At 68.5% G+C, this 43,578-nt stretch carries 36 protein-coding genes (1 of these 36 running past the window's edge); 23 read left to right on the top strand and 13 right to left on the bottom strand.

Annotated elements, in window-relative coordinates; translation table 11 throughout:
- Positions 1-463: 463 nt before the first annotated feature.
- Entirely contained in the window at positions 464-1,675 is a 1,212-nt protein-coding gene (tyrS, locus tag ACPEH8_RS18010) for a tyrosine--tRNA ligase (protein ID WP_166472516.1), read from the bottom strand.
- A gap of 168 nt (positions 1,676-1,843) precedes the next feature.
- Between tyrS and ACPEH8_RS18005 the strand changes: the two genes are divergently transcribed.
- Together ACPEH8_RS18005 and ACPEH8_RS18000 are read left to right on the top strand one after the other, a co-directional pair.
- Entirely contained in the window at positions 1,844-3,307 is a 1,464-nt protein-coding gene (locus ACPEH8_RS18005) for a peptidoglycan DD-metalloendopeptidase family protein (RefSeq protein WP_423667720.1), read from the top strand.
- Between the two features lie 96 nt (positions 3,308-3,403).
- Entirely contained in the window at positions 3,404-4,528 is a 1,125-nt protein-coding gene (locus ACPEH8_RS18000; protein WP_423667717.1) for an anhydro-N-acetylmuramic acid kinase, read from the top strand.
- 329 nt (positions 4,529-4,857) lie between these two features.
- Here ACPEH8_RS18000 and ACPEH8_RS17995 read toward each other — a convergent pair whose 3' ends face one another.
- The 3 genes from ACPEH8_RS17995 to ACPEH8_RS17985 form a co-directional block, all read right to left on the bottom strand.
- Positions 4,858-5,082, bottom strand: a complete 225-nt coding sequence (locus ACPEH8_RS17995; RefSeq protein WP_017355713.1) for a hypothetical protein — start codon at positions 5,080-5,082, stop codon at positions 4,858-4,860.
- 102 nt (positions 5,083-5,184) lie between these two features.
- Complete coding sequence (locus ACPEH8_RS17990; RefSeq protein ID WP_017355712.1) at positions 5,185-6,717, bottom strand: AmpG family muropeptide MFS transporter; 1,533 nt, start codon at positions 6,715-6,717, stop codon at positions 5,185-5,187.
- The gene (locus ACPEH8_RS17985) at positions 6,714-7,514 is read right to left on the bottom strand and encodes an exodeoxyribonuclease III (protein ID WP_017355711.1); all 801 of its coding nucleotides are present in this window, start codon (positions 7,512-7,514) and stop codon (positions 6,714-6,716) included. Before ACPEH8_RS17985 ends, ACPEH8_RS17990 begins: the two co-directional genes overlap by 4 nt.
- Before the next feature lie 162 nt (positions 7,515-7,676).
- On the opposite strand from ACPEH8_RS17985, the gene pyrE reads away from it, so the two are divergent.
- The 8 genes from pyrE to ACPEH8_RS17945 all read left to right on the top strand — a co-directional run bounded on the left by pyrE (position 7,677) and on the right by ACPEH8_RS17945 (position 17,245).
- Complete coding sequence (gene pyrE / locus ACPEH8_RS17980; protein WP_017355710.1) at positions 7,677-8,336, top strand: orotate phosphoribosyltransferase; 660 nt, start codon at positions 7,677-7,679, stop codon at positions 8,334-8,336.
- Between the two features lie 19 nt (positions 8,337-8,355).
- On the top strand, positions 8,356-9,024 hold the full coding sequence (locus ACPEH8_RS17975; protein WP_017355709.1) for a hypothetical protein: 669 nt from the start codon (positions 8,356-8,358) through the stop codon (positions 9,022-9,024).
- 289 nt (positions 9,025-9,313) lie between these two features.
- Positions 9,314-9,406 (top strand): potassium-transporting ATPase subunit F, encoded by a 93-nt coding sequence (locus ACPEH8_RS17970; RefSeq protein WP_017355708.1) that lies wholly within the window; start codon positions 9,314-9,316, stop codon positions 9,404-9,406.
- A gap of 12 nt (positions 9,407-9,418) precedes the next feature.
- Positions 9,419-11,137, top strand: a complete 1,719-nt coding sequence (gene kdpA, locus ACPEH8_RS17965) for a potassium-transporting ATPase subunit KdpA (RefSeq protein WP_017355707.1) — start codon at positions 9,419-9,421, stop codon at positions 11,135-11,137.
- A gap of 11 nt (positions 11,138-11,148) precedes the next feature.
- A complete protein-coding gene (gene kdpB / locus ACPEH8_RS17960) occupies positions 11,149-13,200 on the top strand; it encodes a potassium-transporting ATPase subunit KdpB (protein WP_017355706.1) in 2,052 nt (683 codons plus the stop codon).
- Positions 13,197-13,847 carry a potassium-transporting ATPase subunit KdpC gene (gene kdpC, locus ACPEH8_RS17955; RefSeq protein ID WP_423667714.1) on the top strand — a complete coding sequence of 217 codons (651 nt, stop codon included), beginning with the start codon at positions 13,197-13,199 and terminating at the stop codon, positions 13,845-13,847. Before kdpB ends, kdpC begins: the two co-directional genes overlap by 4 nt.
- Positions 13,848-13,884: 37 nt before the next feature.
- Entirely contained in the window at positions 13,885-16,545 is a 2,661-nt protein-coding gene (locus ACPEH8_RS17950) for a sensor histidine kinase (protein WP_136006808.1), read from the top strand.
- Positions 16,526-17,245 (top strand): response regulator transcription factor, encoded by a 720-nt coding sequence (locus tag ACPEH8_RS17945; protein ID WP_082316455.1) that lies wholly within the window; start codon positions 16,526-16,528, stop codon positions 17,243-17,245. Before ACPEH8_RS17950 ends, ACPEH8_RS17945 begins: the two co-directional genes overlap by 20 nt.
- Before the next feature lie 58 nt (positions 17,246-17,303).
- On the opposite strand, the gene ACPEH8_RS17940 is transcribed toward ACPEH8_RS17945, so the two are convergent.
- The 3 genes from ACPEH8_RS17940 to coaBC are packed head-to-tail and all read right to left on the bottom strand — an operon-like array spanning position 17,304 to position 21,388.
- The gene (locus tag ACPEH8_RS17940) at positions 17,304-19,646 is read right to left on the bottom strand and encodes a phosphomannomutase/phosphoglucomutase (protein ID WP_423667711.1); all 2,343 of its coding nucleotides are present in this window, start codon (positions 19,644-19,646) and stop codon (positions 17,304-17,306) included.
- A 15-nt stretch (positions 19,647-19,661) separates the two neighbouring features.
- The gene (gene dut, locus ACPEH8_RS17935; RefSeq protein WP_017357444.1) at positions 19,662-20,135 is read right to left on the bottom strand and encodes a dUTP diphosphatase; all 474 of its coding nucleotides are present in this window, start codon (positions 20,133-20,135) and stop codon (positions 19,662-19,664) included.
- Positions 20,132-21,388, bottom strand: coding sequence for a bifunctional phosphopantothenoylcysteine decarboxylase/phosphopantothenate--cysteine ligase CoaBC (gene coaBC, locus ACPEH8_RS17930; RefSeq protein WP_017357445.1), 1,257 nt, complete (start codon positions 21,386-21,388; stop codon positions 20,132-20,134). Before coaBC ends, dut begins: the two co-directional genes overlap by 4 nt.
- A gap of 342 nt (positions 21,389-21,730) precedes the next feature.
- On the opposite strand from coaBC, the gene radC reads away from it, so the two are divergent.
- The 5 genes from radC (at position 21,731) to ACPEH8_RS17905 (ending at position 26,485) form a co-directional block, all read left to right on the top strand.
- A complete protein-coding gene (gene radC, locus ACPEH8_RS17925) occupies positions 21,731-22,429 on the top strand; it encodes a RadC family protein (RefSeq protein ID WP_037591786.1) in 699 nt (232 codons plus the stop codon).
- A gap of 147 nt (positions 22,430-22,576) precedes the next feature.
- Positions 22,577-24,265, top strand: a complete 1,689-nt coding sequence (gene argS / locus ACPEH8_RS17920; RefSeq protein ID WP_423667708.1) for an arginine--tRNA ligase — start codon at positions 22,577-22,579, stop codon at positions 24,263-24,265.
- Between the two features lie 18 nt (positions 24,266-24,283).
- Positions 24,284-25,165: an SPOR domain-containing protein gene (locus ACPEH8_RS17915; protein ID WP_136006801.1), complete on the top strand. Its 882-nt coding sequence runs from the start codon at positions 24,284-24,286 to the stop codon at positions 25,163-25,165.
- Between the two features lie 109 nt (positions 25,166-25,274).
- A complete protein-coding gene (locus tag ACPEH8_RS17910; RefSeq protein ID WP_423667705.1) occupies positions 25,275-26,057 on the top strand; it encodes a helix-turn-helix domain-containing protein in 783 nt (260 codons plus the stop codon).
- A gap of 71 nt (positions 26,058-26,128) precedes the next feature.
- Positions 26,129-26,485, top strand: a complete 357-nt coding sequence (locus ACPEH8_RS17905; RefSeq protein ID WP_017357045.1) for a VOC family protein — start codon at positions 26,129-26,131, stop codon at positions 26,483-26,485.
- A 72-nt stretch (positions 26,486-26,557) separates the two neighbouring features.
- On the opposite strand, the gene ACPEH8_RS17900 is transcribed toward ACPEH8_RS17905, so the two are convergent.
- Positions 26,558-27,307, bottom strand: a complete 750-nt coding sequence (locus ACPEH8_RS17900) for an SDR family NAD(P)-dependent oxidoreductase (RefSeq protein ID WP_017357044.1) — start codon at positions 27,305-27,307, stop codon at positions 26,558-26,560.
- A 39-nt stretch (positions 27,308-27,346) separates the two neighbouring features.
- Positions 27,347-27,886, bottom strand: a complete 540-nt coding sequence (locus ACPEH8_RS17895) for a hypothetical protein (protein WP_243746307.1) — start codon at positions 27,884-27,886, stop codon at positions 27,347-27,349.
- A 102-nt stretch (positions 27,887-27,988) separates the two neighbouring features.
- On the opposite strand from ACPEH8_RS17895, the gene ACPEH8_RS17890 reads away from it, so the two are divergent.
- Positions 27,989-28,459: a DUF1456 family protein gene (locus ACPEH8_RS17890; RefSeq protein WP_017357042.1), complete on the top strand. Its 471-nt coding sequence runs from the start codon at positions 27,989-27,991 to the stop codon at positions 28,457-28,459.
- Here ACPEH8_RS17890 and ACPEH8_RS17885 read toward each other — a convergent pair.
- The gene (locus tag ACPEH8_RS17885) at positions 28,425-29,360 is read right to left on the bottom strand and encodes a LysR family transcriptional regulator (RefSeq protein ID WP_136006796.1); all 936 of its coding nucleotides are present in this window, start codon (positions 29,358-29,360) and stop codon (positions 28,425-28,427) included. The genes ACPEH8_RS17890 and ACPEH8_RS17885 overlap by 35 nt on opposite strands.
- 112 nt (positions 29,361-29,472) lie before the next feature.
- On the opposite strand from ACPEH8_RS17885, the gene ACPEH8_RS17880 reads away from it, so the two are divergent.
- A complete protein-coding gene (locus tag ACPEH8_RS17880; RefSeq protein ID WP_017357040.1) occupies positions 29,473-30,648 on the top strand; it encodes an MFS transporter in 1,176 nt (391 codons plus the stop codon).
- A 46-nt stretch (positions 30,649-30,694) separates the two neighbouring features.
- Here ACPEH8_RS17880 and ACPEH8_RS17875 read toward each other — a convergent pair whose 3' ends face one another.
- Entirely contained in the window at positions 30,695-31,399 is a 705-nt protein-coding gene (locus ACPEH8_RS17875) for a TorF family putative porin (RefSeq protein WP_423667702.1), read from the bottom strand.
- Positions 31,400-31,573: 174 nt separating this feature from the next.
- Between ACPEH8_RS17875 and ACPEH8_RS17870 the strand changes: the two genes are divergently transcribed.
- Positions 31,574-31,963, top strand: a complete 390-nt coding sequence (locus ACPEH8_RS17870; protein WP_017357038.1) for a DUF6165 family protein — start codon at positions 31,574-31,576, stop codon at positions 31,961-31,963.
- A gap of 21 nt (positions 31,964-31,984) precedes the next feature.
- Here the strand turns inward: ACPEH8_RS17870 and ACPEH8_RS17865 are convergent, their stop codons facing one another.
- Positions 31,985-32,728, bottom strand: a complete 744-nt coding sequence (locus ACPEH8_RS17865; RefSeq protein ID WP_136006792.1) for a FadR/GntR family transcriptional regulator — start codon at positions 32,726-32,728, stop codon at positions 31,985-31,987.
- A gap of 90 nt (positions 32,729-32,818) precedes the next feature.
- A complete protein-coding gene (locus ACPEH8_RS17860; protein ID WP_153165414.1) occupies positions 32,819-35,710 on the bottom strand; it encodes a TonB-dependent receptor in 2,892 nt (963 codons plus the stop codon).
- A gap of 281 nt (positions 35,711-35,991) precedes the next feature.
- Between ACPEH8_RS17860 and ACPEH8_RS17855 the strand changes: the two genes are divergently transcribed.
- The 5 genes in view from ACPEH8_RS17855 to ACPEH8_RS17835 are tightly spaced (at most 45 nt apart) and all read left to right on the top strand, a layout consistent with a single transcriptional unit that may run on beyond the window.
- Positions 35,992-38,217 carry a polysaccharide lyase 6 family protein gene (locus ACPEH8_RS17855; protein WP_423667699.1) on the top strand — a complete coding sequence of 742 codons (2,226 nt, stop codon included), beginning with the start codon at positions 35,992-35,994 and terminating at the stop codon, positions 38,215-38,217.
- A complete protein-coding gene (locus tag ACPEH8_RS17850; RefSeq protein WP_423667696.1) occupies positions 38,214-40,454 on the top strand; it encodes an oligoalginate lyase in 2,241 nt (746 codons plus the stop codon). Before ACPEH8_RS17855 ends, ACPEH8_RS17850 begins: the two co-directional genes overlap by 4 nt.
- Positions 40,451-41,743 carry an MFS transporter gene (locus ACPEH8_RS17845; RefSeq protein ID WP_423667693.1) on the top strand — a complete coding sequence of 431 codons (1,293 nt, stop codon included), beginning with the start codon at positions 40,451-40,453 and terminating at the stop codon, positions 41,741-41,743. Before ACPEH8_RS17850 ends, ACPEH8_RS17845 begins: the two co-directional genes overlap by 4 nt.
- 45 nt (positions 41,744-41,788) lie before the next feature.
- Entirely contained in the window at positions 41,789-42,544 is a 756-nt protein-coding gene (locus ACPEH8_RS17840; protein ID WP_017356893.1) for an SDR family NAD(P)-dependent oxidoreductase, read from the top strand.
- A 35-nt stretch (positions 42,545-42,579) separates the two neighbouring features.
- A protein-coding gene (locus ACPEH8_RS17835) for a GDSL-type esterase/lipase family protein (RefSeq protein ID WP_017356894.1) crosses the window boundary here: on the top strand, positions 42,580-43,578 show its 5' portion. It continues 183 nt past the right edge of the window; only the first 999 of its 1,182 coding nucleotides appear in the window; its start codon is at positions 42,580-42,582; its stop codon lies off the right edge, out of view.

The raw sequence follows: 43,578 nt of genomic DNA, 5'->3' as shown, positions 1-43,578 counted from the left end.
GACAAATCATCCTTCCTGCAGGCGCCTTCACAAGATACCTGCGCATACTGTCAAAGAACCTTGGAGTCGGCCTCAGCGCCTTCCTCCGTGTGCCCCGACGTTTCCGTCGTTGCGAGCCGCCCATTATAGCCGACTTTTCCGCCTCGTCAACACCTTTTTTCAAGGCCGTCTCACCGAAGTGGACGTTGTTGCCGATGCTGCTTCGCCGTGCGACCCGGAGGTCTTTTCGTCGAAGCGAGCCGCCTATTATGTCAGGCTTTTCGTTTCCGTCAACACCTTCTTTCGAAGTGGTTGCCGTCCTGTTCCGGTGCGGTTGCCGCCTTGCGGTGGCCCCTGCGTCGGGGGAGGGAAAGTATGTCCCTATCGGCGGCATTTGTGAAGGGGGATCGTCACTTTTTTTGACGTCTTCTTCTTCCGATTCAGGTCCGGCCGCGTCACCGCGGCCGGAAACGCCTTGTGACGCTTAGGCCGCGACGAGCAGAACGCGCGCGAACGTGCGCTTGCCGACCTGCAGCAGGCCTTCAAAACCGGGCGCGAACAGCGTCTGGGCGTCGTCCACGACCTCGCCATCCACCTTCACCGCCCGCTCCTTGAGCTTGCGGGACGCCTCGGAGTTGCTCGGGGTGAGCCCGGCGGCGGTCAGCAGTGCACCGATCCGCAGGCCTTCGGCCGGAATCGTCACTTCCTGCAGCGGCAGCAGGGTCACATCGCCCTGCCCGGTCACGGCCGCGTTCCAGCCGGCGATGGCCTGGTCGGCAGCGGCCGCGTCATGGAAGCGGGTGGTCAGCTCCCGGGCGAGACGCAGCTTCACCTCGCGCGGGTTCAAACCGCCCGCCTCGACCTGCGCACGCAGGTTCCTGGCCTCGGCTTCGCTGATATCGAAGGAGAGCAGCTCGATCCAGCGCCACATGAGGTCGTCACCGATCTTCATGGTCTTGGTGACGATGTCGATGGCCGGTTCACTGATACCAATGTAGTTGTTGAGCGACTTGGACATCTTGGCCACGCCGTCCAGGCCTTCCAGCAGCGGCATGGTCAAGACGATCTGCGGCTTCTGGCCGTAGTGCTCCTGCAGGCCCCGGCCCATCAGCAGGTTGAACTTCTGGTCGGTGCCGCCCAGTTCGACGTCGGCCTCCAGGGCCACCGAGTCGTAGCCCTGCACCAGCGGGTACAGGAATTCATGCAGGGCGATCGACTGCTGGGCGGCGTAGCGCTTGGCGAAGTCGTCGCGCTCGAGCATGCGGGCCACGGTGTGCTGGCCGGCCAGGCGGATCATGTCCGCCGCGCCCATCTTGCCGAACCACTCCGAGTTGAAGCGGACTTCGGTCCTGTCGCGGTCCAGTACCTTGAAGACCTGGTCCTCATAGGTACGTGCATTGGCCAGCACGTCGTCCTTGCTGAGCGGCTTGCGCGTGACGTTCTTGCCGGAGGGGTCGCCGATCATGCCGGTGAAGTCGCCGATCAGGAAGATGACCTGGTGGCCAAGGTCCTGGAACTGGCGCAGCTTGTTCAACAGCACGGTGTGGCCCAGGTGCAGATCCGGCGCGGTGGGGTCGAAGCCGGCCTTGATCCGCAGGGGACGGCCGCTTTCCAGACGCTGACGCAGCTCCTCGGACTTGAGGATCTCATCGGCGCCGCGACCGATCAGGGCAATGGCTTCTTCAATCGAGGACACGTGACAACTCCCGGCAATGCCTTATTTACATGAATGACGTTAATTACAAGTTAACCGCAAGCGCTTCACAAAAGCCAATAGGCACAAGGGTTTGACGCACTATTTATACCTGTCTATGTTACCGACGTTTGGGCCCGCGCTCCCGGGCCAGCCAGGAACAGACCCACGATGCTGAACTCCGATCAAGGCCGCGCGCGCAAGCAGCGCTTCAAGGAACGCCTTCACGTCCTTCACGACACCGCCCTCCATCGGAAGCTCAAGCAGCATCTGCCCGCAGCCTTCAACCAGCGCTGGACCCGCCGCCACTGGATGCATGCCAGTCTGTTCGCCACCATTGGCGCGCTGGTGGCCACCATCGTCCCCGGCTTCTCGCACACCATCGAATCCCCCTACTCCGAGGGCCATGCCACGCTGGCCCTGCCGTTGCCGCCGCTCTCGCAGGAACGCCGCCTGCAGACGCCGGGCGACAGCTGGCAGGTGCTGCGCGTGCGGCGCGGCCAGACCCTCAGCAACCTGTTCGACGAGGCCGGCATCCCGGCCACGGTGATGCACCAGGTGCTGGAGCATCCTGGCGCGCGGCAGGCCCTGACCAAGCTGCGTCCCGGCGCGGAGATCGCCTTCGACCTGCCCCTGTCCGGCGACCTGCGCACGATCCGCTTCGACCGCGATGCCGACAACCGCGTCGAACTGTCATTGAAGGACAACCAGATCACCGAGAAGGTGATCAAGCGCGAGTTCTCGACCCGGCGCGTGGTCGCCAGCGGGGAAATCACCAGTTCGCTGTACGCCGCGGCGCGCAAGGCCGGGCTGTCGCCGTTGGCGATCGCCACTATGACCGACGAGATCTTCAAGTACGACATCGACTTCTCCAAGGACCTGCAGCCGGGCGACCGCTTCAGCGTGGTGCTGGATGAGACCTGGCGCGAGGGCGAGAAGGTGGACACCAGCAAGATCCTGGCGGCGACCTTCACCTCGGGTGGCAAGACCTACAGCGGGTTCCGCTTCGACCGCAACGGCAAGTCCGAGTATTTCGATGCCAGCGGCCGGCCGCTGAAGAAGAGCTTCATCCGCATGCCGATCCCGTTCGCGCGGCTGAGCTCCAGCTTTGGCGCGCGCAAGCACCCGGTGCTGGGCAAGATGCGCATGCACAAGGGCGTGGACTACGCCGCGCGCACCGGCACGCCGATCATGGCCGCCGGCGATGCCCGCGTGCAGTTCGCCGGCACGCAGCGCGGCTACGGCAATGTGGTGATCCTGGACCACGGCCGCGGCCACACCACGCTGTACGGGCACATGTCGCGCTTCGGTGCGATCAAGACCGGCCAGCGCGTGGCGCAGGGCACGGTGATCGGCTATGTCGGCTCGACCGGCCTGGCCACCGGCCCGCACCTGCACTACGAATTCCGCGTCAACGGCGTGCATCGCAATCCGCTGTCGGTGACGATGCCGCCGCCGGAGCCGCTGCAGGGCAGCGAGTTGGCCGCGTTCCGCGCGCAGACCGCGCCGGCGCTGGCCCGCATCCAGGGCATGGAGAAGCTGATCTACGCCGACGCGTCGCCGGCACCGGTGGCGGACAAGGCCGCGACGGCCACCGCCAGCGCGGCCAAACCGGCCAAGCCCAGCCGCGGTTGACCGTCGCGCCGCCGGTTCGATGCGCGCGACCACGCGCGCATTGACGACGGCCGCTGCTTGCGCGGAAGCTGGCCGCACTCCGTTCAAGCGCCTGCCATGACTGCTGTCGATCCGCATACTCCGCTTTACCTGGGCCTGATGTCCGGCACCAGCGCCGATGGCATCGATGCCGCGCTGGTGCAGTTTCCCGCCGAGGGCGGCTGCCGCTTTGTGCACGGGCATACCCATCCCTGGGACCCGACGCTGCGTGCCGACCTGATCGCGTTGGGCGAAGGCGGCGACATCACCTCGCTGGATGCGCTGGGGCGGATCGACGCCGAGGTCGGCATCCAGTTCGCCGCCGCCGCCAATGCCCTGCTGCTCGCCAGCGGGGTACAGCGCGCGCAGGTCCGTGCGATCGGCTCGCACGGCCAGACGGTGCGCCACCGCCCGCTGGGCGATCCGGCCTTCACCTGGCAGCTGGGCGATGCCAACCGCATCGCCGAGCTGACCGGGATCACCACGGTGGCCGATTTCCGCCGACGCGACGTGGCCGCCGGCGGGCATGGCGCGCCGCTGATGCCGGCGTTCCACCTGGCGATGCTCGGCACCACCGGCGAAGACCGGGCGATCCTCAACCTGGGTGGCATCGCCAACCTGACCCTGATTCCCCGTGAGGGCGTTCCGCGCGGCTTCGATACCGGGCCCGCCAACGCGCTGATGGATGCGTGGTGCCAGCGCCATCGCGGGGTGCCGTTCGATGCCGATGGTGCGTTCGCGGCCAGCGGGCAGGTGGACGAACCCTTGCTGGCGCACTGGCGGGCCGATCCCTGGTTCGCGCTGCCGCCGCCGAAGAGCACCGGACGCGAGCAGTTCCACCTGGCCTGGGCCGAGGCGGCGATGGACAGGGAGGCCCGGTCACCGGCCGATGTACAGGCCACGCTGCTGGAGCTGACCGCCGCCACCGTGGCCGACGCGCTGCTGGCCCACCTGCCGGGCGCGGCGCGGCTGCTGGTGTGCGGGGGCGGCGTGCGCAATCCGGCGCTGCTGCGGCGACTGGGGGCGCGCCTGCCGGGCGTGGTCATCGAATCCAGCGCGGTGCATGGGCTGGACCCGGATTACCTGGAGGCGATGGGGTTTGCGTGGCTGGCGCAGCGGACGCTGGACGGCCTGCCGGGCAATCTGCCGAGCGTAAGCGGCGCACACGGGCCGCGGATACTGGGTGCGATCCATCCGGCGTAGTGCCGGGTTTCGGGTTGGCAGGTGGGTATTGCGCCTGGAGCAGCCGGGCAGAGCCCGGCTCTACGGGGGCATGGTGCGGGGAATGGCCGGCGGCATGGCGCGGCGCGCAGCCGGGCAGAGCCCGGCTCTACGGGGGCATGGTGCGGAGAACGGCCGGGGGGCATGGTGCGGCGCGCAGCCGGGCAGAGCCCGGCTCTACGGGGGCGTGGTGCGGAGAACAGCCGGCGGCATGGTGCGGCGCGCAGCCGGGCAGAGCCCGGCTCTACGGGGGCGTGGTGCGGAGAACAGCCGGCGGCATGGCGCGGCGCGCAGCCGGGCAGAGCCCGGCTCTACGGGGGGGCGTCGGGGAGGGCCTGGAGGGCGGCGATGGCGTCTGCGAGGGCATTCACTTCGGGGTCGTGGAAGCCGCTGCGGACGTCCAGTTCGCTGGTGAACAGGCCCTGTTCGAGCAGCACCATGCAGGTGTGTTCACGGGTCCAGCCGCGCGCCACGGCGACGCGCCGGATACGCTCGTTCAACAGCGGGTCCAGATCCCGCAGCAGCAGATCGACCATTGTTCTCCCCGTCGGCAAGCACCGCCCCCACGGCACAACAGTCCCCATCATCCAACAGCACACTGCGGGTGGCAAACCGGGGCGGCCGGCCCCCGCCGGCGGTCAGCCGGTGGCGGCGGTCTGGGTGGTGGCATCCACTTCCCGGCGCAGCCACCAGGCCATCAGCAGGCCGGGAACGCCGACCAGCACCGAGACCAGGAAGAAGGTCTGCCAGCCATAGGCATCGGCCAGCACGCCAGCGAACGGCCCCACGAACACCCGCCCCAGCGTGGCGAACGCCGACAGCAGCGCGTAGTGGGTGGCCGAGAAGCGCGTGCCGCACAACCCGCTGAGCAGGGCCACGAAGGCTGCCGTGCCCATGCCGCCCGCGAAGTTGTCCAGGCTGAGGGCAAACAGCAGCAGGCTGTCCATCAGCGTGGCGTGCTCAAGGTGCACGATCAGCAGGTTGAAGGCCGGGACGGTGACCGAGCCCCATGCCCCGGCACCTTCGCGGGCCAGCGCGTAGAAGCCCAGGTTGGACACCAGCTGCAGTACGCCAAAGCCCAGCAGGGCCTGCGACAAGCGCAGGCGCAACAGGAAGAAGCCGCCCACGATGGCGCCCACGATGGTCATCAACAGACCGATGGTCTTGTTGGCCAGGCCCACTTCGGCCTGGCTGAAGCCCATGCCCTTCAGCAGGAACGGCGTGGACAGGCTGAGGGCGAATGCATCACCGATCTTGTACAGCACCACCAGCGCGAGGAACGCACCGGCCCCGCGCATGCCGAAATAGCTGCGCAGCGAGGCGTTGAGGGTCTGGAAGGGAATCCAGCGGGTCACGCCGAGGCCGACGGTCATTGCGCCGGCGATCTGGCTGACCACGAAGGTGAGCCGGGTCCAGCGGTCGCTGCTGTCCGGGTCCAGGCCGACCAGCACCAGCAGGTAGTGCACCACCCACGCGCCGACCGCGACACCGGCCACCAGGGCCACGAACCCGCGCAGCTCGCCACCGGCACGGGACACCGGCGCGGTGAAGCGCGCGGGCAGGCGCGGCATCAGCAGCAGGGCCAGCACCCCTACCCCGACCGCCAGCCCCGCCATCACCCGGTACACCTGCGGCCAACTCTGCCACTGCTCGGCCCAGATCAGGGTGATGCCACCGGACAGGACCATCGCCAAGCGGTAGCCCAGCACGGTGAACGAGCCGCCCAGGCCGCGTTCGGCCGGTTCCAGCAGGTCGGTGCGGTAGGCGTCGATCACCACGTCCAGGGTGGCCGACAGGCAGGCCACCAGTACCGCGACCCCGGCGAACAGGGGCAGGTTGCGCGACGGCGACAGACTGCTCATCAACACCAGAGCGGCGGCCAACGCGAACAGCAGCAGCACGATCCAGCCGCGGCGACGGCCCAGCAGCGGGATGTCGAAACGGTCGATCAGCGGCGCCCACAGGAACTTGAAGGTGTACGGGATGCCGATCAGCGACAGGAAACCGAGCGTGACCAGGTCCAGCCCGTCCACGGTCAGCCAGGCCTGCATGGCCCCGCCGGTCAGCGCCAGCGGCAAGCCGGAGGCGAAGCCCAGCAGCAGGATCACGAACAGGCGTCGTGCCCGCTGCAGGGGGGTATGCGGCACCGACACCGCCGCCGCTTCATTCATGGGGCGTAGTCCACCGTGAACGGGGCATGGTCGGAGAAGCGCTCATCGCGGTAGATCGAGCAGCTGCGCAGGCGCTCGCGCAGGCCGGGGCTGACGAACTGGTAGTCGATACGCCAACCCACGTTGTTGGCGCGGGCCGCGCCGCGGTTGCTCCACCAGGTGTAGTCCTCGCCGTCGGGGTGGAGCAGGCGGTAGGCATCGGTCCAGCCCTGGCCGGCGGCGATGTCCAGCGCCTGGCCGGCGTCCACGCACTGGCCGTTGAGCCAGTCGCGCTCGGGCGGCAGGCAGCCGGAGTTCTTCTGGTTGGACTTCCAGTTCTTGATGTCCAGCGCCGAGCGCACGATGTTCCAGTCGCCGCACAGGACGTAGTCGCGGCCGCTGGCCAGCCATTCGGCCAGGATCGGGCGCAGCCACTCCATCACCTCGAACTTGAAGCCTTGGCGCAGGTCGCCCGAGCTGCCGGAGGGGATATAGAACGAGACCACGCTGAGGTTGCCATAGCGGGCCTCGATGTAGCGGCCTTCATCGTCAAACGGCGCCCAGCCCAGCGAGGTGATCACCTGATCGGGCTCGCGCCTGCTGTAGATGGCCACGCCGCTGTAGCCCTTCTTGGTGATGGCGTCGCGGTAGAAACAGTGGTGGCCGTCCGGGCGGAACATCGGGTCGGTCAGCTGGTCTTCCTGGGCCTTGGTCTCCTGGATGCACAGCACGTCGGCGTCCTGGGCGCGGAACCAGTCGAGGAAGCCCTTGGTGGCAGCGGAACGGATGCCGTTGGCGTTGAAGCTGATGATGCGCATGCTGACCCGGGTCTGGAGCGGTAACCGGCAAAGCATACCGGGTTGACCCCCGGCCCGGCTGGCCGGATCCGGCCGCTGCAGGCCCCGCGACCGTCTGCCGCGAGCCTGAATTGCCGCCCATGCATTAGGATTTGCGCTCCAAATGAATTGAATAGAGTCTAGATGAGCGACCATCGCCACCGTTTTCTGCAACTTGCCCTGACCGCCGATGCCCTGCGCTTCGGCCAGTTCACCCTGAAGTCCGGCCGCCTGAGCCCCTACTTCTTCAACGCCGGCCGTTTCGATTCCGGCGCCCGCATGGTCCAGCTGGCGGCCTGCTATGCCGACGCGGTGGAAGCCACCGGGCTGAAATTCGACGTGGTCTTCGGGCCGGCCTACAAGGGCATCCCGCTGGCCACCGCGACCGCCTGCGAGTTCGCCCAGCGCGGGCGCGACCTCCCGCTGAGCTTCAACCGCAAGGAAGCCAAGGCCCACGGCGAGGGCGGCAACCTGATCGGCGCGGACATGAACGGCAAGCGCGTGCTGATCGTCGATGACGTGATCACTGCCGGTACCGCGATCCGCGAGGCCCTGGCCATCATCAAGGGCGCCGGCGGCACCCCGGCCGGGATCGTGGTGGCGCTGGACCGCCAGGAGATCGCGTCGGAGACCGACCAGCGATCGGCCGCCCAGGCCGTGGCCGAGGAAGCCGGCATTCCGGTAGTGGCCGTGGCCACGCTGGCAGACCTGCTTGATTTTGCCTCCGGAAATCCGGAACTTGTCGGCTACAGGCAGCCGCTGGAGGACTATCGGTCCCGCTACGGCAGCCGTCCTACGCGCTGACAGCAGGGGGCTGTCCACCATGTCCAGGGTTTCCGCCATTGTCGTGACCGGCCTGCTGCTGGCATTGCCAGCGTCGTGGGCGCAGGCCCAGAAGGCGCGCAGCGATGTGTCCGTCAAGCCGAAGAAGCTGTTCTGCTGGAACCAGGGCAACGAGCGGATCTGCAGCGATGCGCTGCCCCAGGACGCGGTGAACGCCGCACGCGAGGAGTTCAGCGTCAACAGCGGCCTGCGTCGCGGTGAGGTGCAGCGCGCGATGACCGAAGAGGAACGCGCCGGCGCCGCGGTGGAGGCCGCCCAGCGTCGGCTGGACCTGGCCGCCGAGCAGACCCGCCAGCGCACCGAGCAGGCGATGCTGTCCACGTATGAGAACGAGGCGGACCTGCGCCGGGTGTTCGTCGAACGCACCGGCATCCTGGACAACAACATCCAGACCGCCCACTACAACGTGGCCAGCCTGCGCGATGCGCTGGTGACGCTGCTGTCGACGGCGGGCAACCGCGAGCTGGCCGGATCGCCGGTGGCCGACAAGCAGGCCGCGGAGATCCGCCAGCGCCACACCGAACTGCTGGCGCAGAAGCGAATGCAGGCCTCGTTCGAACAGCAGCGCATCGCGCTGGATGCGGAGATCGAGGAAACGCTGCAGCGGTACCGGTTGTTGAAGGGTGCGGCGAGCGATCCTCGCGGGTAGGCGACCGGGCCGCGCCCGGCGCTGAGGCCAGGACAAAAGGGGCGGATGCGACGGCATCCGCCCTTTTTTTATGCACTCTTTACGCGCTGCCCGCCTGGCGGGCGTGGAGCGTTTACGCCTTGGAGGACCACCATGCTCGCCTGACGTGGAGTGGTTCCACCTGGACGTCCCATGAGCCTGTATCCGATTGTGTTCCCCGCCGCGAGCGCCGACCGGCGCCGATCGCGTGCGCGTGCTGCCGGTGCACCCCGCACCGCGCCCTCCCTTTCCCCCCTCTGAGGCCACGACCATGCCTGCCTGGCTTTCCCTGGTGTGCGGCGTGCTGGTGCTCGTCGCCGCCGCCTACCTGCTGTATGTCGTGCTTCGGCCCGAAGCGTTCTGACCGGAGCCGATCATGACCGAGATCCTGTTGATCCTGCTGGCCAGCATCGCGCTGGCCTTCCCGCTCGGGCTGTACCTGGCCCGGGTGATGCGTGGCGCGCCGATGCGCGGCGACGCCGTATTCGCGTGGGTGGAGAAACCGCTGTACCGGCTGCTCGGGGTGAACCCCGCGCGCGGCATGTCCTGGCGCGGGTACGTGGGCGCGTTCCTGCTGAGCAACGTGGTCATCGCCGCGCTGGTGCAGACCGTGTTCATGACCCAGGCCTGGCTGCCGTTCAATCCCGACCAGATTCCCAACATGCGCTGGGACACGGCGCTGCACACGATGGTGTCGTTCCTGACCAACACCAACCAGCAGCACTATTCGGGCCAGGCGCAGCTGTCCTACTTCGCGCAGATGACCGCGATCACCGGCCTGCAGGTGGTGACCCCGATGATGGGGCTGGCCCTGGCGGTGGCCACCCTGCGTGCGCTGTTCGGCGCCCGCCCGGACGAGGTGGATGCGCAACAGGCGGCCCAGCTCAGTGGCGACCGCCGCGTGGACGTGGGCAACTACTACGCCGACGTGGTGCGTGCATGCGTGCGCTTCATGCTGCCGCTGTGCCTGCTTTGGGCGGTGCTGCTGACCAGCCAGGGCGTACCGTCCACGCTGGCCGGCGGCCCACAGGCCACGCCGATCGATGCAGCGTCGGGCATGGACTCGCAGAAGCTGCCGCTGGGCCCGGTCGCGGCGATGGTTGCGGCCAAACAACTCGGTGCCAATGGCGGTGGCTGGTATGGTCCCAACAGCAGCATGCCGTATGAAAACCCGACCCCGCTGTCCAATGCGCTCGAACTGATCGGCATCCTGCTGATCCCGATCAGCGTGATTTTCATGCTGGGCGCGTTCACCGGGCGCCGGCGCCTGGCCGGGCTGGTGTTCGGTTGCATGCTGGCGATGTCCAGCCTGTCGGTGGCGGCCACGGTGTGGCTGGAAGGCCATTCGGCGACCGCCGCCAGCCCGCTGCTGATGGAAGGCAAAGAAGTGCGCTTCGGCGCTGATGGAACCGCCTTGTGGGCCGCAGTGACCACCCAGGTCTCCAACGGCTCGGTCAACGGCATGCACGACTCGCTCAGCCCGCTGGCCGGCGCCGTGCCGATGGTCAACATGCTGATCAGCGCCATCTGGGGCGGCATCGGCTGCGGCCTGCAGCAGTTCCTGGTGTACCTGCTGCTGGGCGTGTTCCTGGCCGGCCTGATGACCGGGCGCACCCCGGAACTGTTCGGACGCAAGCTGGAAACGCCGCAGATCCGCCTGCTCGCCCTGCTGGTGCTGCTGCAGCCGATCACGCTGCTGACCCTGACCGCGGTGACGCTGGCGATCCCTTCGATCACCGGCACCTCCAATCCAGGCTTCCACGGCATCAGCCAGGTGTTCTATGAGTACACCTCGGCATATGCCAACAACGGTTCGGGCTTCGAGGGGCTGGGCGATGCGACGGTGTGGTGGAACCTGAGCTGCACGCTGGTGCTGCTGCTGGGCCGCTACCCGGTGCTGGTGATTCCGCTGATCGTGGCCGCGCAGCTGGCCGCCAAGCGCCGTGCTCCCGAATCGGCCGGCACGTTGCAGATCGAAACCCCGACGTTCGCGCTGACCCTGATCGCGCTGATCGCCATCCTGACCGTACTGCAGTTCATGCCGGCGCTGGTCCTTGGCCCGGTGGCCGACCACCTGTCGCTGACGCTGCACTGAGACATGACCCCATGAGTACCTATCCGTTGAATGCTTCCACCCACCGCCACCCGCGCCTGCTCGACGGCGCCGGCTGGCGGCGCGCCCTGCGCGATGCGGTCATCAAGCTCTCGCCCCGGCACCTGCTGCACAGCCCGGTGATGGCCGTGGTGATGGTCGGCACCGTGGTCAGCCTGCTGGTGACCCTGACCGGCAACGCGCCGCTGGGCTTCGGCCTGGCGGTCACCGGCATCCTGCTGCTGACCGTGCTGTTCGGCAACTTCGCCGAGGCCGTCGCCGAGGCGCGCGGCCGTGGCCAGGCCGCATCGCTGCGCCGTGCCCGTCAGGACCTGACCGCGCGGCGCCTGGCCGCCGCGCATGCCGGTGCGGCCGAAACGCATGTCCCGGCCGCCGAGCTGCGTCCCGGCGACCATGTGATCGTCAGCTCTGGTGAACTGGTGCCGGCCGATGGCGAGATCGTGCAGGGGCTGGCCACCATCAACGAAGCGGCCGTGACCGGCGAATCGGCGCCGGTGCTGCGCGAGGCCGGCACCGACCGCAGCGGCGTGATCGGCGGCACCAAGGTGCTGTCCGACCAGATCGTGGTGCGCATCACCGCCGAGCCCGGCCACAGCTTCCTGGACCGCATGATCGCGCTGGTCGAAGGCGCCAACCGCCAGAAGACCCCCAACGAGATCGCGCTGACCCTGCTGCTGGCGGCGATGACGCTGACGTTCCTGGTGGTGGTGGCGACCCTGCCGGCGATCGGTGCGTTCGTTGGCGTGAAGGTCGACCCGCTGCTGCTGATCGCGCTGCTGGTGTGCCTGATCCCCACCACCATCGGCGGGCTGCTGCCGGCCATCGGCATCGCCGGCATGAACCGTGCGCTGGCGGCCAATGTGCTGGCCAAGTCCGGCAAGGCGGTCGAAGTGGCCGGTGACGTGGACGTGCTGCTGCTGGACAAGACCGGCACCATCACCCACGGCGACCGCCAGGCCACCCACTTCCATGCGCTGGCCGGCATCGATGCGCCCCAACTGCGCGAGGCCGCGTTGCTGTCCTCGCTGGCCGACCCGACCCCGGAAGGCAAATCGGTCGTGCGCCTGGCACGCGAACAGGGCTGCACCACGGCCGAGCCGGCCCAGGCGCAGTACCTGGCCTTCACCGCGCAGACCCGCATGTCCGGCGTGGACCTGGACGGCGGCCGGCGTATCCGCAAGGGCGCTGCCGATGCGATCACCGCCTACGTGCGCGAGCTTGGCGGCACGGTGCCGGCTGAACTGCCCGGACGCGTGGAACAGGTGGCGCGCAACGGCGCCACCCCGCTGGTGGTGTGCGAAGGGCGGCACGTGCTGGGCGTGATCGAGCTGTCGGACGTGGTCAAGCACGGCATGCGCGAAAAATTCGCCCAACTGCGTGCGATGGGCATCCGCACGGTGATGATCACCGGTGACAACCCGCTCACCGCCGCAGCGATTGCGGCCGAAGCCGGCGTCGACGACTACATCGCCGAGGCCCGCCCCGAGGACAAGCTGGCGCGCATCCGTGCCGAGCAGGCCGGCGGACGGCTGGTGGCGATGGTCGGCGATGGCACCAACGACGCCCCCGCGCTGGCCCAGGCCGACATCGGCCTGGCGATGAACTCGGGCACGCAGGCCGCCAAAGAGGCCGGCAACATGGTCGACCTGGATTCGGACCCGGCCAAGCTGCTGGCGGTGGTGGAAGTGGGCAAGCAGCAGCTGATCACGCGCGGCGCGCTGACCACCTTCTCGCTGGCCAACGATGTGTCCAAGTACTTCGCGATCCTGCCGGCGCTGTTCGCCGCAACGCTGCCGGCAATGGCCACGTTGAACGTGATGCACCTGTCCAGCCCGCGCAACGCGGTGCTGGCGGCGCTGATCTTCAACGCGCTGGTGATCCCCGCGCTGATTCCGCTGGCCCTGCGCGGCGTGCGCTTCCGCCCGGCCACGGCGACCACGCTGCTGCGCCGGAACATGCTGGTGTATGGGCTGGGCGGCGTGCTGCTGCCGTTCGCGGCCATCAAGTTGATCGACCTCCTCCTCGTCTCGGTATTCGGCGTATGAACCGCTCGCTCGCTTCGTCCCTCTCTCCCGCGTCGCCGTCCCGCGCGACCGCCACCTCCACCCTGCAGCAGGACGGCGCGTGGCGTCCGGCGATCGTGCTGGGCCTGGGCAGCCTGCTGCTGATCGGGCTGGCCTACGCGGTGGTCGCCACCAGCGCCAGCCGGCTGCTGTTCCCGGCGCAGGCCGATGGCAGCCTGCTGCTTCGCGATGGCCAGGTGCGCGGCTCGCAGCTGATCGCCCAGCCGTTCGTGGGCGACGGCTACTTCCAGGCGCGCCCCTCGGCAGCCAACTACGACCCGATGGCCGCCGCGGGCAGCAACCTGGCGCGCAGCAACCCGACCCTGGAGGAACGCGTGCACGAGGCGACCCAGGCGGTCGCCCTGCGCGAAGGCATCACCGTGGCCCAGGTGCCAGGCGATCTGGTGACCCAGTCCGGCGCGGGCATGGACCCGGAGCTGTCGCCGGCGGCTGCCGCCGTACAGGTGGCACGCGTGGCACGCAGCCGCGGCCTGCCCCTCGACCAGGTGCAGGCGCTGGTGAAGGCCCATACCCAAGGCCCGCAGTGGGGCGTGTTCGGGCAGCCGCGGGTCAACGTGATGACCTTGAACGCAGCGCTGGATGCGCAGCCGCCGCACGGCACGCCTTGATGCGCTGCGTACCGTTGCAGGCGCACAATCGCCACCCATGAGCGACTCCCGTACCCGCCAGGCCGATGCCCTGGTCGAAGGCCTGCAACGCGAAGCCGGCGGCAAACTCACCGTGTTCCTGGGTGCCGCGCCCGGCGTGGGCAAGACGTTCAGCATGCTCAGCCGCGCGCACGAACAGTTGCGTCGCGGCGTGGACGTGGTGATCGGGCTGGTGGAAACCCACGGGCGCGCCGAGACCTCGGCGCTGCTGGACGGGCTGCCGCAGGTGCCGCTGAGGCAGTGCGAATACCAGCACGTCGCGCTGCTGGAGATGGACCTGGATGCGATCCTCGCGCGCCGTCCGGCGCTGGTGCTGGTGGACGAGCTTGCCCACCGCAACGCGCCGGGCAGCCGCCACGAACGGCGCTGGCAGGACGTGATGGAACTGCTGGAAGCGGGCATCGACGTCTGGACCACGGTCAACATCCAGCATCTGGAAAGCCTCAACGACGTGGTCATGCGCATCACCGGCGTGCGGGTCGGCGAGACCGTTCCCGATGCGGTGCTGGACCGCCTGCATGACATCGTGCTGGTTGACCTGCCGCCGCGCGAGCTGATCGAGCGCCTGCAGCAGGGCAAGGTGTACGTGCCCGAACAGGCGGCGCAGGCACTGCAGGCTTTCTTCTCTCCGGCCAACCTGACCGCATTGCGCGAGCTGGCCATGCAGGAGGCGGCCGACCGGGTCGACAGCAGCCTGCGCGAGACCCGCGCCGCGCGCGGCGAAGGCAACCTGCCGCTGCGTCGCCGCGTGCTGGTGGCAATCGATGGCGGCGGCCAGAGCGAGTACCTGGTGCGGGTCGGGCGACGCATCGCCGAGCGCCGCGATGCGCCCTGGACGGTGGTGACCGTACAGGGCCGCCGCCAGGATGAGGAGACGCGGCGCGAAATCGATGCCGCGTTCGCGCTCGCGCGCCGGCTGGGAGGCGAGGCCGAGCTGCTGCACGGCAACAGCATTGCCGATGCGCTGCTCGACCATGCCGCGCACAACAGCGTGTCCACTCTGGTGCTGGGCCGCACCCGCGAGCGGCCGGTGGCACGGATGCTCAACCGCACCCTCACCCAGCAGTTGATCCAGCGCGGCGCGCATTACGAGATCACCATCATCGGCACGCCGCAGGCCCGTGCCCGCGCACGCCGCTCCGGGCTGGCCATCGCCAACCGCAGCGCCGGCCAGGACATGCTGCTGGCGGTGGGCGCCACCACGCTGGCGTGCCTGGTGGCGCTGTTCGCCGAGCGCTGGGTGGGCCTGTATGACCTGTCGATGGTGTTCATCGTGGCGGTGGTGATGGTGGCCGCGCGCAGCCGCACCAGTGCAGCGGTGATCGCCGCGGCGCTGTGTTTCCTGGCGTACAACTTCTTCTTCATCGCCCCGCGCTTCACGTTCGCCATCAGCGCGCGACAGGGCGTGATCACCGTCTTCCTGTTCCTTGCCGCCGCGCTGGTCGCCGGCCGCCTGGCCTCGCGCCTGCGCATGCAGGTCGTGGCGTTGCGCGCGGCCAACCGGCATGCCCATGCGCGGCAGGCGCTGGGACGCGAGCTGACCCGCGCACCGAGCAACGAGCAGGTTGCCCAGGCCGGCCGGGAAGCGCTGGAGCAGGCCCTGGATGCGCCGGCGTGGCTGCGCATCGGCCAGGACACCAGCACCAGTGGCAGCGCCGCGCCCGGTGACACCGACCTGGCCGCCGCGGACTGGGCTTTCCGCCACGGACAGCCCAGCGGCCGCTTCACCAATACCCTGGCCGGCGCGGAGTGGTGGTTCCTGCCGCTGCTGGATGGCGAGGACCGCGCGATTGGCGTGGCCGGCATGCGCTTTCCGCGCACCACCGCGCGGCTGGCGCCCGAGCAACGCCAACTGGCGGCGGCGATGGTGGACGACATCGCCCAGGCCGCGCTGCGCACGCAGCTGGTGGCCGACCTGGAAACCGCGCATGTCAGCAACGAGACCGAGCGCCTGCGCTCGGCGCTGCTGTCGTCGGTATCCCACGACCTGCGCTCGCCACTGGCCGCGATGATCGGCTCGGCCGACAGTCTCTCCAGCTATGCCGACGCGATGGACGCCACCGACCGCCGCGCGCTGCTGGACACCATCCTGATCGAAGGCGAGCGGCTGGACCGGTACATCCAGAACCTGCTGGACATGACCCGGCTCGGCCACGATGGCCTGAAGATCAATCGCGACTGGATCGGCGTGGATGAACTGGTCGGCTCGGCCGCACGCCGCCTGCAGCGCTACCAGCCCGAGGTGCAGCTGAAACTGGACATTCCCGCCACGCTCGCGCCGATCTGGGTACATCCGGCGCTGGTTGAGCAGGCGGTGTTCAACGTGATGGAAAACGCGGCCAAGTTCTCCCCGCCCGGTGCGGCGGTGGAGGTGCAGGCACGGCTGGTGGAGGGCGAGCTGCGCATCGATGTGCTCGATGCCGGCCCGGGCATTCCCGACGAGGAACGCGCGCGCATCTTCGACATGTTCTACAGCGTGGAACGCGGCGACCGGGGGCGCCACGGCACCGGGCTGGGCCTGACCATCTGCCAGGGCATGATCGGCGCGCATGGTGGGAGCGTGCAGGCGCTGCCGGGGCGCGATGGACGCGGTACCCTGATCCGCATCACGCTGCCGCTGCTGCAACCTCACCCTGCCGATGACAACGACGACTCCTGACCCCTCTTCCGGCGTGCCGCCCGCACGTGTGCTGGTGATCGACGACGAAGCGCAGATCCGCCGCTTCCTCGACATCAGCCTGCGCGCTCAAGGGTATGTGGTCCAGCAGGCCGCGACCGGCCAGGATGGGCTGGCGTTGCTGGCCACCGGCGGCAGCGACCTGGTGATCCTGGACATCGGCCTGCCGGACATGGAAGGCCACGAGGTGCTGGCCGAGCTGCGCCAGTGGAGCCAGGTGCCGGTGATCATGCTGACCGTGCGCGCCGGTGAGGCGGAGAAGGTGCGGGCGCTGGACAACGGCGCCAATGACTACGTGACCAAGCCGTTCGGCACCCAGGAGCTGATGGCCCGCGTGCGGGCACTGCTGCGTTCGCGCACGGTATCCGGCGACGGCGCCCTCCCGCATTTCGACGACGGGCACCTGCACATCGACCTGGCGCGCCGGGAGGTGCACCTGGACGGCGTGCCGGTGGCGCTGACGCGCAAGGAATACGCGCTGCTGTCGCTGCTGCTGCGCAATGCCGGACGCGTGGTGACCCAGCCCCAGATCCTGGCGGAGATCTGGGGACCCACCCACCAGCACGACACGCACTACCTGCGCATTCTGGTCGGCAAGCTGCGCCACAAGCTGGGCGATTCCGCACTGGACTCGCGCTATCTGTTTACCGAACCGGGCGTGGGTCTGCGGTTCAAAGGGTGATGGCCAACCACAGGTCGGGCATCACCCGGCAGGTACCGACCGCTGGCCGGTACACCGTCTAGAAACCCAGCTCCACACCCGGCAGCAGCGGCTGCAGCTGGGCGCGGAACAAGGCCTTGATCCGCTCCAGCGCCGCCTCGTCGTCGGCCTCGAAACGCAGCACCAGCACCGGCGTGGTGTTGGATGCGCGCACCAGGCCCCACCCGTCCGGGAAGTCCGCGCGCAGGCCATCGATGGTGGACAGGCGCGCACCGATGAACGGCGACTCCTCCCCCTGCGCGGCCGATACGAACAGCGACACCAGCGCATGCGGCGTGCCCGATTCGACCGGCACCTTCAGTTCCGGCGTGGACACGCTGTCGGGCAGTTCCTCGAATACCTCCGACGGCGACTCATCGCGCTGGGCCAGGATTTCCAGCAGACGCGCGGCCGCATACAGGCCGTCATCGAAGCCGAACCAGCGTTCCTTGAAGAAGAAGTGCCCGCTCATCTCGCCGGCCAGTTCGGCGTCGGTCTCGCGCATTTTGGCCTTCATCAGCGAATGGCCGGTCTTCCACATCAGCGGGCTGCCGCCATTGCGCAGCACGTAGTCGGACAGCTTGCCGCTGCACTTCACGTCGTAGATCACCAGCGCACCCGGGTTGCGCATCAGCACGTCGGCGGCGAACAGCATCAGCAGGCGATCTGCGTAGATGATCTTTCCTTCACGGGTGACCACGCCCAGGCGGTCGCCATCGCCATCGAAGGCCAGGCCGATGTCCGCGTCAAACCGCTTCACGGTCTGGATCAGGTCATCCAGATTGCGCGGGTCGCTCGGATCAGGGTGATGATTCGGGAAGGTGCCATCCACATCGCAGTACAGGGGAATGACGTCGGCACCGATCGCCTCCAGCAGCGGCTGGGCCAGCTCACCGGCCACACCGTTGCCGGCATCGGCCACGACTTTGAGCGGGCGGTCCAGCTGCACATCGTCGGCGATGCGCTGGATATAGTCGGCATTGACCTCGCGGGTCTGGAAACTGCCCGGCTCGGCGGCGACATGCAGCTGGCCCTCGCGGATGCGCTGGTACAGCTCGGTGATCGCATCGCCGGACAGCGTCTCGCCGCCCACCACGATCTTGAACCCGTTGTAGTCCGGCGGGTTGTGGCTGCCGGTAACCGCCACGCAGCTGCCGGCGCGCAGGTGGTAGCTGGCGAAGTACACCACCGGCGTGGGCGCCAGGCCGATGTCGATGACATCGCAACCGGCGCGGCGCAGGCCTTCGATCAGCCCGGCGGTCAGATCCGGTCCGGACAGACGGCCATCGCGGCCGATCACGATCTCGCGCAGCCCCTGCACCTGCAGCACCGAGCCGATCGCCTGGCCGATCAGCGCCGCCACCTTCGGTGTCAGGTCGCGGCCGACCACGCCACGGATGTCGTAGGCGCGGAAGATCTCCGCGGCAATGTCCTCGGCCGGTACCTGCGGCACCGGCGGCGGCGGCGTTCCGCTGCCGGCAGCCGGGACGAGCGGCGCCTGTTCCAGGCTCTCGCGCAGCGTGGGGCCCTCGCCCTGCTCATCGGTGCCGGCAACGCGGCGTCGCGGCAGCTGCACCTTGCCCTTGCCGAGCAGCAGCAGGCCGGCCATCGCCAGCAACAGCAGCGCCACCACCCCGCTCGGGATAGGGCCCAGGCCCATCGGGCCCGGCTCCACATCCGGCACGGCGGCGGCCAGGCGGAACCCGCTTGCGCCGATCGGCCGTGCCAACGCTTCGGCACCGCCCGCCATCTCGCTGGCGCCCTGCTCGATCACGTTGAAGGTGCCCTGGCGCAGCGCCAGGTAGCCGGCCGACGGCACCTGCACGGCATCGAAGGCGCTGGTCAGGCGCAGCAGCGGCTGGCGCACGTACACCACCGCCGGCGTCTGCTGGCCCAGCGTGACCCTGCTGGCCAGGCCCAGCCGCTGGCCGCCGGCATCGCGCACCACGCGCAGCACGGTCTTGCCATCATCGTCGGCAAGGGCCGCTTCAAGCAGCGCCAGGCGCGAGTAGCCAAAGGCCTTCGGGTCGGCGTAGGCCGCATCCAGGCCGGCGTCCAGCACCTGCACCTCTTCCACGCCCGGCCAGCCTTCGCGGATGGCCACGGCGCTGGCCTCGGCATCGCCGCTGGCCAGGGCCGCACCCACGCGCTCGCTCTTGAGCACCTTCTGCAGCTGCGCCGCCTGCGAGGTCAGTGCTGCCCGCAGGCCCTGCACCACGGCATCGCGCGATGCCTCCAGCGTCTGGCCCACCGAGGCCTGCCGCCACTGCCGCACACCGCTGTAGCCGAACCAGATCGCCAGCAGCACCAGCGCACCGGCCAGCAACGGTGCCGAGCGTCCGATCGCCAACGGTGACTGTCCTTCCGCCTTCGCCTTGCTCATGGATGCTTTCCCCTGTCAGCGCACCCCGGTATGGCCGAATCCACCCGTTCCCCTGGCGCTGTCGCTGAAAGTATCCACTACCTGCAGGCCCACGCGTGCAATCGGCAGCACCACCAGCTGCGCGATGCGATCGCCCGGCTGCAGGGTGAAGGGTTCGCGTCCCCGGTTCCAGGCGCTGATCAGCAGCGGGCCCTGGTAATCGGCATCGATCAGCCCGGTACCGTTGCCCAGCACGATGCCGTGGCGATGGCCCAGCCCGGAGCGCGGCAGCACCACGGCGGCCAGGTTCGGATCGGCGATGTGGATGGCGATGCCGCTGGGAATCAGCGCCGTGTCGCCCGGTTGCAGGGTCAGCTCGGTTTCCAGCGCCGCACGCAGATCCAGGCCGGCGCTGTGTTCGGTGGCGTAGGCCGGCAGCGGCCAGGTATCGCCGAAGCGCGGGTCGAGCAACTTCACCTGCAGCGGCTGCAGGGTGGAATCGATGGTCATGCGTGCAACCTCTGGGCAATCAGGGACAACAGTTGTTCGGCCAGCCGGGCCTTGGAGGTACCGGGGAACGCCTGCTCCCCACCCTGCCAGTACGCGGTGGCGGCGTTTTCATCGCTTTCAAAGCCACCGTTGCTGATGCCCACCTGGTTGGCGATCACCAGGTCCAGGCGCTTGTCCACGAGCTTGCCGCGCGCGTACTTCTCCACGTCGTGGGTTTCGGCGGCAAAGCCGACCACCAGCTTGAGTGCATTGGTCTGCGCGGCCACCTCGGCCAGGATGTCCGGCGTGCGCACCAGCTCCAGCGTCAACGTCTGGGTACCGGCGGTCTTCTTCAGTTTCTGCGGGGCCACCTGGCGCGGGGTGTAATCGGACACCGCCGCCGCACCGATATAGATGTCGGCCGGCAGCGCGCCCAGCACGGCCTCGCGCATCTGCGCGGCCGAGCGTACGTCCACGCGCTGCACGCCCGGCGGCGTGGCCAGGTGCACCGGGCCGCTGACCAGCACCACCTGCGCGCCGAGGCGCGCGGCGGCGGCGGCAAGCGCATAGCCCATCTTGCCGCTGCTGCGGTTGCCCACGTAGCGCACCGGGTCCAGATCTTCATAGGTCGGGCCGGCGCTGATCAGCACACGCAGGCCCTTCAATCCGGCGGTTTCCGGATCGGCGGCGGCAGGCGCCTGCACCTGCGCCAACGCGGCCACAATGGCGTGCGCTTCGCTCAGCCGTCCCGGGCCGGATTCGCCTTCCGCCAGCGGGCCGTCTTCCGGGCCGATCACCTGGGCGCCGCGCTCGCGCAGCAGGCCGATGTTGGCCTGGGTGGCCGGGTGCTGCCACATCCGGTGGTTCATCGCCGGGCACACGGTCAGTGGCGCGGTGGTGGCCAGGCACAGCGTGGTGACCAGATCGTCGGCATGCCCGTGCGCCAGGCGTGCCAGCAGGTCGGCGGTGGCCGGGGCGACCACGACGCGATCGGCCCAGCGGGCCAGCTCGATGTGGCCCATCGCCTGCTCGGCCGCGCTGTCCCACAGCGTGGTGCGGGTGGGTTGGCCGGACAGCGCCTGGAAGCTCAGCGGCGTCACGAACTGCTGGGCACCGGCGGTCATTGCCACCTGCACCAGGGCACCGGCATCGCGCAGGCGTCTCACCAGCTCAAGCGACTTGTAGGCAGCGATGCCGCCACCCACGCACAACAACAGCTTCTGGCCTTGCAGCGGGCGCGCGGACGCCGGAGAAGCCTGGGGGGAGTCAGCCACCTGCGGATTTCCTGTCGAACTGAGGCGTTTAGCTTACCCGATGGGGTGTGGGGGGCTCATGCCCCAGGGGCATGAGAGGGGTGTTTATGGTCATGAGGGAAGGACGTTGACGTGGTGGTCAGCTGGCTGGCCTTCCTTGGCTGGGGGCGCGTGGCCAAGGCGCACGGTGATGAAGGACGCCATGCGCGGGATGCGCGCCTGCGGATGGAACAGACCGGGGCCCCAGCGGGCGAGTACACGGGCAGTGACGCAGTGCTGCGGCAGCGGATTGCCGGCATTTCCTACGCGAGCGCGGGGCCGCCGCTTATGGGCTCCCGCCGTGTTCGGGCGGACACTGCCCACATGGCAATCAAAGATTGGCTCGAACAGGATCGGCCCCGTGAAAAGCTGCTGACGCGTGGCCCGGCGGCGCTGTCGGATTCGGAGCTCCTGGCACTGTTCATCGGCAAGGGCCCGAAGGGCTCGAACGCGGTCGAGAGCGCCCGTCTGCTGCTGGACGTACACGGCCCCTTGCGGCGCCTGATGGACCTGGATGCCAACACGCTCAAGAAGCTGCCGGCCCTCGGCCCCGCCAGCGCCTGCAGACTGATCGCCGCGCTTGAGCTGGCGAGCCGCCATCTTCTTGCCCAGCTCGAGCGGGGCGACAGTCTGTGCGACCCGGCGTCGGCGGGGCGCTACTTTCAGCACCGGCTGCGCTCACGTCCGCACGAAGTGTTCGCCGTCCTGTTCCTGGACACGCGCAACCGGACAGTGGCGTACGAAGAGCTGTTCTCCGGCACCATCGATGCAGCAGCCGTCTACCCCCGTGAAGTGGTCCGCCGTGCCCTGCTTCACAACGCCGCGGCCGTGATCGTGGCGCACAACCACCCGTCCGGGCATGCCGAGCCCTCCTCGGCCGACCAGCTCATCACTGCCGAACTGCAGCAGGCATTGGGCGTGGTGGGGGTGCGGCTGCTGGACCATGTGGTGGTGGGGGACGGGCCGCCGGTGTCGATGGCCGAGCGCGGCTGGATCACGTCGGGCCGGCGCCGGGGGAGCTGAACGGACCGCTGCGCGGGGCCGCCCTGCCAGGCGGTCGAACCGGTTGCGTGGGACGTTCCCCGCCCTGCTCTGTCCCCGTTCAATGGATCGGGGCGGCTTCTGGGCTAAAATTACCGATTCCGCCGCTCCAGTCTCAAAGCAGGCCTTGTGAAAAATCTCCTCCGCGCCCTGATCAGCCAAGGCATCGAAGCCTTGCGCGCCAACGGCACTCTGCCGGCCGATACCCTGACCCCGGAATTCGTGGTGGAACGCCCGAAGACCCGTGAGCACGGCGATTTCGCCACCAATGCCGCGATGCTGCTGGCCAAGCCGGCGCGCAGCAACCCGCGCGCCCTGGCCCAGGCGCTGCTCGATGCGCTGCCCCAGAGCGCCGATGTGCTGCGCGTTGAGATCGCCGGCCCGGGCTTCATCAATTTCCACCTCGCCCCCAGCGCCTACCAGCGCGAAGCGGCCAGCGTGCTGAAGGAAGGGGCCGATTACGGCCACAACCTGAGCGGCAACGGCCGCACCGTGGGCGTGGAATACGTCTCGGCCAACCCGACCGGCCCGCTGCATGTGGGCCACGGCCGCGCGGCGGCGATCGGCGACTGCCTGGCCCGCCTGCTGGAAGTGAACGGCTGGAACGCCAAGCGCGAGTTCTACTACAACGACGCCGGTGGGCAGATCGAGAACCTGGCGCTGTCGACCCAGGCCCGCGCCAAGGGGCTGAAGCCCGATGACGCCGGCTGGCCGGAAGCGGGCTACCGCGGCGACTACATCGAAGACGTGGCCAAGGCCTATCTGGCCGGCGCCACGGTGGAGCTGGAAGGCCATTCGGTGGTGGGCGAGCGCGACCCGGACAACCTGGACGCGATCCGCCGCTTCGCGGTGGCCTACCTGCGCAACGAGCAGAACCAGGACCTGGCCGCGTTCGGGGTGGATTTCGACATCTACTTCCTGGAAAGCTCGCTGTACAAGGATGGCAAGGTCGAAGAGACCGTGGCCCGGCTCAATGCCGCCGGACACACGTATGAGGAAGGCGGCGCGCTGTGGCTTCGCTCCACCGACTTCGGTGACGACAAGGACCGCGTGATGCGCAAGTCCGACGGCACCTACACCTACTTCCTGCCGGACGTGGCCTACCACCTGAGCAAGTGGCAGCGCGGCTACGAGCGCGCGATCACCGAGCTGGGCGCAGACCACCACGGTTCGCTGGCGCGCGTGCGCGCGGGCCTGCAGGCGCTGGACGTGGGCATTCCCAAGGGCTGGCCGGAGTACGTGCTGCACCAGATGGTGACGGTGATGCGCGGCGGCGAGGAAGTGAAACTGTCCAAGCGTGCCGGCAGCTACCTGACCCTGCGCGACCTGATCGAGGAAGCCGGGCGCGACGCGACCCGCTGGTTCCTGATCGCGCGCAAGCCCGATTCGCAGCTGACCTTCGATATCGACCTGGCGCGCCAGCAGAGCAACGACAACCCGGTGTTCTATGTGCAGTACGCGCATGCCCGCGTCTGCAGCCTGCTGCGCCAGGCGCAGGAAAAGGGTCTGGCCTACACGGCGAGCGAGGGACTGGCCGGGCTGACCACGCTCAACGACGACGCGTCGCTGTGGCTGATGATCGAAATGTCGCGCTTCGCGGAAGTGGTGGAAGCGGCCGGTCTGGCACTGGAACCGCACTTGATCGCGCAGTATCTGCGTGAATTGGCGCACGCGTTCCACACGTGGTATCACGGCACGCAGGTATTGGTAGCCGACGATGCCGAGCGCAATGCCAAGCTGACGCTGGCCTGCGCCGCGCGCCAGGTCCTGGCCAATGGCCTGAACATCCTGGGCGTTTCCGCCCCGGAAAAAATGTAAGCAGTGGAGAAGCAGTAAATGGCAGCACGACGCGGCAAGAGCCAGGCACGACGCAACAGCAATCAGGGCACGCCGGGATGGGTGTGGCTGGTCGCCGGTGTGGCTATTGCGGCCGTGGTGTTCCTGGCGGCACCGAACCTGTTCAAGAGCGACGGCGACGGCTTCCTGCGGGTGGGCCCGCAGCCCAACCCGGCGGCGCAGCCGGCGCCGGTGAGCGATGCCGAGACCGACGTGGGCAGCGAACTGCCCAAGCCGGGTGCGGCCAAGCCTGCGGAACCGGCCAAGCCGCCGGCCACGCAGTACGACTTCTACACCCTGCTGCCCGGCAAGGAAGTGGAAATGTCCGATGCGGAGCTGGCTGCCAGCGCGCGCGCCGAAGACCAGCGCCGCGCGAAGGCTGAAGCGCAGCGCGCACAGGCGGCGCTGGAAGGCCGTCCGGTGCCGGCTGCGCCGGCGACCACGACGGCGTCTCCTGCAGCGGCTGCCGTGGCCACCACCGCACCGGCCACGACCAGCCCGGCCCCGCTGCCGGCGCCGGTCAGCGAGCGTCCGGCGGCCAGCACCGCGCCGGCCACCGCGCCCGCGCCAGTGGCAAGCACGACCCCGGCCGCACCGAAACCGACGGCCACCGCCCCGGCGACGGCCGCCGCCGAACCGGCCAACAGCAACGTGCGCTACATCCTGCAGGCGGGCGCGTTCGGGGCCTCCGGCGATGCCGAGGCGACGAAGGCCAAGCTGGCGATGATCGGATTGGCGGCACGCGTGGAATCGGCGCAGATCAACGGCAAAACCGTCTATCGCGTGCGCATGGGGCCGTATGGCAGCGCCGGCGAGTTGGCCGAGGCCAAGCAGAAGCTGGATGGCACCGGGCTGCAGGCGATGGCGATCAAGGCGCAGTAACCGCGCGCGGGTGTTCCCACGGGCATTCGAAACGCCGGCCGCAGGTCGGCGTTTCTTTTTGTGCGAGGCGAACGATGGCCCGCACGCGCCGCTGCGCTATCGTCGGCACATGCCATTTACTTCTGACCCTGCTGACCCTCCCGGCATTGCCGGCGCCACTGGCCGCTACCGTGAATGGACGCCGCCGGCCGGGCTGCAGGGCGACTTCGGCCAACTGTGGCGCAGCGATCTGCCGGTGGATCACGGCGGTGACGTGGCGGTGCTGCCCGACGGCTGCGTGGACGTGCTGTGGCGCGATGGCCGGCTGTACGTGGTGGGGCCGGATGTGGTGGCCGCCCACCCGCAGCTGACGCCCGGTGCGCAGGTGCTGGGCGCACGCTTCCGGCCGGGCGCCGCATGTGCCTGGCTGGGGCTGCCGTTGTCGGAGATCGTGGGAACGGCGGTGGAACTGGATGCCGTGCTGGGCGTACGGGCACGGCGGATGGCGACGCGGTTGAATGCGGTCGGCGACGCCGACGCCCGCCAGCCCCTGTTTGCACGGGAACTGGCGCTGCTGCCGCGCAGCGCGCGCGCTCCCCATGCAACGGCGGCGGCGGTATTCGCGCAGGTGCGGGGCGGTGGCACGGATCTGTCCGCCTTGGCGACGACGCTGCAGCTGAGCACGCGCAGCCTGCGCCGTCTGTGCCACGCGCAGTTCGGCTATGGGCCGAAGATGCTGGAACGCATCCTGCGCCTGCAGCGGCTGCTGGCCCTGGCACGCGCGCGACCACGCGATGGACTGGCGATGCTGGCGCTGGAGGGCGGCTACGCCGACCAGTCGCACTTGAGCCGGGAGGTACGCGCCCTGACCGGGATCGGGGCGGCCGCGCTCTGCGCCCAGTGGCGTGACTGACTGGCCGTTTTGTTCAATACCGCTACGCTGCGACCGGCGATGCTGGACCTTCCTTCACCACGAGACCCTCCATGAGCAATACACACGGCAACGACCGCCGCATCGACAACATCGAATTCAACGTCGGCGATATCGCCCGCAGCAAGGCGTTTTACGGCACCGTATTCGGCTGGACATTCACCGACTACGGCCCGGCCTACACCGAGTTCAACGATGGGCGCCTGTGCGGTGGTTTCACCACCGGCGAGCCGGTGGTGCCCGGTGGCCCGCTGGTGATTCTGTACGCCGACGATCTGGCAGCCACCCAGCAGCGCCTGGAAGCGGCCGGCGCCATCATCAGCAAACCGGTATTCGCCTTCCCCGGCGGGCGACGCTTCCATTTCCGCGACCCGGACGGCTACGAGCTGGCGGTGTGGACGGCAGCATGACGCCAGCCCGCCACGGGAAGAGCCGACCGTTGGTCGGCTCTCCCGGAGGAGCGCGCAGGCGCCCTGGCGTCCTCAGTCGCGCGCGACCTGGAAGCCGGCGAACGACTGGCTGACCGGCATCACCTCGAGGCGGTTGATGTTGAGGTGTGCCGGCAGGTTGGCAACCCACAGGATCTGCTCGGCGATATCGTCGGCGGTCATGGGGTTTGCCCCGGTGTAGAGCGTGTCCGAGGCGGCCTGGTTGCCGTGGGTGCGCACCAGGGTGAACTCGGTTTCGGCCATGCCCGGTTCGATGGTGGTCACACGCACGCCGGTGCCGTGCAGGTCCGAACGCAGACCCAGCGAGAACTGGCTGACGAACGCCTTGGTGCCGCCGTAGGCATTGCCGCCGGGGTACGGATACACCCCCGCCACCGAGCTGATGTTGATGATCGCGCCCTTGCGCGCCACCAGCTGCGGCAGCAGGCGGTGGGTCAGGGTGACCAGGGCGGTGACATTGGTGTCGATCATGGTGCGCCAGTCGTCCAGCGAGGCGCTCTGTGCCGGAGCGGTGCCCTGGGCCAGGCCGGCATTGTTGACCAGCAGGTCGATGGCGGCGAAGTCCGCCGGCAGGGCGGCCAGCGCGGCCTCCATCGCGGCGGTGTCGCGCACGTCGAAGACGGCGGCATGTACGCGCTCGGCACCATAGGCGTCAACCAGCGGCTGCAGCCGTTCGGCACGTCGCCCGGTGGCGATGACGCGCCAACCGGCCTGGGCGAAGCGATGGACGGCGGCAGCGCCAAAGCCGGAGGTGGCGCCGGTAATCAGAGCGGTACGGGTCATCGGGGTACTCCGTGGGAATCCCCTGCATTTTCGCACCGATCAGCGGATGCGGAACACGCGCGCCTTGGGCAGGTCTTCATCCACCTGCAGGAACCAGCGCCCGGCGATGCCAGGCACCACCACGATGTCGGGGTTGCTGCGACTGGCCTTGAGTGTGATCTCGCCCTTGAGCACCTGCCACTGCTGGCCGTTGTCCAGGGTGAACACGGTACCGGGCGCCCAGCCATCCACCTGGCCGGTGACCTTGGCCTTGATCGGCCCGTCATCCAGGCCGGGGAACATCGCACCCGGTGCCGGACCTCCCGCGGCAGCCATCGGCGCCGCAGCCACCGGCACCGCCGGGGTGCGGGCATCGGCCTCGCGCAGCAGGCGGTTCAGGGCCTGCAGCTGAGCCGGGCTGAGCCCCACCTGCGCCAGTTCCTGCGGGTCCACGCGCGCTTCAATTGCCACATACGGGACCTGGGCGGCGGCCGTTCCGGCCAGCCACAGCATCCCCACACCCGCCACCGACTGCCACCTGCGCATTGCCTGCTCCACTGCCTGTACGGGCTCGATGGCGGCACTGTGCTTCACTTTCATGGCAGCCAGATGACAGCCACGCCGGTCGCGCCGGGCACTGAGGCCGGCAGGGGGTAAAATGGCGGCCAGCCGCGCAGCCGCGCCGGCGGTATTGGACGTCACATGATCAACAACGATGTACTGCGCAGCATCCGCTACATGCTCGACCTCAGCGACGGCATGATCGTCGACACCTGTGCCCTTGCCGATCCGGCCTTCGTGGTCGACAAGGCCGACGTGGCCGGGTGGCTGCGCAAGGAAGACGAGGAAGGCTTCGTGGCCTGCGACGACCGCACACTGGCGCACTTCCTGGACGGACTGATCGTGCACTTCCGTGGCCGCGACGAGAGCCAGCCGCTGCGCCCCGTGGAAAAGCGCATCACCAACAACCTGGTGCTGAAGAAGCTGCGCGTGGCCTTCCAGCTGAAGGACGTGGACATGCACGAGATCTTCCAGCAGGCCGGTTTCCCGGTGTCCAAGCCGGAGCTGTCGGCGCTGTTCCGCCAGCCGGACCACAAGAACTACCGTGCCTGCGGCGACCAGCTGCTGCGCAACTTCCTCAAGGGCCTGACCCTGCGCGTGCGCGGCGCCTGAGCCCCACGCCGGTACGTGGCTCCGCCTGCGGGGCCACGTGCTGCAGCAGTTCGTCCATGAACGCCCGCGCCGCCGGTGTGGGCAGTTTCGACCACACCGCATGCACGCGCCGCACCGGCGCATCCTGGATGGCGACACAGGCCACGCCGGTAAAGCCGGCGGCGATCTGCGCGGGCACGATGCCCACCGCCAGGCCCTGCTGCACGAAGCGCTCGATCAGCGACATGTGGTTGATCTCGAACGGCACCCGGTGTGGCAACCCGGCCGCGGCAAAGGCTTCGTCGGTCTGCCGGCGCGCGCCGCTGCCGTACTGGAAATCCACCAGCGGCAGCTCGGCCAGCGCGGCCAGCGACAGCCGTCTGCGGTTGGCCAGCGGGTGCGCGGGCGGCAGCACGGCCACCATCGATTCCTCGGCCAGCAGGCGATGGCAGGCGCCGTCGATGGCGGTGCCCGGCGACAGGCCGACCAGGGCGACATCCACGCGACGCTCGCGTACGTCGTCCATCAGCACTTCGCTCCTGTCCATGCGCAGACGGAATTCCACCTGCGGGTAGCGCGTGTGGAAGGCCGCGAGGCAGGCGACCAGGTCCACGGCGGTGAGCGAGGTGATCTGGCCGATGGTGAGCGTGCCGCGCACCTGGCCCGCCACGGCCGCGACGTCTTCGCGCAAATGGCGCAGCGCGTCGAGCACCTGGCGCGCGTGAGTGAGCAGGACCTCACCGGCCGGGGTGACCCGTACCTGGCGCGGCAGGCGTTCGAACAGGGTCGCCTGCAGCTCTTCTTCGAGGTGCGCGATCTGGTGGCTGAGGGCGGACTGCACCACATGGCAACGCGCGGCGGCCCGGGTGAAGCTGCGCTCTTCGGCCAGGGCCACGCAGAATTCGAGCTGTTTGAGGTTCACGCCGGCATCTCCACTACCCATCTCATTTTCAGATGCGTTGGATGATAACTATTCATTTCCATCATCACGCAGGGAGGCGGACACTGGCGTCCCCCTGAAGTCTGGAAGCCGCATGACCGCCGATGTCCACACCCCCCTGAGCCGCTGGCAGGTGCTGCTGATGGCCTTTGCCACGGGCGTGGCGGTGGCCAGCAACTACTACGCCCAGCCACTGCTGCACACCATCGCCAGTGAGTTCGGGGTGTCGTTCGGGCGCGCCGGGATGCTGGTGACGGCCGCGCAGTTGAGCTATGGCCTGGGCGTGGTGCTGCTGGTGCCGCTGGGCGACATGTTCGAGCGGCGGCGGTTGATCGTGGTGATGTCGCTGTTGTCGGCGGCCGGGCTGGTGGTGAGCGCAGTGAGCCATACGTTCGTCTGGCTGGTGGTGGGTACGGCGATCACCGGCCTGTTCTCGGTGGTGGCGCAGGTGCTGGTACCGTTCGCGGCAACGCTGGCGCGGCCGGAAGAGCGTGGCCGGGTGGTGGGCACGGTGATGAGCGGGCTGCTGCTGGGCATCCTGCTGGCACGCACGGTGGCCGGCGCACTGTCGTCGCTGGGCGACTGGCGCTGGGTGTACTGGATGGCGGCGGGCACGCTGGTGCTCACCACGTGGGTGCTGTATCGCGTGCTGCCGCGCTTCCATCAGCACGCGGGCCTGGGCTATGGCGCGCTGCTGCGCTCGATCGGCACGCTGTTCGTGGAGGAGCCGGTGTTCCGCCTGCGCACACTGCTCGGCGCGCTGAGCTTTGCGATGTTCGCGATGTTCTGGACACCACTGGCCTTCCTGCTGGCGGGTGCGCCGTACCACTACAGCGATGCGACGATCGGGCTGTTCGGCCTGGTGGGCGCGGCGGGTACGTTGGCGGCAGGCGTGGCAGGCCGGATGGCCGACCGTGGCAAGGCGGCCCTGGCGACGACGCTGGCGCTGGTGCTGCTGGCCGCGTCGTGGCTGCCGCTGGGCTTCTCGACGCAGTCGCTGGTGGCGCTGGTGGTGGGCGTGCTGCTGCTGGACCTGGCGGCGCAGCTGCTGCACGTGAGCAACCAGAACGTGGTGTTCGCGTTGCGCCCGGAGGCGCGCAACCGGCTCAACGCGGGCTACATGACCGGGTACTTCATCGGCGGTTCGGTGGGCTCGCTGGTGTCGGCGCAGGTATACGGCGCATACGGGTGGACCGGCGTGTGCGTGACCGGCGCCGGTGTGGCGGCGATGGCGATGGCGGTATGGGCGATGGCCCGCGGGCGCGGGTAGCACCCGAGGGCAGCAGCCGACCAACGGTCGGCGCTGCCTGTTGGTGTCAGAAGGTGGTCTGCAGCGCGAACTCGACGCGGGAGCCGGCGTTGCCGGGGAACAGGCGTTGGGCGGCGCGGTCGGTGTCGTGCGCGGTCAGGCGCAGCTCCCACGGGCCGTGGACGCGCCAGACGGCGCTGAGCTGGCCATGCAGGTAGTCATCGCTCTGTGCGCTGTCGAGCCAATAGTGGCCGATGGCACCTTCAAGCCGCCACGCCTCGCCCAGCGGCAGGCGTGCGCCGAGCTGGGCATACGTGCCCCCGTGGCCGCCGGCCAATGCGTTGTCCGATACGCCCACCTGCAGCCAGTAGCGCTGCTGCCAGGTCAGCGTGCCGTTGAGCTCGGTCCAGTCCAGGTCCACGTTGGCCGACGGGTACAGGTAGCGGGTCAGGTTGACGTCCACCGCCCAGTCGTTGGCCACGGCACCGCTCCACCCGGCCACCAGATCGAATTCGCTGCGTGCACCGTTGTCGGGCTGGAACGACACGCCCGAGCCCCAGGCCGAGGCATACCAGCCGCGCGAACTGGTCAGCTTCACGCCGGCCTGCGCCGCCGGATCGCCATCGCTCTGCGAACTGCCGCGCCAGACGTAATCGGAGGTCAGGCTGGCGTTGCCCTCCACTGCGGCCGCCGCCGCACCACTCATCGCCAGGCCCACCAGCAGGCCGCTGCAGCAGCGCACCAGGCGCCCTTTCACTTGTTCAACCACCACGTTTCCACTCCAGGGACGGCGGCGCCGTCGAGGCGTGCAGTGTTCCCGGGGCGGCCGTAAAGCCGCTATGGCGCACCGGCCGGATCGGCGCAAAATCGCTGTAAATCCTCTGTTTCGGGATGGCGCGAGGAGCGCGCGGTATCATGACCGCTCCGACCTGCTGCGAGTAATCACGTGGACGCGATCCTGACCCCGGTATCGATTGGCGAGCTGATCGACAAGATCACCATCCTGGAAATCAAGGCCGAGCGCATCACCGATGCGGCCAAGAACGCCAACGTGCGCCTGGAACTGGAGGGGCTGTTGCCGCTGTGGCAGGAACTGCTGGCCGCTCAGCCGGGCCTGGAGGCGCTGAAGTCGGCGCTGAAAGTGATCAATGCCCGCATGTGGGACATCCAGGACCAGCTCCGCGACAAGGAAGCGGCCCAGGACTTCGATGCGGTGTTCATCCAGCTCGCGCGCGGTGTTTACGGCACCAATGGTGAACGCGTCAAAGTGAAGAACGAGATCAACCGCATCGCCGGCTCGCAGCTGGTCGAGGAAAAGCAGTACCAGGGCGAATAAGCCCTCCGCCCCTTGCCGGGCTTACAGCCCGGTGGCGGCCATGAAGCGTTCGCGATCCTGCTGGGTACGCCGCCGGATCTCGGCGAGCGCCTCGTTCTCGGTGGCTTCCAGCATCGACTCGAACAGCCGCTGGAAGTGGTTGCGCATGGCCAGCCGGGCCGCAGCCGGGTCGCGCTGGCGCAGGGCGTCGAGAATGGCGGTGTGTTCTTCGTCGCGGGTGTCGTCGTCGTTGTGGCAGACGTTGGCATAGACCTGCTTGACGCGCGGCAGCTCGTTGCGCATCCGCCAGATCAACTGCACGCAATGCTCCACCACCGGGTTGCCGGCGATGCGGGCGATGGACAGGTGGAACTGCCGGTCGGCCTCGCTGGCGGCGGCCTCGCCCGAAGCCGGGTCGACCATCGCGGCGATCAGGCCGGCCAGATCCTGCAGTTCCTCATCGGTGATGCGGCTGGCCGCCATCGCCGCCGCTTCGGCCTCGATCACCGCGCGGGCGGCGGTGAGGTCGAAGGCCGAGACATCCGGCAATGCGCCCGGTGCCTGCGACGGACGGGCCTTCACATAGACGCCCGAGCCGGTCTTGATGGTGATCAGCCCCTGCGCTTCCAGCGCGATTTCCGCCTCGCGCACGGTCACCCGGCTGACGCCCAGGCGTTCGGCCAGGTCGCGTTCGCCCGGCAGGCGCGAGCCCGGCGGGAATTCGCCTTTCTCGATCAGCGCGACGATTTCGGCGGCAATGGACTGGTACAGACGGGGTTCGGACATCATCAAAGGCCTGGCTGACAGGTGGCTGGGGACCGACACGCGGGCCGCGCCCTCAGAGAGCGGCGCGGTCCTGGAACCGCGCCACTGACCTCAGAAGCGGTAGCGCACCCCCAGATAATAGCGCCGCCCGTAGGTGGTGTACTCGCGGAAGCTGCCGAGGATGGGCATATCCGACACCCGCGGCTCGTCGGTGAGGTTGCTGGCCGACAGCGATACCGACAGGTGCTTGTTCACCTTGTAGGTGGCGCGGAAGTCCAGCGCGCCATTGTCCCGCACGTAGCGGTTCTGCGACGGGTCGCCGACGAACTGCTGGTAGTAGTCCGAGCGGTACTTGTAGATCGCCTGCAGATCCAGCTTGCCCAGACCCCAGTAAACCTGCGCCGATGCCACATGCCTGGACAGGCCGAAGATGTTGGCCGGCTCGACGATACCCGGGGTGACCACCCCGGTGGCGGGGTTGGTGGACTCGCCCAGCCGCAGGTCTTCGGTCCTGAAGTTGGAATCGGCGTAGTTGTAGCTGGCCTTCACACCCAGCCCGGAGAAGATGCCCGGCAGGTAGGAGAAGCTGTGCGAGGCGGTGAACTCCACGCCGAACAGATCGCTCTTCTGGTCGCTGGTGGCCAGCTGTTCCACCGGCACGGTCACGCGCTGGCCGTCGATGTCGAAGGTCTCATCGACGATCACTGGCATCGAGCCGCCGTTGAACTGCTTGTAGTACACCGCCGTGGACACCATCGTGTCCGCATTGGCGTACCACTCCAGCGACACGTCGGCATTCCACGACATCAGCGGCGTGGCGCGCGGGTTGCCGGTGGCGGTGATGCTGCGCAGCGCGTCGGCGACGCTGCTGAACTCGGCATCGACCTCGCCCAGGTTGAACGTGCGGCCGAAGCCTTCGGCGGCCAGGTCCGGGCGCGACATCGCCCGGTAGGCACCCACGCGCAGCAGCAGGTCCGGGTGCAGTTCGAAGGCGGCATTGAAGCTGGGCAGCCACTCGGTATTGCTGGACTTGAGCACCTGCGAGGTGAAATCGCCGGTGGGCTGCAGGGTCACGGTGCCATCGGGGTTGTTGACCACGTCCAGGCCGCTGCGCAGTCCCACCGAACGCACCTCGGTACGCACCCCGCGCACGCCGATGTTGCCGGTGACCGGCAGGCCGAACCACTCGGCGCTGTAGTCGCCCATCAGGTACAGCGCGCTGGTTTTCTCGGTCACATCGTTGTTGGCCGGGTTGCGCAGGTCCGCGCTGAGGCCGGTGTCGTCCTGGCCGGTGAAGGCCTTGAACAGGCAGCGGCTGTCGAAGCTGGCCCAGCGGTCGATGGTGTTGCCGCTGGCATTGGCCAGGAAGTCGTCCTGCGGGAAGTCCTGGCGGCAGGCGAGGTTCGCGGCGCGGATCGCGGCGACATTGGTGGTGGTCACGTCCACCGTGTCGGTGTAGTCGGTGTAGGTCGCCTCGGAGCGGCGCAGGCCCCCCTTGATAGCGGTGAAGAAGCCGCTTTCCGGGGTGAACGCGGCATCGAAGCGGCCGGCGCGGATGGTGTGTTCGCGATGCTGCTGGCGGCGACGCACCAGGGCCGAGTCGGTGAAGTTGTCCGGGTTGTTCACATCGAACGCCGGGTCCAGGGTGATGCTCGGCACATCGCCGCTGTAGTCGTAGGTGTAGTCGACATAGCGGGTGTTCTTGATGCCGCCCACCGGCTTGCCGTTGACGTCAGTGCGGCCGGCACGCAGGCGCGTGGAGCGTTCGATCTGGTCGCGGCGCGTGTTGGAGTAGGACAGGTCGGTGGAGAGCGTCCACGCCGGGGTCGGCCGGAAGATCACGTTGAGGCCGCCGCCGGTGTACTCCTCTTTGCGCTCCAGGAAGTTGCCGGTGGAATCGACCGTGGTGCTGCCGGTGTGGTGCAGCAGCGCGCCGTCGTCACTGACCACGCGGTTGTTGAGGTTGCGCATCATCGAGGACAGCGACAGGTCCGAGCGGTCTTCGGTGTAGTCGCGCTTGGAGAACTGGTAGTCCAGGTTCACCTCGACCGCATCGTTGGGCCGCCACTGCAGCGCGGCGAACTGCGAGTCGCGCTTGTCGTGCTCGATGAACTGGCGGTAGATGCGGCTGCCGGGCACCAGGTAGTACGGCACGCCGTTGGCCACCTGGTTGCCGTTGACCTGGGTGCAGTTGCGGGTAGCGCCCACCACTTCGCGGCCATCGCAGGCCACCCAGGTGGAACTGCTGGAGAGCATTTCTTCCGGGTTGCTGCCTTCCAGCGCCTGCACGCCGATGGACACGCCGAGCTTGCCCGCTGCGCCCATGTCGAACTGGTCGATGTAGCTGGCCGTGCCGCGCCAGCCCACACCGTCCTTGTCCTTGAGCCGGTCGTCGTACTCCTGCCATGTGCCGCGGCCATCCACCTGGAAGGTGCGCTTGCCGTACTCCAGCGGTTTGACCGTTTCCATGTTGACCGTACCGGCCACGCCGCCTTCGACGAAGTCGGCGCGCTGGGTCTTGTAGATGGCCACGGTGTTGATCAGTTCGGACGGGAACTGGTTGAAGTTCACCGAGCGGTCGCCGCTGCCGTTGGTCGCCTCGCGGCCATTGAAGGTGGACGAGCCGAGGAACGGCCCCAGACCGCGGATCGAAATTTCCGACGCGCCGCCCTTCTCGCGGTGCGTGGAGGCGCCGGTGATGGTTTCGATGGCCTCACCGATCGACAGCGCGGGCAGGTCGCCGATGTCCTCGGCCGCCAGCACATCGGAGACCACGGTCTCCTCGCGCTTCTTGTCGATCGAGGTCTGGATCGTGCCGCGGATGCCCGTCACCTGGACCTGGTCCAGGGTGGTGGCCTGCGCCGGCGGGGTCGCCGGGGCATCGGCATCCTGTGCGCGGGCCAGCGGCAGGGCCGCGGTGGCGCACAGGGCGTAGAGCAGTGCGCCATGCAGCGCGGTGTGGCGAAGGCCTCGTGGCGAGGCCGTACGGCGGTCATGCAACATCGTGATCTCCCTCCCAGGATGGATCGTCCGACTACACGGATTCGATCCGGACAATTCACGGTTGCTGGACCAATGTCAATGAATTGGTACTAAAGTCTACCCCTGTGATCCACCCAGACCACTTTGGCGACATTTAATGTGCGGATGCAGCAGAAATATGCGCAACAGGCCAACCACATGCACCTAAAGTGGTATGCAATTGTGGTTGACGTGCGCCACGCGAGACCTGTTACGATCCGGACTCGCGTTGGACGCCACGGTTGATCTGGGAGGGTAAGCCTGTGACTTTGCACCATTCGCATGCGCCACGGGCGCTGCGCCCGCTTGCGGCGACATTGGCCACAGGCCTGCTGCTCGGCGCCCTGCCAGCGGTCGCGGCAGATCATCTGGTCCACGACGCGGCCGGCTATGCGCAGGTGGCCGGCCGGCTGCAGCCGGGTGATACCGTGATCCTGGCCAACGGCGTCTGGCGTGATATTGACCTGCTGCTGCGCGGAACCGGCAAAATTGGTCAACCAATTAGATTGACGGCACAGACGCCGGGCCAGGTGATCCTCAGCGGCCAGTCGCAGCTCCGGCTTGCCGGCGCGTACCTGGAGGTGTCCAACCTGGTGTTCCGCGATGGCTGGGCGCCGGGTGGCGAGGTGGTCTCCTTCCGCGCCTCGTCGAAGGAGTGGGCCAACCACAGCCGGGTGACCGGGGTGGTGATCGACCGCTACAACAAGCCGGACCGTCATCAGTCGGACAACTGGGTGGGGATGTACGGCCAGTACAACCGCTTCGATCACAACCAGCTGGTGGGCAAGACCAATGCCGGCACCACCCTCGTGGTGGTGCGCAACGCCACCAGCGGCCTCGACAACCGCCACCGCATCGACCACAACTGGTTCGGCCCGCGCCCCAACCTGGGCAGCAACGGCGGAGAAACGCTGCGCGTGGGCACCAGCCACGATTCGCAGTCCGATTCGCACACGGTGGTGGAGAACAACTGGTTCGACCACTGCGACGGCGAGGTGGAGATCGTCTCCAACAAGTCCGGCGGCAACCTGTACCGCGGCAACGTGTTCTTCGCGTCGCGCGGCTCGATGGTGCTGCGCCACGGCCACGGCAACGTGGTGGAGCGCAATGTGTTCCTGGGCAACAACAAGGCGCATACCGGCGGCGTGCGGGTGATCAACCGCGGCCAGATCGTGCGCGACAACTATTTCGAAAACCTGGCCGGCGACAACTTCGCCGCCGCGCTGGCAGTGATGGCCGGCACCCGCGACGCGCCGCTGAACCGCTACGAGCAGGTGGCCGATGCGGTGATCGAGCGCAACAGCTTCATCAACGTGCGCCAGCTGTTCCTGGGTGCCGGGCTGGATGACGAGCGCAACGCGATGCCGGTCAACAGCCGCATGACGGCCAACCTGTTCATTGGAGACGGCAAGCAGCCCCTGCTGCGCGGCCAAGGCGACCTGTCGGGCATCGCCTTCAGCGCCAACGTGCAGAGCCCCGCCGTTTCGGTCGGCTTCCCGGGCGGGGTGAGCGCGGCCAAGGTGACCCTGCAGCGCGCGGCCAACGGCCTGCAGTACCCGGTGGACCCCATCGCTGCCGGTGCGCCGCGCGACCTGGCACCGATCGCCCGCGACCAGGTCGGGGTGGCGTGGTACCCGAAGGCGCTGGACACCACCGCACTGGACAGCGGCAGCCTGCGCCAGGTGGCGCCGGGCGAGGACACCCTTACCCGCGCCATCGCGGCCAGCGCCCCGGGCGACCGCCTGCAGCTGCAGCGCGGCCAGTACCGGGTGGACCAGGTGCTGGGCGTGAACCACCCGCTGAGCGTGATCGGACCGGCACGCGGCCAGGCGCGCCTGCAGTTCACCCGCCCTTCCCTGTTCGAGATCCGTGCCGGTGGCTCGCTGAAGCTGTCGCGACTGGACATCGACGGCGCACTCGCCCCGGACACCGCCGGCAATGCGGTGGTCCGCATCGCTCCGGGCAGCCAGGCGTTCAACTACACCCTGCTGATCGAGGACAGCCGCATCCACGGGCTCACCGCCAACAAGGCGTTCGATGTGGTCAATGCCGGCAAAGGCAGCCTCGCCGCGCGCATCGGCATCAGCAACACCACGGTGGACGACATCAGCGGCAGCGTGATCGCCGCCGCCGCCGAAACCGATGACCTGGGCACATACAACGCCGAACAGGTGGACATCGTCGATTCGCGCTTCACCCGCATCGGCGGGCCGCTGCTGGACCTGTATCGCGGCGGCACCGACGAGAGCACCTTCGGCCCCTCCCTGCGTGTGCAGGGCAACCAGCTGCAGGCCGTAGGCGTGGCCGACGACACCAGCCTGCGCCTGCATGGCGTGCAGCAGGCCACCCTGGTGGACAACCAGTTCGCGCACAGCGGCCGCGTGCGCTTCAGCCACCGCGTGGGCGAACCCCGCCTGCGCGTGCGCAACAACGTGCTTACCGCCACGGCGGCAATGCAGTCCGATACTCCTGCCGAGACCCTGCCATGACGCGTTCCACGCCCCTGTTGTTGCTGCTGGCCGCTTCCCTTGGTGCGGCGGTGCTGCCCCCCGCGCACGCCGCACCGGCCCGCGCCCAGCAACCGGCGGCCGATGCCACCACCCCGGTGCTGGTGACGCCCGCCCAATGGACACAGATGCGCCAGGACGGCGCGCGCTTCCCCCTGTTCGCGCGGGAACAGCAGCGTGCCGAACAGCGCGTGCGCGCGATGATGAAGGCGGGCATCGACGTACCCGCTCCCAAGGACAAGGGCGGCGGCTACACCCATGAGCAGCACAAGCGCAATTACCAGGCCATCCAGGCTGCCGGGGCGCTGTACCGGCTGACCGGCGACACGGCCTATGCCGACTACGCGCGCGACCTGCTGCTGGGCTACGCCGCGCTCTATCCCGGGCTGGGCGCGCACCCGCAGGGACGCGGCCAGATCCCCGGCCGGCTGTTCTGGCAGACCCTCAACGATTCGGTGTGGCTGGTCAGCGCGGTGCAGGGCTACGACGCGATCCGCGACACCCTCAGCGCCGCCGACCGCGCCACCATCGACAACAACGTGTTCCGGCCGATGGCCGACTTCCTGAGCGGCACGCCGGAGAACTTCGACAAGATCCACAACCACGCCACCTGGGCGGTGGCCGCGGTGGGCATGACCGGCTATGTGCTGCGTGATCCCACTTACGTGGACAAGGCGCTGAAGGGCAGCCGGCGCGATGGCAGCGCCGGCTTCCTCAAACAGGTGGACCAGCTGTTCTCGCCGGACGGCTATTACGAAGAAGGCCCCTACTACCAGCGCTATGCGCTGGCGCCGTTCATCCTGTTCGCCAACGCCATCGAGCGCAACGCGCCGGAGCAGGGCATTTTCAAGCGTCGCGACGGGGTGCTGCTGAAGGCAGTGGATGCGCTGGTGCAGACCAGCTACGGCGGCTACTTCTTCCCGATCAACGACGCCATCCTGGACAAGGGCCTGGACACCGAGGAACTGGTGGCCGGCATCGACATCGCCTACGCGCAGACCGCCGATGCGCGCCTGCTCTCGGTGGCCAAGGCACAGAAGCGCGTACTGCTCTCGCCCGAGGGCCTGCAGGTGGCCCAGGCGCTGGCGCAGGACAAGGCCACGCCGTTCGACTTCGTCCCCACCCTGCTGCGCGACGGACCGGAGGGTACTGAAGGCGCGCTGGCGATCCTGCGCATGGGCGGTGCCGATGGCCAGGCGCTGGTGATGAAGAACACCAAGCAGGGCATGGGCCACGGCCACTTCGACAAGCTCAACTGGCTGTTCTACGACAACGGCCAGCGCGTGGTCACCGATTACGGCGCGGCGCGCTTCCTCAACATCGAGGCCAAGTCCGGCGGCATCTACCTGCCGGAGAACACCAGTTGGGCACGCCAGACCATCGCCCACAACACGCTGGTGGTGAACGAGCAGAGCCATTTCGGCGGCGACTGGAAGAAGGGCCAGGCGCTGGCACCGACGCCGCTGCTGTTCGCCACCGGCCACGATACGCAGATCGCCTCGGCGCGCATGGTGGGTGCCTACGACGGCGTCGCCTTCACCCGCACACAAGCGCTGCTGTCGCACCCGGCACTGGGCGAACCGGTGGTGCTGGACCTGCTGCGTGTCACCGGCAGCAAGGCGGCACGCTACGACCTGCCGCTGCATTTCAATGGCCACATCATGGAGGTCGGGTTCAAGACCCAGTCCGCAGTGACGGCGCGGCCGGTGCTGGGCAAGGCCAACGGTTACCAGCATGTGTGGATCGATGCGGCCAGCGAGCCCACGAGCGAGGCGCGCAGCCTCACCTGGCTGCTTGGCGGCCGCTTCTACACCTACCGCTTCGCCAGCACCGCGCCCTCGCGTGCGCTGATCGGCGAGAGCGGCGCCAACGACCCCGCGTTCAACCTGCGCCGCGAACCGATGCTGCTGCAGCGCGTGGACGGCCAGGCCGCCACCACCTTCTACGGCGTGCTGGAACCGCACGGCAGGTACGACGGCACCGCCGAAACCGTGCGCGGCGCCAACAGCCGCATCGACCGTATCGCCCACTACCGCGGCAAGGATGCCGACGTGCTGGTGCTCGACCTGGCCGGCGGCCAGCGCATCGCGCTGGGTATCGCCGACGAACCGGGCAAGGCCGGCAGCCATGAGGTCAGCGGCGACGGACAGCGCTGGCGCTGGGAGGGCGGCTGGAAGCGCTTCGACACCGGCACCGCTGCCGGCAAGGACAGCAAATGAAGGTCACCACGCAGGCCCGTACCTACGTCCGCTGGCTGATCGTGGGTCTGATCGCCGTGGCCACGGTGATCAACTACATCGACCGCAACGCTCTGGCCGTGATGTGGCCGCAGATCTCCAAGGACGTCGGCGCGACCAAGGAAGACTACGCGCTGCTGGTCACCGTGTTCATGCTGTTCTACGCGGCCGGGCAGTTCGTGTTCGGGCGGCTGTTCGACATCATCGGTACCCGGCTGGGCTTCGCCCTGTCCATCGCAGTGTGGTCGATCTCCATCGCGCTGCACTCGGTGACCCATTCGATCCTGTCCTTCAGCCTGGTGCGTGCATTGCTCGGCATCAGCGAGGCCGGCGCATGGCCCGGCGCGGTGAAGGCCAATGCCGAGTGGTTCCCGGCGCGTGAGCGGGCGCTGGCGCAGGGCGTGTTCAATGCCGGCGCGTCGATCGGCGCGATCGTGTCCGCACCGCTGATCGCCGTGCTGTTCCTGTGGCTGGGCTGGCGCGGCACCTTCATCCTGATCGGCGCGATCGGCTTCATCTGGCTGCTGCCGTGGCTGATCATCTACCGCGCCGGCCCGGACAAGCACCCGTGGGTGAGCGCCGCCGAGCGGGCGCTGATCCTGGATGCCCCCACCGAACAGCCGGCCGTGCCCAAGGCCGAGTACGTACCCAACGTGCGTCAGCTGCTGGGCCATCGGCAGACCTGGGGCATCCTGATCTCGCGGTTCTTCCTGGACCCGATCTGGTGGCTGTTCGTATCCTGGCTGCCGATCTACCTGGCCGACACCTTCGGCTTCGACATCAAGCAGATCGGCATCTTCGCCTGGGTGCCCTACGTGGGCGCGATGATCGGCAGCCTGGGCGGCGGCTGGTTGTCCGGGCGCCTGATCGGGGCCGGCTGGAGCGTGGACAAGGCGCGCAAAGTGGTCATCACCCTGGGGGGCGCGATCATGGCGCCGGCGCTGCTCGGCGCCGTGCTCGCCACCGACCCGGTGTGGGCCGTGGTGACCATCGCCTTCGTGCTGTTCGGCTTCCAGATCGCCATCGGCAACATCCAGACCCTGCCGGGCGACATCTTCAGCGGCAAGTCCGTCGGCTCGGTGGCCGGCTTGGGCGGCATGGCCGCGGTGGCCGGCACGCTGATCACCACCTGGCTGGTACCGGCCATGACCCACCAGTCCTATGCCCCCATTTTCATCCTGGTGGCGGCGCTGGTGCCGGCCTCGCTGCTGGCGCTGTGGCTGGTCACCGGCCGCGTCGAAAAACTCGATGGGCCGGCCACGCCGCGCTGAGCCCCACCCCTTCCTTTTCCCCCAACGCACTACTGGAGCTTTTCCATGACCCAATTCAACGACAAGGTGGCCATCGTCACCGGTGGCGGCCGCGACATCGGCCGCGAGATCTCGCTCAAGCTGGCCGCTGCCGGCGCCAAGGTCTGCATCAACTACGCCAACGACGAAGCCAGCGCGCAGGACACCCTGGCGCAGATCCAGGCCGCTGGCGGCACCGCGATCGTGCACCGCGCCGACGTTACCGACGCCGCCGCCGTTGCCGGCATGGTCGCGGCCACCCAGGCCGCGTTCGGCGAGCGCATCGACGTGCTGGTCAACGTTGCCGGCGGCATGGTGCAGCGCCGCCCGCTGGCCGAGATCGACGAAGCGTTCTTCCACAAGGTGATGGACCTCAACATGAGCTCGGTCTTCCTCACCACCCACGCCGTGGTGCCGCACATGCCCGAGGGCGGCGCGATCGTGAACTTCGCGTCGCAAGCCGGCCGTGATGGCGGTGGTCCGGGTGCGTCGATCTACGCCACGGCCAAGGCAGCCGTAATGACCTTCACCCGCGCGATGGCCAAGGAACTCGGCCCCCGCGGCATCCGCGTCAACGCGCTGTGCTGCGGCATGATCGCCACCCGCTTCCACGACGAATTCACCAAGCCGGAAGTGCGTACCGCCGTGGCCGGCAACACCCCGCTGCGCCGCCAGGGTCGCCCGCAGGAAGCGGCCGATACCGCCGTGTACCTGGCCTCGGACGCCGCCGGCTTCATCACCGGCGCCAACGTCGACGTCAACGGCGGCACCTACTTCTCCTGATAGACACGTTCCGCTGACCGCCTGGGAGGGCTGCCATGCTGCGCTGGATCACTGCATTGTCGATTGCACTTGCCACCAGCGCCGCTGCGCTGCCCGCCCATGCCCAGGTCTGGGTGCCGGCGTGGACCGCCTCACCGGCACCCGACCGCAAGGACGGTACGCCCGACGCACCCGTACAGTTCGCCAACCAGACGGTACGCCAGGACATGCGCCTGGCCAGTTCCGCCACGGCGCTGCGCTTCCGCATCAGCAACGAACTCGGCGATGCGCCGCTGACCATCGGCGGCGTCACCGCTCACCGCACCGGCACGGCCACACCGGCCAAGCTGGTCACCTTCAATGGTCGCAACGCGGTGGTGGTGCCGGTCGGCGCCGCCCTGCTCAGCGACCCGGTCGCGATGACGGTGCCGGCATTGGCCGATGTATCGCTGACCGTGTACTTCCCCGAGCCGACCCGGCCTGCGGTGCGGCGCACCGCGCTGCGCATCGCCGACGGCCGCCAGGCCGAGGTGGGCGACAAGGTCAAACTCGCCTACCGGCAGAACGTCGTATCGGCGGTGCTGGCCGAGCGCGCCACCAGGCCGGTGGTGGTGGTCGCCCTGGGCGATTCGATCACCGAAGGCGCCACCGCCACGCGCGGCAGCAACGGCGACTGGCCGGCACTGCTGGCCACCCGCCTGCAGCAGGCCTGCCCGGACCAGGTGGTGGTGGTCAACGCCGGCATCAGCGGCAACAAGGTCATGGACCACGGCCGCAGCCACAGCGCGCTGGCGCGGCTGGACCGCGATGTGATCGCCCTGCCCAACGTGAGCAAGGTGATCGTGTTCGAAGGCATCAACGACATCCGCCACGATGGCGGCACCCCGCCCAAGGCCGGCCGCAACGCCGAGGACATGGTGCTGGGCTACCGCCAGATCGCCGAGCGCCTGCACGGCAACGGCATCGGCGCGATCGCCGCCACCATCACCCCGTTCGGCGGCTCGGACCGCTACGAACCGCTGTCGGCGGCGACCCGCACCACGCTCAACACCTGG

The sequence above is a fragment of the Stenotrophomonas sp. NPDC077461 genome, assembly GCF_049545475.1.
Lineage (GTDB): Bacteria > Pseudomonadota > Gammaproteobacteria > Xanthomonadales > Xanthomonadaceae > Stenotrophomonas > Stenotrophomonas nematodicola.
This window is presented reverse-complemented; position numbering and strand designations above follow the sequence as displayed.

Bases quoted from the DNA above. Each gene is read 5' to 3' on its own strand.
- ACPEH8_RS18005 (WP_423667720.1), top strand. From the start codon at position 1,844: ATGCTGAACTCCGATCAAGGCCGCGCGCGCAAGCAGCGCTTCAAGGAA.
- ACPEH8_RS18000 (WP_423667717.1), top strand. From the start codon at position 3,404: ATGACTGCTGTCGATCCGCATACTCCGCTTTACCTGGGCCTGATGTCC.
- ACPEH8_RS17995 (WP_017355713.1), bottom strand. From the start codon at position 5,082: ATGGTCGATCTGCTGCTGCGGGATCTGGACCCGCTGTTGAACGAGCGT.
- ACPEH8_RS17990 (WP_017355712.1), bottom strand. From the start codon at position 6,717: ATGAATGAAGCGGCGGCGGTGTCGGTGCCGCATACCCCCCTGCAGCGG.
- ACPEH8_RS17985 (WP_017355711.1), bottom strand. From the start codon at position 7,514: ATGCGCATCATCAGCTTCAACGCCAACGGCATCCGTTCCGCTGCCACC.
- pyrE (WP_017355710.1), top strand. From the start codon at position 7,677: ATGAGCGACCATCGCCACCGTTTTCTGCAACTTGCCCTGACCGCCGAT.
- ACPEH8_RS17975 (WP_017355709.1), top strand. From the start codon at position 8,356: ATGTCCAGGGTTTCCGCCATTGTCGTGACCGGCCTGCTGCTGGCATTG.
- ACPEH8_RS17970 (WP_017355708.1), top strand. From the start codon at position 9,314: ATGCCTGCCTGGCTTTCCCTGGTGTGCGGCGTGCTGGTGCTCGTCGCC.
- kdpA (WP_017355707.1), top strand. From the start codon at position 9,419: ATGACCGAGATCCTGTTGATCCTGCTGGCCAGCATCGCGCTGGCCTTC.
- kdpB (WP_017355706.1), top strand. From the start codon at position 11,149: ATGAGTACCTATCCGTTGAATGCTTCCACCCACCGCCACCCGCGCCTG.
- kdpC (WP_423667714.1), top strand. From the start codon at position 13,197: ATGAACCGCTCGCTCGCTTCGTCCCTCTCTCCCGCGTCGCCGTCCCGC.
- ACPEH8_RS17950 (WP_136006808.1), top strand. From the start codon at position 13,885: ATGAGCGACTCCCGTACCCGCCAGGCCGATGCCCTGGTCGAAGGCCTG.
- ACPEH8_RS17945 (WP_082316455.1), top strand. From the start codon at position 16,526: ATGACAACGACGACTCCTGACCCCTCTTCCGGCGTGCCGCCCGCACGT.
- ACPEH8_RS17940 (WP_423667711.1), bottom strand. From the start codon at position 19,646: ATGAGCAAGGCGAAGGCGGAAGGACAGTCACCGTTGGCGATCGGACGC.
- dut (WP_017357444.1), bottom strand. From the start codon at position 20,135: ATGACCATCGATTCCACCCTGCAGCCGCTGCAGGTGAAGTTGCTCGAC.
- radC (WP_037591786.1), top strand. From the start codon at position 21,731: ATGGCAATCAAAGATTGGCTCGAACAGGATCGGCCCCGTGAAAAGCTG.
- ACPEH8_RS17915 (WP_136006801.1), top strand. From the start codon at position 24,284: ATGGCAGCACGACGCGGCAAGAGCCAGGCACGACGCAACAGCAATCAG.
- ACPEH8_RS17910 (WP_423667705.1), top strand. From the start codon at position 25,275: ATGCCATTTACTTCTGACCCTGCTGACCCTCCCGGCATTGCCGGCGCC.
- ACPEH8_RS17905 (WP_017357045.1), top strand. From the start codon at position 26,129: ATGAGCAATACACACGGCAACGACCGCCGCATCGACAACATCGAATTC.
- ACPEH8_RS17900 (WP_017357044.1), bottom strand. From the start codon at position 27,307: ATGACCCGTACCGCTCTGATTACCGGCGCCACCTCCGGCTTTGGCGCT.
- ACPEH8_RS17895 (WP_243746307.1), bottom strand. From the start codon at position 27,886: ATGAAAGTGAAGCACAGTGCCGCCATCGAGCCCGTACAGGCAGTGGAG.
- ACPEH8_RS17890 (WP_017357042.1), top strand. From the start codon at position 27,989: ATGATCAACAACGATGTACTGCGCAGCATCCGCTACATGCTCGACCTC.
- ACPEH8_RS17880 (WP_017357040.1), top strand. From the start codon at position 29,473: ATGACCGCCGATGTCCACACCCCCCTGAGCCGCTGGCAGGTGCTGCTG.
- ACPEH8_RS17865 (WP_136006792.1), bottom strand. From the start codon at position 32,728: ATGTCCGAACCCCGTCTGTACCAGTCCATTGCCGCCGAAATCGTCGCG.
- ACPEH8_RS17860 (WP_153165414.1), bottom strand. From the start codon at position 35,710: ATGTTGCATGACCGCCGTACGGCCTCGCCACGAGGCCTTCGCCACACC.
- ACPEH8_RS17850 (WP_423667696.1), top strand. From the start codon at position 38,214: ATGACGCGTTCCACGCCCCTGTTGTTGCTGCTGGCCGCTTCCCTTGGT.
- ACPEH8_RS17845 (WP_423667693.1), top strand. From the start codon at position 40,451: ATGAAGGTCACCACGCAGGCCCGTACCTACGTCCGCTGGCTGATCGTG.
- ACPEH8_RS17840 (WP_017356893.1), top strand. From the start codon at position 41,789: ATGACCCAATTCAACGACAAGGTGGCCATCGTCACCGGTGGCGGCCGC.